The sequence below is a fragment of the Microcystis sp. T1-4 genome (assembly GCF_000297435.1).
In the GTDB taxonomy this organism is placed as follows: domain Bacteria; phylum Cyanobacteriota; class Cyanobacteriia; order Cyanobacteriales; family Microcystaceae; genus Microcystis.
The window spans coordinates 1-40722 of the sequence record NZ_CAIP01000174.1 but is presented as its reverse complement, the minus strand read 5'-3'; the positions used below and the strand labels follow the sequence as shown (position 1 = coordinate 40722).

Annotated in this window: 38 protein-coding genes; 12 read left to right on the top strand and 26 right to left on the bottom strand. The window is 44.5% G+C overall.

Going from position 1 to position 40722, the window contains the following annotated elements; genetic code table 11:
- Window positions 1-417: 417 nt before the first annotated feature.
- From ndhD1 to MICAI_RS10720, 3 genes are all read left to right on the top strand, one after another.
- Window positions 418-2001 (top strand): photosynthetic/respiratory NAD(P)H-quinone oxidoreductase subunit D1, encoded by a 1584-nt coding sequence (gene ndhD1 / locus MICAI_RS10735; RefSeq protein ID WP_008201529.1) that lies wholly within the window; start codon window positions 418-420, stop codon window positions 1999-2001.
- Between the two features lie 404 nt (window positions 2002-2405).
- Window positions 2406-2735, top strand: coding sequence for a hypothetical protein (locus MICAI_RS10725; protein WP_008201524.1), 330 nt, complete (start codon window positions 2406-2408; stop codon window positions 2733-2735).
- A gap of 41 nt (window positions 2736-2776) precedes the next feature.
- The gene (locus tag MICAI_RS10720) at window positions 2777-3055 is read left to right on the top strand and encodes a hypothetical protein (RefSeq protein WP_002735949.1); all 279 of its coding nucleotides are present in this window, start codon (window positions 2777-2779) and stop codon (window positions 3053-3055) included.
- Between the two features lie 212 nt (window positions 3056-3267).
- Here MICAI_RS10720 and MICAI_RS10715 read toward each other — a convergent pair whose 3' ends face one another.
- Window positions 3268-4032 carry an ABC transporter ATP-binding protein gene (locus MICAI_RS10715; protein ID WP_008201521.1) on the bottom strand — a complete coding sequence of 255 codons (765 nt, stop codon included), beginning with the start codon at window positions 4030-4032 and terminating at the stop codon, window positions 3268-3270.
- A gap of 255 nt (window positions 4033-4287) precedes the next feature.
- Complete coding sequence (locus MICAI_RS10710; RefSeq protein WP_008201519.1) at window positions 4288-5100, bottom strand: inositol monophosphatase family protein; 813 nt, start codon at window positions 5098-5100, stop codon at window positions 4288-4290.
- Window positions 5101-5161: 61 nt separating this feature from the next.
- On the opposite strand from MICAI_RS10710, the gene scpB reads away from it, so the two are divergent.
- Window positions 5162-5680: an SMC-Scp complex subunit ScpB gene (scpB, locus tag MICAI_RS10705; RefSeq protein ID WP_008201517.1), complete on the top strand. Its 519-nt coding sequence runs from the start codon at window positions 5162-5164 to the stop codon at window positions 5678-5680.
- Between the two features lie 136 nt (window positions 5681-5816).
- Entirely contained in the window at window positions 5817-6167 is a 351-nt protein-coding gene (locus MICAI_RS10700; RefSeq protein WP_008201515.1) for a DUF760 domain-containing protein, read from the top strand.
- Window positions 6168-6455: 288 nt separating this feature from the next.
- On the opposite strand, the gene MICAI_RS10695 is transcribed toward MICAI_RS10700, so the two are convergent.
- From MICAI_RS10695 to MICAI_RS10670, 6 genes are all read right to left on the bottom strand, one after another.
- Window positions 6456-7319 carry an NAD(P)-dependent oxidoreductase gene (locus MICAI_RS10695; RefSeq protein ID WP_008201512.1) on the bottom strand — a complete coding sequence of 288 codons (864 nt, stop codon included), beginning with the start codon at window positions 7317-7319 and terminating at the stop codon, window positions 6456-6458.
- Window positions 7320-7344: 25 nt separating this feature from the next.
- Window positions 7345-8004: a class I SAM-dependent methyltransferase gene (locus MICAI_RS10690; RefSeq protein ID WP_008201510.1), complete on the bottom strand. Its 660-nt coding sequence runs from the start codon at window positions 8002-8004 to the stop codon at window positions 7345-7347.
- 13 nt (window positions 8005-8017) lie between these two features.
- On the bottom strand, window positions 8018-8875 hold the full coding sequence (locus MICAI_RS10685; protein WP_008201508.1) for a DUF6671 family protein: 858 nt from the start codon (window positions 8873-8875) through the stop codon (window positions 8018-8020).
- Between the two features lie 119 nt (window positions 8876-8994).
- Window positions 8995-9852 carry a S1 RNA-binding domain-containing protein gene (locus tag MICAI_RS10680; RefSeq protein WP_008201506.1) on the bottom strand — a complete coding sequence of 286 codons (858 nt, stop codon included), beginning with the start codon at window positions 9850-9852 and terminating at the stop codon, window positions 8995-8997.
- A gap of 96 nt (window positions 9853-9948) precedes the next feature.
- Entirely contained in the window at window positions 9949-10683 is a 735-nt protein-coding gene (locus MICAI_RS10675; protein ID WP_008201504.1) for a dienelactone hydrolase family protein, read from the bottom strand.
- Window positions 10684-10804: 121 nt separating this feature from the next.
- Window positions 10805-11620: a Cof-type HAD-IIB family hydrolase gene (locus MICAI_RS10670; RefSeq protein ID WP_008201502.1), complete on the bottom strand. Its 816-nt coding sequence runs from the start codon at window positions 11618-11620 to the stop codon at window positions 10805-10807.
- Between the two features lie 494 nt (window positions 11621-12114).
- Between MICAI_RS10670 and MICAI_RS10665 the strand changes: the two genes are divergently transcribed.
- Both MICAI_RS10665 and MICAI_RS10660 read left to right on the top strand, forming a co-directional pair.
- Entirely contained in the window at window positions 12115-12594 is a 480-nt protein-coding gene (locus tag MICAI_RS10665) for a hypothetical protein (protein WP_002782775.1), read from the top strand.
- Between the two features lie 218 nt (window positions 12595-12812).
- Window positions 12813-14465, top strand: a complete 1653-nt coding sequence (locus MICAI_RS10660) for an acetolactate synthase large subunit (protein WP_008201498.1) — start codon at window positions 12813-12815, stop codon at window positions 14463-14465.
- Between the two features lie 100 nt (window positions 14466-14565).
- Here MICAI_RS10660 and MICAI_RS10655 read toward each other — a convergent pair whose 3' ends face one another.
- A complete protein-coding gene (locus MICAI_RS10655; RefSeq protein WP_008201496.1) occupies window positions 14566-15813 on the bottom strand; it encodes a DUF4912 domain-containing protein in 1248 nt (415 codons plus the stop codon).
- Window positions 15814-16230: 417 nt separating this feature from the next.
- Here MICAI_RS10655 and MICAI_RS10650 point away from each other — a divergent pair, with 417 nt between their 5' ends.
- Window positions 16231-17568 carry a histidine phosphatase family protein gene (locus MICAI_RS10650; protein WP_008201494.1) on the top strand — a complete coding sequence of 446 codons (1338 nt, stop codon included), beginning with the start codon at window positions 16231-16233 and terminating at the stop codon, window positions 17566-17568.
- 149 nt (window positions 17569-17717) lie between these two features.
- Here the strand turns inward: MICAI_RS10650 and crtD are convergent, their stop codons facing one another.
- From crtD to MICAI_RS26415, 5 genes are all read right to left on the bottom strand, one after another.
- Window positions 17718-19226, bottom strand: a complete 1509-nt coding sequence (gene crtD, locus MICAI_RS10645; protein WP_008201492.1) for a C-3',4' desaturase CrtD — start codon at window positions 19224-19226, stop codon at window positions 17718-17720.
- Between the two features lie 219 nt (window positions 19227-19445).
- A complete protein-coding gene (gene thrB, locus MICAI_RS10640; protein WP_008201489.1) occupies window positions 19446-20372 on the bottom strand; it encodes a homoserine kinase in 927 nt (308 codons plus the stop codon).
- A 2-nt stretch (window positions 20373-20374) separates the two neighbouring features.
- Complete coding sequence (locus MICAI_RS10635) at window positions 20375-21085, bottom strand: superoxide dismutase (protein ID WP_008201487.1); 711 nt, start codon at window positions 21083-21085, stop codon at window positions 20375-20377.
- Window positions 21086-21202: 117 nt separating this feature from the next.
- Entirely contained in the window at window positions 21203-21877 is a 675-nt protein-coding gene (locus tag MICAI_RS10630) for a TIGR04283 family arsenosugar biosynthesis glycosyltransferase (protein WP_008201485.1), read from the bottom strand.
- Window positions 21878-21893: 16 nt separating this feature from the next.
- The gene (locus tag MICAI_RS26415) at window positions 21894-22067 is read right to left on the bottom strand and encodes a hypothetical protein (protein ID WP_198285286.1); all 174 of its coding nucleotides are present in this window, start codon (window positions 22065-22067) and stop codon (window positions 21894-21896) included.
- 41 nt (window positions 22068-22108) lie between these two features.
- On the opposite strand from MICAI_RS26415, the gene MICAI_RS10625 reads away from it, so the two are divergent.
- Entirely contained in the window at window positions 22109-22525 is a 417-nt protein-coding gene (locus tag MICAI_RS10625; protein WP_008201483.1) for a CoA-binding protein, read from the top strand.
- A 47-nt stretch (window positions 22526-22572) separates the two neighbouring features.
- Here the strand turns inward: MICAI_RS10625 and MICAI_RS10620 are convergent, their stop codons facing one another.
- The gene (locus tag MICAI_RS10620) at window positions 22573-24426 is read right to left on the bottom strand and encodes an iron uptake porin (protein ID WP_008201480.1); all 1854 of its coding nucleotides are present in this window, start codon (window positions 24424-24426) and stop codon (window positions 22573-22575) included.
- Between the two features lie 388 nt (window positions 24427-24814).
- On the opposite strand from MICAI_RS10620, the gene MICAI_RS10615 reads away from it, so the two are divergent.
- The gene (locus MICAI_RS10615) at window positions 24815-25201 is read left to right on the top strand and encodes a hypothetical protein (RefSeq protein WP_008201472.1); all 387 of its coding nucleotides are present in this window, start codon (window positions 24815-24817) and stop codon (window positions 25199-25201) included.
- Window positions 25202-25473: 272 nt separating this feature from the next.
- Here the strand turns inward: MICAI_RS10615 and MICAI_RS10610 are convergent, their stop codons facing one another.
- Window positions 25474-26850 (bottom strand): cobyrinate a,c-diamide synthase, encoded by a 1377-nt coding sequence (locus MICAI_RS10610; protein WP_008201469.1) that lies wholly within the window; start codon window positions 26848-26850, stop codon window positions 25474-25476.
- A 636-nt stretch (window positions 26851-27486) separates the two neighbouring features.
- Between MICAI_RS10610 and pckA the strand changes: the two genes are divergently transcribed.
- Complete coding sequence (gene pckA / locus MICAI_RS10605) at window positions 27487-29166, top strand: phosphoenolpyruvate carboxykinase (ATP) (protein ID WP_008201466.1); 1680 nt, start codon at window positions 27487-27489, stop codon at window positions 29164-29166.
- 315 nt (window positions 29167-29481) lie between these two features.
- Here the strand turns inward: pckA and MICAI_RS10600 are convergent, their stop codons facing one another.
- From MICAI_RS10600 to MICAI_RS10565, 8 genes are all read right to left on the bottom strand, one after another.
- Window positions 29482-30705, bottom strand: coding sequence for an NAD(P)/FAD-dependent oxidoreductase (locus MICAI_RS10600; protein ID WP_008201464.1), 1224 nt, complete (start codon window positions 30703-30705; stop codon window positions 29482-29484).
- A 21-nt stretch (window positions 30706-30726) separates the two neighbouring features.
- Window positions 30727-31425, bottom strand: a complete 699-nt coding sequence (urtE, locus tag MICAI_RS10595) for an urea ABC transporter ATP-binding subunit UrtE (protein ID WP_008201463.1) — start codon at window positions 31423-31425, stop codon at window positions 30727-30729.
- A 47-nt stretch (window positions 31426-31472) separates the two neighbouring features.
- On the bottom strand, window positions 31473-32219 hold the full coding sequence (gene urtD, locus MICAI_RS10590) for an urea ABC transporter ATP-binding protein UrtD (RefSeq protein WP_002777291.1): 747 nt from the start codon (window positions 32217-32219) through the stop codon (window positions 31473-31475).
- Between the two features lie 163 nt (window positions 32220-32382).
- On the bottom strand, window positions 32383-33537 hold the full coding sequence (urtC, locus tag MICAI_RS10585; RefSeq protein ID WP_008201458.1) for an urea ABC transporter permease subunit UrtC: 1155 nt from the start codon (window positions 33535-33537) through the stop codon (window positions 32383-32385).
- Between the two features lie 3 nt (window positions 33538-33540).
- The gene (locus MICAI_RS10580; RefSeq protein WP_008201457.1) at window positions 33541-34701 is read right to left on the bottom strand and encodes an ABC transporter permease subunit; all 1161 of its coding nucleotides are present in this window, start codon (window positions 34699-34701) and stop codon (window positions 33541-33543) included.
- Between the two features lie 94 nt (window positions 34702-34795).
- A complete protein-coding gene (gene urtA / locus MICAI_RS10575; protein ID WP_008201455.1) occupies window positions 34796-36112 on the bottom strand; it encodes an urea ABC transporter substrate-binding protein in 1317 nt (438 codons plus the stop codon).
- Window positions 36113-36477: 365 nt separating this feature from the next.
- Window positions 36478-36753: a TMEM165/GDT1 family protein gene (locus tag MICAI_RS10570; RefSeq protein ID WP_002732425.1), complete on the bottom strand. Its 276-nt coding sequence runs from the start codon at window positions 36751-36753 to the stop codon at window positions 36478-36480.
- A 344-nt stretch (window positions 36754-37097) separates the two neighbouring features.
- Window positions 37098-37430: a TMEM165/GDT1 family protein gene (locus tag MICAI_RS10565; RefSeq protein WP_008201452.1), complete on the bottom strand. Its 333-nt coding sequence runs from the start codon at window positions 37428-37430 to the stop codon at window positions 37098-37100.
- Between the two features lie 195 nt (window positions 37431-37625).
- Here MICAI_RS10565 and MICAI_RS10560 point away from each other — a divergent pair, with 195 nt between their 5' ends.
- Window positions 37626-38231 (top strand): vWA domain-containing protein, encoded by a 606-nt coding sequence (locus MICAI_RS10560; RefSeq protein ID WP_008201450.1) that lies wholly within the window; start codon window positions 37626-37628, stop codon window positions 38229-38231.
- Window positions 38232-38280: 49 nt separating this feature from the next.
- Here the strand turns inward: MICAI_RS10560 and glgA are convergent, their stop codons facing one another.
- Together glgA and MICAI_RS10550 are read right to left on the bottom strand one after the other, a co-directional pair.
- Window positions 38281-39708 (bottom strand): glycogen synthase GlgA, encoded by a 1428-nt coding sequence (gene glgA / locus MICAI_RS10555; protein WP_008201448.1) that lies wholly within the window; start codon window positions 39706-39708, stop codon window positions 38281-38283.
- Between the two features lie 584 nt (window positions 39709-40292).
- Window positions 40293-40622 carry an NAD(P)H-quinone oxidoreductase subunit M gene (locus MICAI_RS10550; RefSeq protein ID WP_002738864.1) on the bottom strand — a complete coding sequence of 110 codons (330 nt, stop codon included), beginning with the start codon at window positions 40620-40622 and terminating at the stop codon, window positions 40293-40295.
- Between the last annotated feature and the right edge of the window lie 100 nt (window positions 40623-40722).

Genomic DNA, 40722 nt, shown 5'->3' with positions numbered 1-40722 from the left:
AGCCGACAATTTTTAACACCTACCTGCTTATTTAGAGATTTTCTGCAACCTCATCGCTATTTTTCCCATTTTTGAACTCTTAAAAATTAATTAGGCCAGAAGTCTCTTGAAACTTAACAATATTAACAGACAAGGACGGGAAAATAATTGCTAGATTGGGTTAGGTACAGTCAAATGTAACCGCGAGAACAAGCGAAAAAAAGGCGGTTTTGCTAAGTAAAACCGTCAAAAGACCTTAGCTTAATTTCTCGATTCTGACGATTAAATAAATATTAAAAAGTCGGACATAAATTCTGTTGTCTATCTTAAGAAATGTAAATTGCCGCAATTCTTACTGACGACCGACTCCTGACGACCGACTCCTGACTCCTTACCCCACAGTTAACTTTACTTTTGTCCAACTACTTAAAACAGCCGATGAATCTAACGAACTTTCCTTGGTTAACTGCCATCATCCTTTTTCCCATCGTCGCTGCTTTATTGGTTCCCATAATTCCCGATAAAGACGGTAAAACCGTGAGATGGTTTGCTCTGACGGTGGGATTAATCGACTTTGCCCTAATTATCTACGCTTTCTATAGCAGTTACGATTTCGCTAATCCCAATCTGCAATTAGTGGAAAGTTACCAATGGTTGCCCGAAATTGACCTAAGATGGTCCTTAGGAGCCGATGGCCTCTCCATGCCTCTGATTATCTTAACGGGATTTATCACCACTCTGGCTATCTTAGCGGCTTGGCCGGTCACTTTTAAACCGAAACTATTCTACTTCCTGATGCTGTTGATGTACGGGGGACAGATTGCAGTGTTTGCCGTGCAGGATCTGTTACTGTTCTTCCTCGTCTGGGAATTAGAATTAGTCCCCGTCTATCTCATCCTCTCCATTTGGGGCGGTAAACGCCGTCTCTACGCGGCCACCAAATTTATCCTTTACACCGCCGGAGGCTCCCTATTCATCCTTGTAGCGGCGCTGACGATGGCTTTTTATGGCGATACCGTCTCCTTTGACATGGTGACTATTGCTGGTAAAGACTTCCCCCTGAAACTGCAATTATTCCTCTACGCCGGTTTCCTGATTGCCTACGGGGTAAAACTGCCGATTTTCCCCCTCCATACTTGGCTGCCGGATGCCCACGGCGAAGCCACTGCCCCCGCCCATATGTTACTAGCGGGAATTTTGCTTAAAATGGGTGGTTATGCGCTCTTACGGATGAATATGGGGATGTTACCCGATGCTCACGCCGTTTTCGCCCCCGTTTTGGTGATTTTAGGGGTAGTTAATATTATCTACGCCGCCTTAACTTCCTTTGCCCAACGCAATCTTAAGCGCAAAATTGCCTATTCTTCCATCTCTCACATGGGATTTGTGCTGATTGGCATGGCTTCCTTTACCGATATTGGTACAAGCGGGGCGATGTTACAGATGATTTCCCACGGACTGATTGGGGCGAGTTTATTCTTTATGGTCGGTTGTACCTACGATCGCACCCATACCCTGATGTTAGACGAGATGGGCGGTGTCGGCAAGAAAATGAAGAAAGTTTTTGCTATGTGGACCACCTGTTCCCTCGCTTCCCTAGCTTTGCCCGGGATGAGCGGTTTTGTGGCGGAATTAATGGTATTTATTGGTTTTGCCACCAGTGATGCCTATAGTCCCACTTTCCGCGTCATCATCGTCTTTTTAGCGGCTATCGGTGTCATTCTCACCCCGATTTATCTGTTGTCCATGTTGCGAGAAATTCTCTACGGGCCAGAAAATAAGGAATTAGAAGAACACCATGCCCTAGTAGATGCGGAACCCCGGGAAGTCTTTATCATCGCTTCTCTATTAGTGCCAATTATCGGCATTGGACTCTATCCCAAAGTGGCCACGACGATTTACGATGCTACTACCAATAAATTAACCGCCCTAGCGCGTAATTCTGTTCCCAGTTTAGTGCAACAGGCAAAGGCAAAAACCCCCAGTTTCTACCTTTATTCCCTAAAAGCCCCCGAAATCTAAGGATTTATCAGTTATCAGTTACCAGTTACCAGTTATCAGATTTGAGTTTTAAGTGAGCAGTATTAAATCCCACTTTCCGCACTTCTTAACATTCAATTGATAATTTTTACTAATATTAAATCCGGTTATTAAAGAATGATTATTTATTCCCTCTTGTGCATGAGTGCATGAGTAGAAAACGGGTTTCTCGGAGAAACCCGTTTTCTGTGCGTTACTCAACGGATTTAGTATTATTATACTTTTAATTGATTGTGTGATTATTTTAATGCGATCGCTACTGAGTACAGCCTGGAGAATTATTAGAATTAGTCCCCACTGGAGCAATCGCGCCCACAGAAGATTAGGCGGTCGCAACGCGCTCGCTACGCGAGACCGCAACATGGCAAAATATAGGAGTTTAGCTCATGTCTAACGAAACCGTGACTTATTCCCTAGAAGCTGCTCTAACAAGGATTGAGGGAAAAATAGACTCTCTACAAAGGGATGTTAACAAGCTAGAAATAGGACAATCAGAGTTAAAAGGGGAGATTAAAGCCTTAGGCTTTAAGGTTGAGGGCATCGATAAAAGATTAGAGAAAGTAGAAAACGAGCAATCTGTTTTAGTTAAGTCTGTTTCTGACTTACAGGGATTTCGGGGGTTAATTTTACCTCTAATTGTTGGGGGAATTAGTGCCGGTATCGGGGCAATAATCACCGTCAGTATCAGATTTTCTCTGCTCGCTGGCAAACCCTAAATAAGGCGATTATAACATAGCAAAATATAGGAGTTTAGCTCATGTCTAACGAAACCGTGACTTATTCCCTAGAAGCTGTTCTAACAAGGATTGAGGGGAAAATAGACTCTCTACAAAGGGATGTTAACAAGCTAGAGATAGGACAATCGGAGTTAAAAGGGGAGATTAAAGCCCTAGATGAGCGACTAACCACAGAAATTAAAGGATTAACTGCAAGAGTCGCTAATCAGGAATTTACCAATCGAGGGATTCTAATCGCTTTGGTTGTTGCCATTTTGGGAGGGGCAGCCAAACTTTTTGGTTTTCTTCCCAATCCCTAACAGATATCTAATTAGGAAGTTGCCGTTTTCTTGGCTCTTCTAGGTTCTGTGTGATAAGTTTAATTGACATAGGATCGATCGATCTTTGTGTCCTTTGTGTCTTTGTGGTTCGTTCCACCCCCTCGCTCTTGAGAAATGTATCTTAGAATACATTTTACCCACCAAAGCTGGGAGAGCCTTTTCTTTTCACTGATAACTGAAAAATCCCTACCCTACCCAATCACCTCGTGTAAATCCGTCGGTGCGAGATTAGGATAAACCACTTCACCATCCTTAAACCAGATAATGCGCTGAGAGTGACGCGCCACATCAGCCTCGTGAGTTACCATGACGATAGTAATGCCACTGTTATTCAATTCCGAGAAAATAGCCATCACCTCTTGGGTAGTTTTCGAGTCTAGCGCCCCCGTCGGTTCATCAGCAAGTAATAATATGGGTTGATTGACAATTGCCCTAGCAATAGCAACGCGCTGCTGTTGTCCCCCCGATAATTGATTGGGTTTATTGTGCAGTCGATTATCTAATTTTACCTTCGTTAAAGCAGCGATCGCTCTTTCCTTTCTTTCCTGGGGAGGAACCCCACCATAAATCATTGGTAACATGACATTTTCCAGCGCACTCATCTGGGGTAAAAGATGGAATTGCTGGAAAACAAAGCCGATTTTACGATTGCGAATCTGAGCTAAATCCCCATCCGGCAGCGTAGAAACGTCGAGATTTTCTAGATAATAAGCTCCCGAGGTGGGACGATCAAGACAGCCGATAATATTCATGGCCGTGGATTTTCCCGAACCCGATGCCCCCATAATAGCGCAATATTCACCTTTTTTTAGGCTTAAATTGACGTTATTAAGGGCTTTAACCATGGTTTCGCCACTGCCGTAGATTTTAGATACATTTTCGAGGCGAATAATTACTGGCTGATAGACTTCGGCTTTATCGTTGCGTTCGCTGAGAGAGGAAGTATCAAAACTCATGAAATAAATTCGTGGGGGCAGGGTGTGGGGTGTAGGGTGTGGGGTGTAGGGTTTTAGCGATTTTTAGGGGGTCAATTACCTAATTTTCAGGCAAAAAGTGCCTAAATTTCCCCCCGATCACTCCCATATCTGGTACTTTTTGATTTACAAAAACTCTCAAAGTCTTAACCCACAAGGGTTTTACCATTATTCAGCAAGCCCTAAATAGAGATAAAACCAATAAATGCAGCTATTCTAACCTGAGCAATTCTCCATTCAAGCAACATCCTTGAGAAAACCGACCAGAGGCAAGAAAACCGGCGCTAAATTCGATCGAGCCACGGCTAAACAGGGATAGGATCGATCGCTATAATTTTCCCCCACCTGCAAGGGAAAAATCTTTTCTCCTAAAGAGATAAATACTCCGCCAGCGGCCTGTAGAATTGCCCAAACCGCGGCAATATCCCAGACTTTTGGGGTTGCTTCCACTCCTCCCAACACCGTGCCATCGGCAACCAAAAGCAGATTATAACTAGCCACTCCTATCATCCGCACTTTGCAGGGAAAGGGATTTTTTAATATATCTGTACTGCGAGCGCAGAGATTGAACAGATGATTTTTGCTGGGAAAATCGTCGCTGGTGTGAATCGGTTGACCGTCGCGGTAGGCCCCTAGCGGACCGGTTAAACCCGTCTCACCGTACCAATAGCCATAATAGGCCTGTTTTAGGCAGGGGAGATAAACAAATCCGAACACGGGAGTCCCCCGGTAGAGAAGTCCTAGGGAAATGCCCCAGATGGGAATACCGCGAGTAAAATTAGTCGTGCCGTCGATCGGATCCACTACCCAACACCATTCTTGATCCGGGAAAATATGGGTAGTTTCCTCGGTTAGGACTCCATGATCCCGGAAAGTGCCAGCAATTAGCGATCGCAATTCGCCATCAGACCAACGGTCGGCAGCCGTCACTAAAGTCCCGTCTGCTTTATTGGTGGCCTGTAATTTGCCAAAATCAGCTAGTAGGCGATCGCTCACCTGGCCGGTAGCCTGATAACAAAAGTCTAAAACCTGACTCCAAAAAGTTTCCATAATTTTCTCGTTCGTCTTCTAGTAGAATATTAAATCATTGTCTAAACTTAGGTAGTCGAGATTGAGCGCGGAAGCCCACCAGGAGATCAGACTAGCTACCCGTCTAGAAGCGATACTTTACCTAAAAGGGCAGCCTGTCCCCTTAACCGAGATGGTGACGTTGACCAACAGCGATCGCTTGACGGTAGAAGATGCCATGATCGAGTTAATGTCCGATTATGCTCACCGGGATAGTGCCTTGGAAGTGGTGGAAACCCCCCTCGGTTATAGTTTACAATTGCGGTCAGCTTATCAGAATTTGATCGAAGACCTGATCCCGGCCGAATTAGGTACAGGAACTCTCCGCACTTTAGCAGCGATTGCGCTCAAAGAACCGATTTTGCAAGCGGATTTAATTAATTTACGGGGCAGTACGGCCTATCAACAGGTTCAGGACTTGGTAGAACGAGGATTTGTGAGAAAACGCAAGCAAAATGAAGGTAGATCCTACTGGTTAGAAGTAACCGATAAATTTCATCAATATTTCGAGGTTGACAATCTTAGGGAACAGGGTATTCTGGAATCTACCGATCAGGAATAAGGAGAGAGAGGGTGTATTATGGGTAAATATTTCTGATCACTGAGCTAAACTTGAAGAAGATAGGGGGGACTTCGGGCAATCAAGAAGAGCGATTTGTTAACCTAAATCCAATAACCACTACAGCGTGGGAGTTCTGATGACTTTTAATCCTGATTTTTTTCCCTGGGAAACCGAAGAACAAAATGATAACGGTCTGATGCAGTATCTCCAGCAGCAGCACCCTGAAACCCTTGAGAGAATCGCCCAATCGGTCAGTAGCGAAATTAAAGATATTATCTCGCAAAATGTCAGGGGATTGGTGGGAGTGTTGCCCTCAGAGGATTTTGCAGTACAAATTACCACCGACCGCGAGAATTTGGCGAATCTTCTCGCTTCAGCGATGATGACGGGTTATTTCCTCGGTCAAGTGGAGAAGCGCCATCATTTAGAATCAATTTTGTTAGCTACAGAATCAATTAAATTGGGCAAAAAACCAAAAATAGATTAATCTTCAGCCAAGACAGAGACACTTTCATCGGTGTCTCTATCAGTTTTTAACCCCCTTTGGCAAAACTCACCATCACCAAAATCGAGAGCAGGATACCGGGGACAAGTAAACCCGCTAATAATCCAAATTCAGTCAGCGTCATAGGAGAATATGCCCAAAATTCCATCACTTTTTACTCTAACCCCCTCTTCCGGCCACCTCAACAAAGCTTAAGGAAAATTTAAAGCCTTTTATCGGTTTTTCTTCCTACACAAACCAAAGAGAGTCTTTTTGATGTGGGTAAGCGGTTTATAATTCTTTTTTCAGCGCCTCGTATAAAGCTGAATAATCTTGCTCTGCTAATCCCATTGCTAAAGCTTTTTCCAGAAGACGCTCTACTCCTGTTAGGGGAAAAGTGGTTAAATCTAACTTCTCCGATTCCTCTAAAAAGAGATTAACATCTTTGAGTAAATGTTTAGTGGGAAAGTTAGGGTTAGCATAATTTTTCTCTAACATTCTGGTTAATTTTTTGTCAAAAGTAGGCGCATATAAGGCACTTTGACGCAGGATAGTCATGAACTTTTCTAAATCTACTCCTTGCTGGGATAAAAAAGCTAAACTCAAAGCAAAAGCACTGGTTAGAGAGGCAATTAATTGATTTAAAGCTAATTTTAACGCCGCAGCGGTTCCCACTTCCCCGATTAACATCGGTTCTTGACCAAAATGTGCTAATAAATTTGACCATTGATGGAACTGTTTCTCCGTTGCTCCCACCATAACTAAGAGAGTGCCATTTTTAGCTTCGGGAATACTTCCTAACACGGGTGCTTCTAGATATTCTCCCCCTTTAGCCACAATTTGATCTCGCAGTTGTTTACTTTCAGAAGGAGCAATGGTTCCCATCTGGATAATAGTACGATTATTGAAGTTAGATTGCTCGGAATTTAATCCTAAAACCTCTTGGATAGCGGCGGCATTGGTTAACATTAAAATCAGACAATCTGCCTCTTGAATTACTTGTTCAGGAGAGCTAACTGTTTTGGCTCCTAACTGCTGTAAAGGTGCTAATTTTTCTAAGGTGCGATTATAGGCAATAACAGGAATTTTCTGATTTAATAATCTTTCTACCATTGGCGTTCCCATTAATCCCGTTCCCAAAATTCCAACTTTCATAACTTAATTTTACCTGATTTAGTGATTAATTTTTACTGGTTTTTATAGCTGTCCAATGACGTTCGGAAGACTGATAAATTTTAACATTTTTTAATCCAGATTGCTGGATTAAATCGGCGATTTCTGCTAGGTTAAAAGCGGCATGGAGAGAATCTTTAAATAGTTGCGCTTGTCGCAGAGAAAAATTGGGACCGATTTCCCTCACCATCCCCTGGATTATTTCCTCGGAATCGGGACGGAATAAATCTCTTAAAAAAATGCCACCATTGGGTTTTAAAACTCGCTTAATTTCCCGTAAAAAAGGCAGAGGATTTTCGAGATGATGGATTAAACTATTAGAAATAACTAAATCAAATTGCTCGGATTGGTAGGGAAGATTTTTTCCATCAACTTTCTCCAATTTGATCTGTTCTTGACAGTTAGCATTAAGGATATTTTTTTGACCAATTTCTAACATAGAATCGGCCAGATCAATAGCGATAATTTGCCATTGGGGACGCAGTTGACTGAGCATAATCGGAATGCGTGCGGTACCAGTTCCTACATCTAATACCCTAGCATTAATGCCAGCCAATTGTACGGCTTCTTTAGCAAAATTAGTATTAACTTCCGTGAAGTCCATGGCATCATATTCGATCGCTTCTTCCCGATCATCCATCACTTCTGGTTCTAAAATTCTTTCCATAGAAAAGCTATCTTTAGGGATTACAATATTCACAATACATCGGATCGGCGGTTTTTTCACCGTTGGGAAAGAGTTTTTCCTCTCGATAATCACACCTTTGACAACCGTATAGTTCCAGTTTAATTAAAGAGGTGGGAAAGTGACATAAACCACAGGGTAAACCCGCTTTTCTTTCGATAATATCAAACCCCGGACAACCACAATTAGGACATAATTGATTGAGTTTTTGAACCAGATTTGCTGTTGCAGCGGCAATCGCTTTCATCCGCGTGGGATTGTGCATAGCACGCATATCGGTTTCTAGGTGTACTTTACCGTTTTTGTCAAGAATATCTTCAACAATTTTAACGAAATTTTTCTGGTCAGTAATTCCCTTAAAAATCTGCTCGGAGTCGAGAGAATTTTTATCAAACATCACCACTAAACCATGACTAGGAAACCCTATTTTTTCGGCAAATTCTAAAGCAGCTGCTAGATTAGTGACAGTTTGGTGAGCGTGATTAGTTTCCGTGACTATTGCTTGACCAATTATTTCTAGATTATGGACTCGATCGAGCAATAAAATCAATTCACGATTACAGGAAACTAACGGCAAGTTAGGATAGGGATAAAAACTACCCTCACTGGCAATTCCGATATCGTATCCCGAAAGCTCGATCGCTTCTTGTGCCTTCCTGCGAGCGGTTTCAATTTGTGTCCCGATGCGCTTAATATCCCGGGTAAAAGTGCCAAAGCGATCGGTATCAAAATTATCGGGTACAATCACCTTAAGGCCTATTTCTTGCGCTAAAATCGGTGCAATTACCCGCTCTTTTCCGTGCATAGTCCCTAAAATTGCTATCCGATCTTGAAACATCTTTTCTTGAAACATCTTGATCAAGGAAAAAGTAAAAAACAGCAATCAGCGAAAAGAAAACGGCAATTTCCTACTTAAGACTGTCCACTTAAAACTCACATCTGATAACTGATAACTGATAACTGATAACTGATTTAACTGTCCATTGTTTTTCCCTGAGCTTGTTGTAATCTTTCTGCTGCTGTTTCCATGACTTCTGCAAAGTTTTCGAGAATTTCGCCGGGGTGCGCTTCCAGGATTTTTGTAGATAGGGAAATGCGATTTTTATATTCGTCAATTTCTGCGACTACCACTTGAATTGCCTGACCAACTTTAAAGAAAGTCATAGGAGAATTAAAAGAGGCCCCCGTCACCTGTTTAGCATGGAGTAATCCCGTCACTCCACCGCAATCGACAAAAACACCGTAGGGTTGTAATTTAACCACAGTGCCACTTAATAATTTACCCACAGCTAACTGACTGATAGCGTTAGCGCGAGCAATTTCTCGCTGAGACAAAACTAACTTATTATTTTCTTGATCGATTTGAATAAAAGTTGCGGTTAAAAGTTGTCCGATCAGGGAATCTAAATCATTTTTTTCGATTAAATGGGAGCGAGGGATAAATCCTTTTAATCCCTCCACTTCCCCCGTCACTCCTCCCTTATTCACCCCCGTGACGCGCAGCTGCACCGACTTGCCACTTTCAGAGATTTCCCTGACATTTTCCCAAGCTTTTTGTAGTAATAATTGCCGCAGAGAAAGGGTAACTTGTCCTTCCGCATCCTGTCCACGGGTAATTAGAAAATCGAATTCTGCACCTATGGGTAAAGCTTCGGCAATGGAAGTGACATTTTCCAGGGAAATTTCCCTTAAAGAAATAAAAGCGGAGGATTTGCCGCCAATATCGATATATGCTCCATCGGAGGTGTGTTGATCGACTCTCCCTCGCACGATTTGCCCTTTTTCAAATTGATAATCGTATTGATCAAGAGCTTTGGCAAAATCGTCCATGGAAAAGGCTGGGTTCGGTGTCATGATAAATAGAATGGTTACAAATGTGATTTCGAACTGCTTCCAGTGTAAGCTGAAGCTTGAGGGGTCAGACCATTAAGATTTAAGAAGGCTAAATAACTCTAGCACATGATCCCAGGCAGATTTGGCCGCCTTAGCATTATAACTAGCTCTTTGGTCGCAGAAAAAGCCATGGTCGGTATTTTCATAGCGGAAAACTCGATGAGGAATCTGATAACGGGTTAATGCCTGTTCTATCTCATCCACTTGCTTTTGAGGAATACTGGCATCTAACATCCCGAAAAATGCGTAGATTGTCCCTTTGATTTGGGGAGTCACCTTCACTGTCGCTTGGCCACCCCCAGGGGTTCCCGTGGTGATTCCTGCACCGTAAAAAGAGGCAGTAACTTTGATATCCTCTAGAGTGGAGACAAGATAAACCACATGACCACCAAAACAAAAACCGATCGTGCCGACACCAGTTTTTTGCACCTGTGGCAAACTGTAAAGATAATCGATGGTGGCCTGGATATCGCTGAGTAATTCGGCTGCTTTGGTTTGTTCCTTGTACTGACGACCGATTTCGATATCTGCCATACTGTACCCCGTTTCAAAACCGGGAGCAAATCGCTGATAAATGGCAGGAGCGATCGCTATATAGCCTTCTTGGGCAATTCTGCGGGTGACATGGCGAATATGGTCGTTTACGCCGAATATTTCCTGAATCACGATAATTGCTGGATAAATTCCCACTCGATCAGGAATGGCTAAATAGGCATCTATGTCAATATCTTTGTTAGAAATCGTAACAGTTTGCGTATTAATAGTCATAATTTTCTCGGTGAAAAGCGAATTGGTGTTAGGGTGTTGGGGTGTTGGGGTGTTAGGGTTTTAGGGTTTTAGTTTAAATTCCCCACTTCCCCATTCCCCCATTTCCCCATTCCCCCATTCCTCAAATTAAAACAAACTTTGCCAAGGCCGCGGCCACCCCATTTAAGTCTACACTGGGGGCAACCCAATCAGCTTGATCCTTAACGGCTTGGGGAGCATTACCCATGGCAACACCGACACCCGCGTAGGTGAGCATAGAAACATCATTAAAATTATCACCGATCGCCATGACGTTTTGCGGTTGTAATCCTAGGATATCTTCGGCCAAAAATTGGGTGGCGCTTCCCTTGGTAGCCTCAACGTGGGTAACTTCAAAAAAAGTCGGACTCGATTGGGTAAAGTATAAATCTTGATTTTGATAGCGTTGCTGTAAATGCTGCCAAATCTCGGCGATAAATTGCTTATCTTCCCCCATGGCCAGGATTTTAGTGGTTTTGTGGGCAACTTTGCGTAAATCTCCCACTGCTTCGGCAACAATACCCGATCGCTGGCGATAGAATTCCGTTTCCGCGTTTAATTGCCGCACATAAAGCACATCGTCCATATAAAAATTAAGGGAGATTTTCTCCTTCCATTGGGGTTGTTCGAGATAATCTAAAAGATCGATCGCCAAGTCAGGGGAAATGGGGGTATGTCGATGGTGAACTTGGGAAACAGGATCTTGAATCCAAGCGCCATTGTAAGCAATTAAAGGTAAAGTCGATTTAAGGCGTTGATGAAAACGTAAAGCCGAGCGGTACATCCTGCCAGTGCCAATAGCGACGGGAATCCCCTTTTTTTGGACGGCCGAGACAGCTTGCACCACAGCCGGATTAACCTGATTGTTATCACCGGCGATCGTTCCATCCACATCGACAACGATTAAGCGAATATCCACAGTCTTGTCCCATTCAACGGTAACAGTTAACAGTTTGCCATAAGAATTAAGTAGGGTTGGCTGAATAAATCTAAAAACCTTCTTGGATAATATCTTTAGGCTTTTTTTCCCTCAAAAAGTGCCGACCATTGGAGTGATTGGGGGGAAAATTCAGGGACTTTTTCCCTAAAAATTAGGTAATTGACCCCCTGAAAATGGGTAAAACCCCACCCACCCCTGCCCCCGATGTCGGGGGCAGGGGGGCCACACCTTGCCACCACCGAAAAACTTTTTCAGCAGACCCTAAGTAGTCGTGACCAATAAATTTAGTAGTTCATATTTACTAATTAGCTGGAAAAAGTATCGGGGGGGGAGAAAAAAGTTGATTGCGGACTGCCGACGGCTGATCATAGCTTACGTCCGGATCTTAAAATTATCAAAAGCGCACAGTCCAGGGAAGCCATTTATTTTTTACAATAGAAAATTCCCTAGATTATTTTTGCGGGAGGCAATCGGTGATTCTCAATTTTTCCTTAAGGATTGTAGCGGCCAAAGGCAGACTATTCTGTAAGTTTTCACTCTACAAAACCTATCGGGTGGTCAGTAGCGCCCCCGTCGATGTCCTCTGGCAAAAATTAATCAATGTGGCCGATGTCTCTTGGCATCCTTTGATTGCCAAGGCTGATGTTCCCTTGGGTTTAATCGCTAAACCAGGGTTAATCTATCAAGCTGTCACCCGTCTGACTCCCATTCCTATCCGGGTTTTCGTGGAAAATGTCCGCCCCGGGGAACTCCTCAGCCTCAGAGTTCTCGCTATCCCCGGTATGGAACAAAAAATGACCTACCAAGTAGAATCAACCCTCTGTGGTAGTTATATTTCCTATTCTGTCACCCTGCGCGGTTGGCTGTCCCCCTTTATCTGGTGGTTAAGTCGTCCCTATTTAGCCAAAGTCGCCGCCCAACTGGCCCACGCTGCCGAAGAATTAACAGCCTAAAAAAAAATCCCCCCATTGTGCTAATAAATAATCTGCCAAGGGTCAAGATCTAAGTCACAATGATATATGGATAGACTTAAACAAAATTTTATTCAGCTACATTGGTACATATAGTCTACTGATATCATCCCGACGAGTTGAGCGCAACAACCTCAATCCGCCGGGATGAACTATCTCTGGAGACTTCACTGATGAAGTAAGTTCTACAGGAGGGAATTATGGGGGAATTAAACACAGCCGAACTTCTAGTTAAATGTCTAGAGAATGAAGGGGTCGAGTATATTTTTGGGCTACCCGGGGAAGAAAACCTCGATGTTTTGGAAGCCCTGAAAAACTCCTCGATCAAATTTATCACCACCCGTCACGAACAGGGGGCCGCTTTTATGGCCGATGTCTATGGACGCTTGACGGGAAAAGCGGGGGTTTGTCTCTCCACCTTAGGACCGGGGGCGACTAACCTGATGACAGGGGTAGCCGATGCTAACCTCGATGGGGCGCCCTTGGTGGCCATCACCGGCCAGGTGGGAACCGATCGGATGCACATTGAATCCCATCAATACCTGGATCTGGTGGCCATGTTCGCCCCGGTGACGAAATGGAATAAACAGATCGTCCGGCCGGGTATCACCCCGGAAGTGGTACGGAGAGCCTTTAAAACCGCCCAAAGTGAGAAACCCGGGGCAGTTCATATCGATCTTCCCGAAAATATCGCCGCTATGGCTGCTGATGGTCATCCCTTGCCTCTCGATAGTCAGGAAAAAGTTTACGCTTCCTACCGGACTTTGAATATGGCGGCGGCAGTGATTTCTAAAGCGAAAAATCCCTTGATTTTGGCGGGAAATGGGGCAATTCGCGCTAATGCTAGTGAGGCTTTAACGGAATTCGCCACGGCCTTGAATATCCCTGTGGCTAACACTTTTATGGGTAAGGGGGTGATTCCCTATACCCATCCTCTGGCTCTTTGGGCGGTAGGATTACAGCAACGGGATTTGATTAGTTGTGCCTTTGATCGCAGTGATTTAATTATTGCTGTTGGTTACGATTTAATCGAGTATTCCCCGAAAAAATGGAATCCAGACGGGAAATTACCGATTATTCACATCGGCATGACTCCGGCGGAAATTGACAGCAGTTATGCCCCGGTGGTGGAAGTGGTGGGTGATATCACCGATTCTCTCATCGATATCCTCAAACGGGCTGATCGCCAGAATAAACCAACTCCTGTCACCGCAGCATTAAAGACGGAAATTCGGGCCGATTACGAAACCTATGCCAATGATACGGGTTTTCCGATCAAGCCACAAAAATTGATCTACGATCTGCGTCAGGTAATGGGACCGGAAGATATCGCTATTTGTGACGTGGGCGCTCATAAAATGTGGATGGCCCGCCATTATCACTCCGATTGTCCTAATACTTGCATTATTTCTAACGGTTTCGCCGCTATGGGTATTGCCATCCCTGGTGCGATCGCCGCTAAGTTAGTTCATCCCGATAAGCGCGTTGTGGCGGTGACGGGGGACGGCGGTTTTATGATGAATTGTCAGGAGTTGGAGACAGCTTTGCGGGTGGGAACTCCCTTCGTCACTCTCATCTTTAATGATGGCGGTTACGGTTTAATCGAATGGAAGCAGTTCAACCATTTTGGCACCTCTTCTTTTATTAAGTTTGGTAATCCCGATTTTGTTAAATTTGCCGAAAGTATGGGATTAAAAGGCTATCGGGTGGAATCTACTCAGGATTTGATCCCGATACTAGAGGAGGCTTTCCGGCAAGATGTCCCTGCGGTGATCGATGTTCCCGTCGATTACGGTGAAAATCTGCGTCTTTCCCAAAAATCGGGCGATTTAAGCTGTCAGATTTGGGAATAGAAGTTGATAGCGGCAAGCAACCTCCAAAAAAAATCCCCTAACTAAATCTCAGTTAGGGGGAAGTAATTAGGTTGGCTTTAGTAACGTTAGAAAACGCAATCTAGAACAACCATTCTAGAACCGCCTCATCTTTAGTGTTGGTATTGCGAGAGGGGGTTTCCCTGGTGAATTTCATGTGGATAGAACGATTTTGTTCACCATCGGCGGCTACGGCCATAATCGGATAATCGATTAAACCGTCTTGGAAGGACATCTGATAGCGGAAAGTGCCATCGGGATTGAGTTTGATCGGACGACCACCGATAGTTACAGTGGCATCCGGTTCGGTGGCACCATAGACGATTAATTCTGCATCGGCAACTAACCAGAATTTGCGCGGACGTTGTAGGGTTTCCGAAGCACCCATACCGATACCAGAAGCAGTCATCCCGATACCGGAAGCGGTTAGTCCCGATACCGTGGGAACTGCCCACATACCAACCCCGGAGGGGAATACATAAGAACTGATCACTTCCGACATCGGTACGGAACCAGCGACGTGCTGCATGGAACCAAACAAGGAACCGGCCACCCGTAGGGCCTCGATATCGCCGACACTCTCGAAAATTTGGTCGTAGATGGGGCTAGTTCCCGTGGTTCCGGCGCTGCTGCCGTAGCGTTTGCTGGGGGGAACGAGTTCGTAAACAGTTTTACCCACCAGTTCTTCTTCCCAGTTAACGGTGACAAAAATATCTTCAATCCAGTCGGAAGGATAGACGGGAGGAATCCGCACTAAAGGAGAACGGGCCAAAACTAACCAACGACCATCAGCACAACGATAACCGATATCGATAACATAATCTCGATCGCTGACTGGAATCGGTAAATACCATTCCCGGGCTAATTCATCACAGAGATATTCTTGGACACTGTGGGCGCCTTGGCTATTGAGATCGATATCGGTGACATCATAAAGACGCAGGGCTAATTGTTGTCCCCCTTGACGACGCAAATCTTCTTTCGATTCGTTGGGGATATCCCAGTAAGCATAGGCCCACTGAGGATCGCGCGGTAGGAGGGTAATGCGATTTTCACCGTAGCCACCGGGCAGATCTCCTAAACCATCATCCACTGAACCTAGGATATCTTCGATCGGGTTAGCTTGACCTAATTCAAATTTTGCTGCTTCCACTGGTTTTTCCTCTTTAATAATAGATTTAAAATTGCCGCTTACTCCCATAGCTTGGGTAATTGCCTCGATTAACTGCGTTTTCCGCATCCGACTGTAACGAGAGATGCTGTATTGACTGGCAACTCGTCGCAGTTGCCGCAAGGTCATCTCATCTAAGGGGGGGTATTCTGGAACCATGAGTTGACGCTCTCCGATTAGTTACGACGGCAAATGTTTTTGGGCATTTGCAAAAGCAGTGATCTGGGTAATCCTTCCAACTACTCATCGATTGCTTTGTGAACGAGAGATCCACTCGATGGGGATCAAGGGAATCGCTTGTTATAAATACCTATTAAACAGCAAGATTCTGATTTTGACCAAGTACATTGTCATGATTTCTTGACAAAAACGCCAAACCCTTGATCCCAAAGAGATTGTAATATCAGGAAGTTTTGATATGCTCTGCTGCCTTGAAACTGCATAAGGAAATTTTAGTACAAATGCTCGCCGATCTCCACTGATTACTGATTACCGATTACTGATCACTGATTTGTACTCCGATCCCGATCGCCTGTAATCTGATATTGAGACTTTTAGTTAAGGAGACTGAACCGCTTGGCTACCCGTGTGATTATTGTTCGTCATGGACAAAGCAGTTATAACGCACAGCAGAAAATACAAGGTCGCAGTGATGGCTCGGTTTTGACGGAAAAAGGGCATCTGGACGCGGAAAAAGTGGGAAATGCCCTCAGTCAAATCGATATCGCCGCTTTTTACTGTAGTCCTCTCCAAAGAGCCAAATCTACTGCTGAGGTGATTCAGTCTCGTTTAAATAACTCTCCCGTCATTCAACCCACTTCGCAGTTACTAGAAATCGATCTGCCTATCTGGGAAAATATGGTCAAAGAGGAGGTAAAAGCTCAATACCCGCAAGAATATCGGGATTGGCACCAAAAACCTCACGAATTTAAGATGATACTGCCCGATGGTCAAGAACATTATCCCGTTCTCTCCCTCTATCAACAAGCCCAAGATTTTTGGCGAGAAATTATTCCCCAACACGAGGGACAAACTATCCTCATTGTTGCCCATAACGGCATTAATCGCTGTTTAATCCTCAGTGCCATCGGTATTCCGGTTTCCTTATACCATTCCCTCCAACAATCTAACTGTTGCGTTAATGTTCTCAATTTTACGGGTAATTTTGGTGATCCTGTTCAGGTGGAATCCCTCAATCAAACGGCACACTTAGGGATAGCTTTACCCCCACCGCGTCCTCCTTTCCAAGGTTCTAGGCTGCTACTGGTGCGTCACGGAGAAACCCAATGGAATCGGGATAAACGTTTTCAAGGTGTGCGCGATATTCCTCTCAATGATAATGGCAAAGCTCAAGCTGAGAAAGCCGCCGAATTTCTGCGAGAAACGGCGATCGATCACGCTGTCACCAGTCCTTTATCCCGTCCCAAGGAAACTGCCCAAATTATCCTGCAATATCACCCCAATGTCACCTTAGATACCCAAGTAGATCTGACAGAAATCTGTCACGGACTTTGGGAAGGTAAATTAGAGGAGGAAATTGAAGCGAGTTTCCCCGGGATGTTAGAAGACTGGAAAAATGCCCCAGAAACCGTGCAAATGCCGGAAGGGGAGAATTTACAGGAAGTTTGGGATCGAGCGATCGCTTGTTGGCAGCAAATCGTTAAAACCTATAGTAATAGCGATAGTCCTAAGACAATTATGGTAGTAGCTCACGATGCCATTAATAAGGTGATTCTTTGTTATTTATTGGGTTTAAAACCCGCCAATTTCTGGAATATTAAACAGGGAAATGGCGCGGTTAGTGTGATCGATTATCCCAAAGGATTTGACTCTCAACCGGTCCTGCAAGCAATTAATATTACCTCTCATCTAGGATCGGGAATACTCGATCGCACGGCAGCCGGCGCTTTATAACAGTTATCAGTTATCAGTTATCAGTTATCAGTGGGTAAGTTAACAGTTATCAGTATTCAGTATTCAGTATTCAGTATTCAGAAGATTGCTTTTATTTATTCTTCCCAATTCATAATTCATAATTCATAATTCATAATTCATAATTACGGCTAACTAGAAGCTAATAATTTATTCTCAATCTGTCTAACTACGGTTAGCGCCGAATAGCTGACTCCGGCAGTGCCTTCTCCCGGATGGGTGGAATCTCCCACTAACCAAAGATGGGGGATCGGAGTGCGCGTCGCTACGCCAAAAGGGCCAAAAGTGGACAATCTTTGACCAATACCGCCGACAATGCCCTGATTTCGCCCCGTAAACCGTTCAAAAGTGCGAGGTGTAGCTGATTCGATATGAACGATGTGATCAGGATTAAGATGGAAATAATTACCGAGACGCTCGATCGCCTCTTGGGTGTATGCTGCTTTTAATTGCTGATAATTATCTTCTCCTTTTCGCCACCAAAGACTGGTATCGGTGAAGGAAGAAGCAATAATCGTCGCTTTTCCCTCTGGGGCGCGACCATCCCCTTCTTTACTCACGGAAACAAACAAAGAGTTATTTTCGCCGATTATGCCATCGTAATCGTAGAGAAATTGCAAATGGGGGGGACAATCGGGGGGAATAGCAGCGCGATCGACTCCTAAGTAAACCACAAAAGCAGCGGACGCGGGGGGAAGTTTTTCGATTCTCCGGTGATAAAGACTGGGAATGGCTTCGCGATCGATTAATTGTGGTAAATTTTGGATCGGGATATTAGCCACAATCTCATCGGCCATTTCTGGATATATTTGACCATTTTTTTGATTTCTGACGATAATTCCCGTGGCTTTTCCCTTTTCTGTCAGTATTTTTTCTACTGTGTGGCGCATTTGCAATTTACCGCCGTATTTTTCCAAAGCTGCTACTAGGCGATCGCTTAATACTTGCATACTACCCTGAAGGTGGGATAAGCCTTGGGGAGACTGAGAAACTGCCAAAGCGGTGGCGGCATAAAGTAAAGCGGTTTCATCGGCAGTAACTTGGGAATAAAGCTTTAACTGAAGATCAAGGAAGGTTTTTAGGCGTTTATCCCTCTCTAAGCCGTATAATCGCAGAGCATCTCCCACAGTCATCAAAGTAAAGGGGAAGGTAATGGCAGTATCTAAACGCAAAGCGGCGATTAATTGCCCTAAATCCCACCAGTTGCGCGGGGGTAAAACTGGATCGCGACTTTGAAAACGCCAACTTGCTTGAAAGAGTTTTTGTAATAATTGCCAAAAAGGTTCGCTGCCCGGAAATTGTTTTTGTCTTTCCTCTTGCCACTTGTGCCGATCGCGCCAGACATTTATCGGAGTGGTTTCCCCCGGCAGAAAAACGGCACAGGCAGGATCGCAGGGGACAGAATCGGGTAAATCTATCCCTAATTCGGCAAAAATGCGCTGATGAATGCCCCCTACTTCTAATCCTGCCACTTGAGTTGCCCCCACGTCAAAGGTAAAACCCCGACGGGAAAAAGTCGAGGCACAACCTCCAGGGACAACCGCCTGATCATATACTGTGACTTGATAACCTCGACGCGCCAATAATGCCGCCGCCGTTAGTCCGCCAATCCCTGCACCAATAACGGTAATTTGCGTCATTTTCTTAATAATTATTTATATTTATTTTTATACTAACGCTTTTGGCAGTCCGGAGTCAGTTATCAGTGATCAGTTATCAGTGATCAGTTCACTGTTTACTGGACGGCTACGCCGTGCCTTTGGCAACACTGAAAAGCTCCCCACTTCCCCACCTCCCCAATTCATAATTCATAATTCATAATTCATAATTCCCCCACTTCATAATTCATAATTCATAATTTATAATTCATAACAGTTTACCCGCGCCCCTAGGGTATCTAAAGCCAAAATTTTGGCGCTGGAGTTAATCCCCACTTCCTCCCAAGCATTGGTCATCTCTGTGGCTGTTTTTTGGGCATTGTCGGGGTTAGTTAAAGCCAATAGGCTCGGACCTGCGCCACTAATTACCATCCCGTAAGCACCCCCATTAATGGCGGCTTTTTTCACCTTTTCGTAACCCGGGATCAAAGATTGGCGATAGGGTTGATGCAGTTTATCCTCTAGGGCAATTCTCAGCCAATCGCCGTTACCCGTCTCCAATCCCCGCAATAATAAACCCAAGCGGGAAATATTGAAAATAGCCTCCTGACGGCTAATTTTTTCTGGTAAAACCGCCCTAGCTTTTTCCGTAGCCAGCTCAAAATCGGGAATCGCCAAGACGGGAATGAGATTTTTTTGCCAAAATACTTGACAAATAGCCCAATTTGTGCTATATCCTGCCGATAGCTGACAGTTGCCCCGCAAAGCCGGCACCACATTATCTGGATGGCCCTCCAATGCGATCGCTAATGCTTCGATTTCCCCCATAGATAAAGGATTTCCGGCGCATTGATTGGCGGCCAATAACCCACCGATAATAGCAGTGGCAGAACTACCTAAACCTCTAGCCAGAGGAACCCCTAAACCGATCTCGATGGCGATAGGGGGCGGATTCTGTCCTATTTTTTGATAAACTTGCAAAAAAGAAGTATAGATTAAATTATCAGCCCCTTGGCTAACTTTAGCTGATTCATTTCCCTTGACACTAATGCTGACAGGGTTAGCTGTCGTTGCCGGCAGCAGGGTAAAAGTAAACTGATTATATAGGGTTAAGGCCGCTCCGAGACAATCGAAGCCGGGCCCAATATTAGCAGTGGTAGCGGGAACTGTTACCGTAAAAGTTGTCATCGTTAAGCTTTTGCCTGAAGATAGCGGCGATTTACCTCCTCCCAGTTAACCACATTCCACCACTGTTTTAAATACTCAGCCCGTTGATTACGATATTTTAAGTAATAGGCGTGTTCCCAGACATCATTGCCCATAATTGGCTGTAATCCCTTCATTAGCGGGCTATCTTGGTTAGCAGTGCTGGTAATTTCTAGTTTTCCTGACTTATTTAAAACCAACCATGTCCAACCACTACCAAAAAGTTTAGTACCAGCTTGGTTGAAAGCGTTTTTAAATTCCTCGAAACTGCCAAATTTAGCGATTATTGCCGCTCCTATTTCTCCTGTTGGTTCGCCACCGCCATCGGGGGACATAATCTGCCAAAACATCGTATGATTAAGATCGCCGCCGCCATTATTGCGGATAGTGGTGCGAATATCGGCTGGCAAAGAGTCAAGTTTTGTAATTAATTCTACTACTGTTTTTTTCTGCAATTCTGGATATTTTGCCACTGCCGTGTTGAGATTATTAACGTAGGCTGCATGGTGTTTATCGTGATGAAATTGCATCGTTTCCTTATCAATATAAGGTTCTAGGGCATCATAGCTATAGGGTAGGGCAATAAGACTATAGGGACCGGTAGCGGCAAAAGCGGCACGGTTAAAACCGGCAAGAGTGGCTGTGCCAAGGGTGGCACCTAAAAGATAAAGAAATTGACGGCGATCAAGAGACATATTCTCAGAGCAGATGTTCCGATTATTAATTATCCTATCGATCGGTACTTCGGGAGACAAAAATTTTTATCGAGAGACTCCCAGAAGTAATCAGAATCTAGCGGCAGTTCTCCCTAATTACCATAAACGATAAAAACTTTTCAACAAACTAGGCGGAATTTTTAGATAATAACCAATAATAACTAATTGATTAACTAAGGTGGTTTTGCCAACTCCTAATTTTTGCCAACGTCTTGCCGAGGTAATCACCGGAGCAGCAACTATGGCTATTTTACCCCTTTTTTTCAATCTTTGTATTAATTCAAAATCTTCCATAATTGGCAACTCAGGAAAACCGCCTAAATCGGCAAAAATTGAGGCTTTTAAAAATATTCCTTGATCTCCGTAGGGAAGGGAAAGCCAGCGAGAACGCCAATTAACTAATTTTTCCACTAAACGCAGGTTTTTTTCCTCTCCATCAATTTTTAATTCAAAGGCTGCCGCTACTATCGCAGATTGGGATAAAGTATTGATAATTTGTTCTTGATAATTTTGGGGAAGTAAAGTATCTCCGTGCAGAAATAATAAAATATCTCCTTTCGCTATTTTTGCACCTATATTCATCTGAAAAGCACGACCTTTACCAGAAGAAATAATTACTTTTGCTCCCAATTGTTCGGCTATTTCTTTAGTTTTATCTGTACTTCCCCCATCGACAACAATAATTTCTACTCCTTCACCTATCTGTTTTAACGTTGCCGCAATTCTTAACTCCTCATTAAGAGTCGGAATGATAATACTAAGATAATTCATGAGGTTTTGTACTAACTCAAGTCAGAGGATTTAGGGGCGACCATCGGGTAAATTTTCCTACAGATACCGAGGGATTGATTGGGATGTGTAATAACTGTTTTTCCTGTAGAAAAGTTAAACATTGCTGCCAGTTCTCCACAGTGGCTAAAGCTGCCGTCAAAAGTCGATGCCAAATTAGGTTACACTTCATCTTTATGAGAAAGGAAACTCTGTTCTAAGATAGGTGGGACAATGCCGAATATTAAAGGGGACGATGGTGCGCTCAAAACCATCTTCAGCAATAGTAAAATTATCGCAGTGGTCGGGCATTCTGAGAAATCGAGCCGCGCCAGCTATCAGGTAGCCAAATTCCTGCAAGCGGTGGGTTATCGAGTCTATCCGGTCAATCCGATGGTCAAGCAAATTGATGGTCAAAGTTGCTATCCTTCTCTAGAGGCTATCCCCGAACCCGTGGATATTGTTAACGTTTTTCGTCATCCTGATTATCTACCCGAAATTGTCGAGTCAGCTATTGCTATTCAGGCTGCTACTCTTTGGACACAATTGAAAATTTATCACCCAGTTGCGGAAAAAAAAGCGATCGAGGCAGGTTTAAATGTGATTATGGATGCTTGTATCCAGATAGAATACCAGCGTTTATTTCCCTAAAACAAAACCCCACCGATGGTGGGGTTTCGGGTTTAATTTAGGAAATCCTAGAAGGTAAAGGTGCCGCGAAGGGTCCCAATCCACTCGTTACCAGTGCCTTTGAACTGTTCAGGTGCAGAAATCCAGATGACACCGGGGGTGATAGAAATATTGTCGGTGACTTGGTACTTGTAGAACAATTCAACGTGGTAGGGAACGATGTTAGATACTTTTAGCCCCATGTCTCGGAAGCTTAAGTGACCGATGTAGGGCTGCGCACCAGCAAATAGACCTAAGATATTTCCTTCTTTACCCAAGTCGGGGAAGGCAATACCAGCACCGTAGGTCCACACTTCCGCATCACCGAGACCGAGTAAGCGCACGGTGGAGTAGGAACCGAAAGCACTCAAGCTGGCGAAACCAATATCCACCGCACCGGTTAAACCGTAGCTATTGGATACTTTGGCTCCGAAGTTGAAGAAACCGACTTCATCCTGTAGGGTGACGCTACCCGGATCGTTGCCGTTGACGTTGAGCAGGGTATTTAACTGAGTTTGGGAAAGGTTAGCGGCGGAAGTACCCGTTACACCACGAGTACCACCGTTACCGAAGATAGCGGTGTCAGCACTTTGGTAAGCGTTAACGTAGGTAAAGCCAACGTTCAAGAAGTTGAAAAGATTGGCGTTAATCTGTGCTAAAGCGGCGTAGTCACCGTTAAAGAGACCGTTGCCCGGATTGGGGTCAGCAGGGGAAGTAGCACCACCGGCTAAGTAACCTAAAGATAGGGAAGTCGGACCGACAATGCTTTGGAGGAAGCCTAACTGTAGGCTAACACCGGCCCCAGAACCACCACCGATACGGTAGATGGGGTTTTCGGAAGCGAAGGTAGATAGCGCACCATTACCACCGTCGAAGTCTTCAAAGAAGGGATTAGTGGTGGGAACAAAGTCATTCCAAATACCACCCCAAGCGGCAACATAGGTATTGAAGCGACCAAAGTAACCTAAGTCAATCGGGGTATAGTAGGCCAACCAGTCGAGAACCACATCGCTACCGTTACCGGCCGCGGTCCAAGTTTGGAATAGGGAAGGGCTTTGCAGATTATCGAATCTGACGGAAGCGGGATCACCATTTTGTAGTGTGGTGGTCGATTTGTAATCAAATCCAAAGGGAGTGGCACTACCCGCCGCTAAACGAGTTTTCAATACGTCCTGACCGGTGAAGCTCGTGTTTAACAGCAAACGAGCGCGGTATTGCATGGCGGCCTGGGAAGCGGGGCTACCAGCACCGACCGTATCGGTAACGGCGAAGATGACTTCCCCGGCTAATTTGGTGGTGGTGGAGAATTGATTATTTTCGAGGAAAGAAACCCGGCTTTCTAAGTTGTCAACTCTAGCTCCTAAAGCTGCTAACTCGGCTTGGAACTCATCCATCAAGCGCTTGAGAGCATCTAAGTCTTCTTTGAGGACGTTGACACCATCTTGAATTAAACGTTCCATCACGTTTAAGCAAGCGTTTAAACCAGCCGCAAATTCCCAACGGGTTAAAGCTCGGTCGCCGCGGAAGGTGCGATCGGGATAACCGACAATACAACCATAGCGCTCCACAAGGCTTCTTAGGGCTTCATAGGCCCAAGCGGTGGGGGAAACATCCCGCAGTTGGTTAACGCTGGTGACTTGATCGATGCTGTTGCCCTGTACGGGAACCGTTTGACCTTCGTTACCGTACTGTTCGATCTGATTGAGTAATTCGCCAGTTCCTGCACCGTTGTCCTGAACTTGGGCGATTTCTAGACTGTTAAATTCGGCAGAAACACTGGTAGATTTGGCAGGATCGAAGCTGCTAGCATTGGCGGAAGCTACCAGGGTAGCCCCTAAAATCGCCGGGCTAACCAGCAATGATTTCCAGAACATTCTTAACATAATGGTTTTTTCCTCACACCTTATAGGTTGACTACACAGTTTGATGACGCATATAGCCTTTCTATTCTTCTGCCATTATACACAACTTAATTGCTTAGGGAAAGATGTGATCTCATTTTTTTCCCTTGACCAGTTGACAAAGTGGCCACCCTGTCGCTCCTGACGGCACTTAAACAAAAACTAAAGCAGGTTAGAATCCTTACAGGGAGAAAACTTAAGCTCCAATAACAGGCTCATCTAGAGGAGGTCGGACAAGGTTCTGTGATTTTGATAACGGCGACCGGACTGGGTTGTTGTCAGGTTAATTGATGATTTCTGTAGTGGCACTCCTATAAGAAGTGATGCCTAATGGGCAAAACTTAACGCCGACAAAAACAGGTACAAGACCATGAAAAAAAGAAAGATAGCCAATACACTGCGTAAAGCTTTACTAGAAGATGGCAAGATGGAACGCGCTCTCTATGAATACGAATTAGAAGAACACCTAGACTACTGGTACGAAGGTCTCAAGTCCGACCGTGATCAGTTTGTCTTTGCCGTCACGGAAAACTCAGGTGACGTGGCAATGGTATTGATTACGCCAGATAAAACTATCTACGTTAATGAGGAGGCGCGAGATAAACTCTCCGAATTCTGGATAAAAGCTTATAAGAATAATATGAATCGATTAATTCCCATGATGGCGGACAATTTGGCCAACGATATTATCTCGGTGACAGGCGTTAAAATGGTGTCCCCCAACCAGAAGCGGCGCTGGGTTAGTTTGCGCCCGTAGAGTTAAAGTGAAGAGATGACGGGAAACCCTGAAAAACTATCCGCCCTTACCAATTGCTCGGTAAGGGCGGTGTAGCGGGTCATCAGAATCGACACCAGACTGCCGGAAGGAACTCCAGCTAGTCTAAATCTTGTTTAGACGTGGGGGTCTAGAGAACAGCCCCGGCGCACAGCCGGCTATTGTCGATTAGGAGACCCATGCTTTTACTACTTTCTACCATCGACATCACCTCCTGTATCCCTGAACGGATTAATTATTGAATTTATCTGCAATCAGCTTAACGCAGCTGTTCGGAAAAAATCAAGGCCGGCAGCTAAAAATTTTTTCGGCAGGCCCAGATTAGCCCCAAAATGTAGGTGGAGATAGGAAGCGTGCAGATTCTTACCTTGCCACCCTTCGGCATTGATATCACTTTTGGGGAATGCTTGCAGTTGATAAACCGGTGCGTCGCTCACCCCGCTCAATTGGGAGCGATGGAATTCATGGCCGCGCACTGGTTGACCCGGTTTGAGCAGGATCGTCTCCTGTTGGGCGATGGCTTGCCGATAACCTAGGGTTAACTTCGGGGACATTATAGCAGATTGGGGGATTATTTGCAACATATAATGGTTTTTTTGCTCAAAATCAATTATTTTGTCACATAAATACATTAATCCGCCACATTCGGCGTAGGTGGGCATTCCCGATGCGATCGCTTTTCTCACCTGGGTTAAGATAGGGGTGTTAGCGGCTAATTCCGGGGCAAAGATTTCGGGAAAACCGCCTCCAAAGTACAACCCTTGCAGGTTTTCGGGCAAATTTGCCCCTTGCAAGGGACTCCAAAAGATTAATTCCGCGCCTAAATTGGCTAAAATATCGAGATTATCGGGATAATAAAAGTTAAAAGCCTTATCTCTGGCAATACCGATACGGATAGGGGGAAAAAGCTTATTTGATTCTGTGGGACTTTTCGGGTTCTCTTGGGGAGAAATAGTGAGTAAAGGCAAGAGAATGTCCCAATTAAAGCAGTTTTGGGCAATAGAAGCCAGTTGATCTTGCAGTTCCCTGATTTCTCCTAGTTCATCCCTGGGAACTAATCCTAGGTGGCGATCAGGAATTGTCAGGGAATCTTGACGACGCAAAACCCCGACAATCGGCATATTGATGGATTCTAGGGCGGTTTGCAGTAATTGCAGGTGGCGATCGCTGCCAACCCGATTGAGGATAACTCCGGCTAGATGGAGATTTTTATCTAAAGATTGATAACCGCGGACAATAGCGGCGACAGAGGTAGATAAACGGCTGCAATCGATAACTAACAACAGAGGAAGCCCTAAAATACGGGCAATATGGGCGGTACTGGCATAGTCGGGAAATTGAGTATCGCTTAATTGAATACCATCAAATAAGCCCATGACCCCTTCAATCAGAGCATAATCGACATTTTGACAGTGTTGGGCAAAACAGGTTTTTACATAGTCTTCAGAAGTTAAAACCGGATCGAGATTGCGACAGGGGCGACCGGTAAAATGAGTATGGAACATGGGATCGATATAATCGGGCCCGACTTTAAAAGATTGCACTCGATCGCCACGACTGATTAAATAGGCCAAGATTGCCAGAGTAATCGTCGTTTTACCGACTCCGCTTCTTTCTCCTGCGATGATCATTATTAGTTGTTTTTTTTCGAGATCGAGCTAGACTTAATTAACCTGTTACACAATCAATTCTAGAGCTTGCCAACGGCTAATAGAGTTAATTTTGGCCACTAACTGGTTCCCGTGTCAATCGACTTTTTTTATTAGCGGTGAAATCAATTTGACGACGTTTATGATCTTTGGCATCATCTCTAGACGACCGGCTATTATTCCGGCGTTCCGACGTTCCCCAAAACCAGAGACTTCCTACCCCACCATTAAGATAACAGCTAGATTAGCTGACCAATTTTGTTTAGCTGTTAACTTTTGTAAAAAAACATTAGCTGTATCCTATTGTATAGCTAGACTAAAAATAGCTAGAAAAAGCAGTTAGATCGGCAAGAGAGGAAAGGTAAAAACCCCGACTGGGAGATGAGGGTTAAATACGCAAATAATCCTAAATTACCGCTCTAACATTGGCTTTACCGACAGAGAGAGACCAGATTAATCAGGGAAATATCGTCAGATAAACTAATCAATATAGCTTCTTAGGTGTCTGGGAGTGAAAAAGACAGAAAACGAGGGTTTTCTAGTTTCTATAACTGCACTAATCAGAGACCTAGAACTTAGCTCTAAACCGACAACTAAATTATCAGGAGAATTGGGGTTATGCCGACTCTACAAACGCTGACCAATGATAGTATCTCTTGTCCCTTGCCCGATCGCGTGGAGAATGTCAATTTCTACTACGAATTAGAAAATCAAATTCATCCCACCTACGGCCTCGAAAACCTAGGCATGAAAAATCTCGGTCGCGTTTATCGCAATCTTTCCGTACCGCAATTAGTCGAACAGGCGATCAAACGTCATGAGGGCGTTTTAGCAGATAATGGGGCTTTAGTGGTGGAAACGGGCAAATATACCGGTCGTTCCCCCAAAGATAAATTCATTGTCAAAGAAGCCACCAGCGAAGAGGAAATCGACTGGAATCAGCATAACGCCCCGATTAGCGAGGAAAAATTCCAGCAGTTATACCGAAAAGTCCTCGCCTATGTGCAGGGAAAAGACCTATATGTCTTCGATGGTTACGTCGGGTCCGATCCTAATTATCGCTTTGGCGTGCGCGTTGTCACCGAAATCGCCTATCATAATCTTTTTGCCCATCAGTTATTCCTCCGGCCCAGTGCGATCGAACTAGCTGCCCATCACACCGATTTTACCGTGATTGCCCTGCCGGGGTTACAGGCAGATCCCGAGGATGACGGACTGAACAGCGAAGCCTTTATCGTCCTCAACCTGGCAAAAAAAATCGTTCTCATCGGTGGCACTCGCTACGCTGGCGAAATCAAAAAATCCGTCTTCTCGATGATGAACTACCTGATGACCAAACAAGGGGTTTTACCGATGCACGGTGCCGCTAACATGGATAAACACGGTCATACAGCCCTCTTTTTCGGTCTCTCCGGTACGGGTAAAACCACCCTTTCCGCCGATCCTAAACGCAGCCTCATCGGTGACGATGAACACGGTTGGTCAGAGGACGGCATTTTTAACTTTGAAGGCGGTTGTTACGCTAAAACCATCCGTTTAAGTGCCGAATACGAACCGCAAATCTGGGCGGCGATTCGGTTTGGCACTATTCTCGAAAACGTGATCCTTTCCCCCGATAATCGCCTTCCCGACTATGATGATGGTCGTTTGACCGAAAACACCCGCGCCGCCTATCCCCTGCGTTATATCCCTAATTGTGCCGTATCCGGCATGGGAACCCACCCAAAAACGATTATCTTCTTAACTGCCGATGCTTTTGGGGTACTGCCACCAATCGCCAAATTAACCACGAACCAGGCGATGTATCATTTCCTCTCCGGTTATACTAGCAAATTAGCGGGAACGGAACGGGGAATCACCGCCCCACAGGTGACTTTTTCCAGTTGTTTCGGTCAATGTTTCTTCCCTCTGTCACCCCTCGTCTATGCCCAAATGTTAGGGCAACGTTTAGAACAACACCCCGAAACCTCCGTTTATCTGATTAATACCGGTTGGTCTGGCGGTCCCTACGGAGTCGGCGATCGCATTTCGATCAAACACACCCGCGCTATGGTTTCCGCCGCTTTAAATGGGGATTTAGAGGAAGTGGTTTTCCATCCTCATCCCATCTTTCAGGTTCTCGTCCCCGAAATTGTCCCAGGAGTTCCCAAAAAAATCCTCGACCCGCGACAAGCATGGCAAGATGGCGAATCCTACGACCTACAGGCCCGAGAATTGGCCCATCGTTTTGTGGAAAATTTCCGTCAATTTACCACTGCCTCCCAAGAAATAATTGCAGCCGGTCCAATTTGGGAATAACAGCATCAAGGAATCGGTTTTAACGAAGGCAGTATTCAGGAGTCAGGAGTCAGTATTCAGGAGTCAGGAGTCAGTATTCAGTTATCAGCTTCTGAAGGCAAGAGGCAACAGGCAAGAGGCAAAAGACAGAATCTGACAATTCTCCTACCTAAAAAGAAGGTTAGAAACTAAGCACATCAAAGCTTTTAGCTTAACCAATTAGGTCTTAGATTCGGACCTTGTTGTCAGATGTGAGTTTTCAGTTCACTGTTTACTGTTTACTGAAAAAAGGTTCCCCACTTCCCCACTTCCCCACTTCCCCCTCTCCAGCGCTCTCTACACCCTTCTATTGCCCATGGCTTGTCCGGCGAGATAACCAGTGGTCCAAGCGCTTTGAAAATTAAATCCCCCCGTGACTGCATCGATATCTAGTACCTCCCCGGCAAAATATAACCCCGGACAGATTTTACTTTCCATAGTTTTAAAATCCACTTCCTGAAGATTCACTCCCCCAGAGGTGACAAATTCCTCCTTAAACACCCCTTTTCCTTTGATTTGATATTCCCCTTGCTGTAATTCAATCATTAATCGATTGAGAGTATTTTTAGATAATTCGGCCCAGGGAGTTTCCGAGTTAACAGTCAAGTAACTTAATAAACTCTGCCAAAGACGCTTAGGTAACTGCTCAAAGGGACAATAATTAAAAAGTTTTCTTTTGGGATATTCACTTTTAGTTTGTAAGATAATTTCTCGCAATTTTTCAGGATGATAATCCCCTAACCAATTAATTATTAAAGGCATTCGGTAATGCTGCTCGTGAAGCACCCGCGCTCCCCAAGCAGAAAGTTTTAAAATAGCCGGGCCACTAACTCCCCAATGGGTAATTAACAAAGGTCCGATTTGTTCTAATTTACTTCCCCCAAGACGAACTCGCACTTTATCCACAGTAACCCCTAACAAATCTTGCAGACGAGGATCTGCAATTTGAAAGGTAAATAAAGAAGGGACAGGAGAGACTAGAGAATGACCTAAATCTTGAGCGGTGCGATAACCAAAATGACTACTTCCCGTAGCAATTAAAAGCTTATCTGCCCTAATTTGCTCATCTCTTTTTAATTCAATTAAAAAACTTTCTTCCTGTTTTTTTACCGATTTAACTGGGGAATTTAGCCTTAAATCAACCCCGGCAAAAGTCGCACTTTCCCGCAGACAATTAACAATAGTTTCAGAATTATCGGTGCTGGGAAACATTCGTCCATCCGCTTCTGTTTTTAGTTTTACCCCCCGCAATTCAAACCATTTAATAGTATCTTGGGGTTGAAACCGACTAAAAGCTCCCCGTAGTGCTTTGCCACCGCGAGGATAATAATTAACCAATTGGGAAACATCAAAACAATGATGGGTGACATTACAGCGTCCCCCTCCCGAAATCCGCACTTTCGCCAGAGGTTCTTTGGCAGCTTCTAGGATAGTAACGCCAGCTTTGGGGTTAGATTCTGCCGCTTTAATTGCGCCAAAAAATCCCGCTGCCCCGCCACCAATTACGACTATTTGAGTCATATATCAAGGAAAAAGTTAAGTTTAAACCGCCAAAAATCGCTGAATGACTTCTTGACTTAATTCACTTGTGAAACCGGAAGCAACAATTCCCCCTTTCTGCATGGCGTAATATCGATCAGCTTGGCGGACAAAATGCAGGTGTTGTTCTACTAATAAAACGGCGATTCCTTTGCTGGCAACAATGCGCCGTACCGCCGCTTCAATTTCGAGGATAATTGACGGTTGAATTCCTTCCGTGGGTTCATCTAAAATTAATAATTTTGGTTCCCCCACTAAGGCGCGAGCGATGGCTAATTGCTGTTGTTGTCCACCGCTTAAATCTCCTCCCATCCGCGATAACATGGTTTTTAAAACGGGAAATAAATCGAAGATTTCTTCGGGAATTGTGGCATTTTTTCTTTTTGTGGGTAAAGCTTCCAAACCGAGAATTAAATTCTCTTTTACCGTTAAACGGGGAATAATATCCCTACCCTGCGGCACATAACCCAGTCCTAATCTGGCTCTTTGATCTGAGGTTTTATTAATCAGGTTTTGTTGCTCATAATTAATTGCTCCCGCTCGCGGTTTGAGAATCCCCATCAGGGTTTTTAATAGGGTAGTTTTACCCACGCCATTACGTCCGATTAAACAGACCATTTCTCCCGCATTAATGTTAAGATCAACATCTCTTAAAATATGACTTTCTCCGTAGTAAACATTGAGATCAGATATGTGTAACATTGTCAACCCTTTTTAACTAATTTTAATCATTTTACTCATTTTACTCTTTATTCTTCCGAGGAACCTAGATAAACTTCAATAACTTTCGGATCATTTTGAATTTGCTCCATATTCCCCTCACAGAGAACAGTTCCTTGGTGTAAAACCGTGACTTTGCGGGCAATTTGCCGGACAAATTCCATATCGTGTTCAATGACAATAATTGAATGACTTTCCGCTAGATTTAACAACAAATTACCCACGTTTTCCGTTTCCTCATCGGTTAATCCTGCTACGGGTTCATCTACTAGCAGTAAATCTGGTGACTGGGCTACTAATTGACCAATTTCTAAGCGTTGTTTTTCGCCGTGGGACAGTAAAGAAGCGGGTAAATCAGCTTTAGCAGTTAACCCGATAGTTTCCAATAAACCAATAACTTTTCTGCTATCTTCTAGCGGAGGACGACCGAAAAGAGTTGAGAAAACATTTTTATTACGGTTGCTAACTAAATCGAGATTTTCTCGGACAGTTAGATTTAAATATACCCTAGGAGTTTGGAATTTGCGACCAATACCTAAACGAGCGATCGCAAATTCGGGAATTTTGCGGAGATCTCGACCTTTAAATAATACCCGTCCGATGGTGGGTTGCACTTTCCCCGTAATCACATCTAAAAAAGTGGTTTTTCCCGCACCATTGGGACCGATAATCACCCGCAATTCTCCCGTATCCATACTGAAATTAAGATTATTGAGAGCTTTAAAACCCCCAAAACTAACGGTAAGATTCTCGATTTCTAAGATTTTTCCAGTCATAATTTCTAAGAGGGAATTGGTAATTATGAATTATGAATTATGAATTGGGGAGCAGGGTGTAGGGTGTAGGGTGTGGGAAGAATAAATAAAAATAATCTCCTGACTCCTGACGACCCACTCCTGACGACCCACTCCTGACTCGGAGAATACTAACAGAATAAGGTCACTTATGCTCTAATTCTTCTCTTTCCAATTGCACTTCCGGAGCTTCCTCAATACTAGGATAGGTGATTAAAGTTTTGCGGAAACCAAAATGAGTCAGCAAACGTTTAATCCCACCGAGAAGACCATCGGGAAGCACTGTCACCACAATTAGGAATAGGGCCCCTTGGAAAAATACCCAGACTTCCGGAAATTGTTCGCTTAAAAAAGTTTGGGCCATGCGTACTAATAAAGTACCGACAACTGCCCCCACAAGGGTAGCACGTCCCCCCACAGCCACCCAAATCACCATTTCAATGGAAAAAGCCACATCCATAGAGTTAGGGGTGATAATTCCCGTTTGCACGGTATAAAGAGCGCCGGCAACACCAGCAATCGCCCCAGAAATGGCAAAAACTAACACCTTAAACCAAGTAGGATCATAACCGGAAAAACGGACACGCACCTCATCATCGCGAATGGCGACTAACAAGCGCCCAAATCTACCAGTAGTTAACCAACGACAGAGGAGATAAATAGCCAGTAAACAGACAATTGTGAGTAAATAAAAGGCCACTTGAACGGCATCGGAACCCACCAGCAACCCGAAAATTGTTTGGGTATCGGTTTTTAAGCCATTAGTGCCGTTAATTAACTTTTGTTGACCGTTAAAAAAGTTAAAAAATACCAGTAAAGCCGCTTGGGTCAAAATCGAGAAATAAACCCCTTTAATGCGATTGCGGAAGATTAAATAACCTAATAATGCCGCCATAATCGCCGGTACGATAATTAGGGCTAGAATTGTCAAAGGTAGGGAATAAAAAGGTTGCCAAACAAAAGGTAATTCTGTCACCCCGTAGAGAGTAAAAAATTCGGGCAGTTGTCCCGGTGGTAACTGAAGATTTAGGTACATGGCCAAAGCGTAACCACCGAGGGCAAAAAAGATGCCATGACCGAGACTTAATAAACCCGTATAACCCCAGATTAAATCTATGCCCAAAGCGACAATAGCCAGGGAAAGAAATCGCCCCAATAAACGCAAACGGAAAGCCGACAAAGCTAAGGGCAGTAACACCGCAAAGATGACCACTAAACCAACAATAACAGCGATTTCCGTGATTAACTTTTTCTTTTCCCGTTGTCGGGATTCGTTTCTAGTGATGGTTTCGGTAATCATAATCTATAACTCGGCAGTACGTCCTTTAGGAGGAAAAATTCCCGCAGGTTTGAATTGCAAGAAAGCAATAATTAAAGCAAAAATCATCACTTTTGCCATGCTAGTGGTGGAGAAAAAGGTGAAGAAATCCGTTAGGGGTTTTAGTGCTTCTACGGAACCAAAAATCAGGGCAAAAGTTCCCGAACCAATTAAATAATTAGCCACACCAATCGCCATAGCCGCGATAATAGTTCCCAGGAGATTACCAACTCCCCCCACCACCACCACCATGAAGGTATCAACAATATAATTTTGTCCCACGTTTGGACCGACGGAACCCAAGAAACTAATCGCACAACCGGCAACTCCAGCTAATCCCGAACCGAGGGCAAAAGTCAAAGCATCCACTTGATTTGTCGGAATGCCTAAACAGGCACTCATCTGGCGATTTTGGGTGACGGCACGAATGCGTAAACCCCAAGAAGATTTATTTAAAAACCAATAAGTCCCTAACAAACAAAGGGCAGTTAAAATGATAATAAATAGACGGGTGTAGGGCATTTGAAACCCGGGTAAAGGTAAACCTCCCCGTAACCAAGCAGGAGCCGTGACATCGACGTTTCTGGCACTAAACCAGGGTCGAGCGAGAACCGGATTAAAAGATAAAAGATAGCCTAATAATCCAGCGATAGCTAGGGATAAAGGCAGGGTGACACCGATAGCTAAATTGCGAATTCTCTCCCAATCTAGGCGACGACTTAAAAGCGTCATCGCCCCAAAAAATAACAGACAGAAAACTATTAAACTAATTACTAATAAGCCGTTGACACTTCTGACAAATTGCTGCAGAATTAAGCTAACTCCCCAAGTGGCCAGCAGCGTTTCTAGGGGTCTGCCATAGAGGAACCTAATCACCCCCCTTTCTAATAATAATCCCGCCAATCCCGACACTAAAAAAGCGATCGGTAGGGCGAATAAAACATAAGTATCAAAGAGGGGAGAACCGAAACCTTTAAAGACATTCTGCACCACAAAAGTACTGTAGGCCCCTAACATCATTAACTCACCGTGAGCGAGATTAATCACCCCCATCAGTCCGAAAACAATCGCTAGTCCTAAAGCGGCCAGCAATAGCACAGAACCGATGCTAATACCATTAAACAATCCTTCCAATAATGCTGACACTTTTCGTTATTCCTGTGCATTTTTAAGCTTTAAAAAGTGGGGTGAACAGTAATGCCCACCTCACTCTCGTTACTGTCTGGAAAAACTCCTAAAACTAGGATTTTTCCATTTTGAATTTACCGCCCTTGGCCGGATCCGTCCAGTCACAGGCAAAGCCCTTAGTTTCGGGGACAAATTGGTTCCAAGGTTGCGGATCCACTACCCCCGGAGTTGACCAAACGATGTCAAATAGACCATCATCTCTCACCTGACCAATGCGGACGGTTTTGGAGATATGATGATTGGGGAACATTTCCACCGGTCCTTCGGGAGCATCGAATTTTTGTCCCACGGCCGCGGCGCGAACTTTGTCGAGATCATCGGCGGTTGCCGCTTGTTCTACCGCTTGCTTCCAGAGATAGACCATGATGTAGGCCGCCTCCATCGGGTCGTTAGTGACGCGCTCCTGACCGAATTTAGCTCGAAAAGCCTCAACAAATTTTTTGTTAGCGGGGGTATCTACGGTTTGGAAATAGTTCCAACAAGCGTACTGACCGAGGAGATATTCCTTACCGATTTGTTTAACTTCTTCCTCAGCAACACTCACCGACATGACCGGATATTTATCGGGAGTTAAACCGGCCGCTTGCAGTTGTTTGAAGAAAGCCACGTTACTGTCACCGTTGAGGGTGTTGAAAATAACGCCGCCATCGGGTAAAGCTTGCTTAATTTTGGTGATAATCGGGGTAACTTCCGTGTTACCTAGGGGTAGGTAGTCTTCGCCTACGGTTTCGCCGCCTTTCGCCTTTAACTGCTCTTTAATAATCGTGTTGGCGGTGCGGGGAAAAACGTAATCGGAACCGACGAGGAAGAATTTTTTCCCTTTATTTTCCAGCAACCAAGTCACTGCCGGCTCGATCTGTTGGTTGGGGGCAGCACCAGTGTAGAAGATATTTCTAGAACACTCTTGACCCTCGTACTGGACAGGATACCAGAGCATATGGTTTTTGGCTTCAAACACGGGTAAAACCGCCTTACGACTGGCGGAAGTCCAACAACCGAAGACAGTCGCAACTTTGTCCTGATCGATCAGTTTGGTGGCTTTTTCGGCAAAAGTTGGCCAATCGGAAGCGCCATCTTCTACCACTGCCTCGATCTGTTTACCAAGAACACCGCCGGCGGCATTGATTTCCTCGATCGCCAGTTTTTCCGCATCAACTACGCTGGTTTCACTGATGGCCATGGTGCCACTGAGGGAGTGCAGAATACCCACCTTAATTGTCTCTCCAGAAGCCGGGGCGGGACTAGCAGCTGGGCTAGGACTGGCCGTGGGGGTTTGGCTTTGATTGCCACCGCAAGCTTTTAACAGAATACTGGTTCCCAAAGCGGCAGAACCGTACAGGAGAAATCTACGTCGTCCTAAATTTGACATAATGATCTTGAACTAACCTCGCTGACAATATTAGCTACTTCACACGGATGTTTTTGCTGAGGAGATTTTCGGGAATCTTTCTACAAATATCTGTGTGATATTACGGCTAGGTTAGCAGATTTTTTGTAATTTTCGCTACTTTTTGGATGTTTTTTGTAATTTTCGCTACTTTTTCAGGAAAAATTAATTATTTTTCTGGAATTTGCCTCAGTTTTTTAGCTATCAGGAGTCGGGAGACAGGAGGCAGGAGATAGGAGACAGGAGACAGGAGATTATTTCTATTTATTCTTCCGACACCCCACACCCCACACCCCACACCCCACACCCTGCCCCCACCGAAAAGCTTTTTGCCGCAAACCCAATTATCAATCCGAATCTGGCCAAAGCAGCCGGACAGCAAGCAGCGCAAAACCAATGGCCGCTATCGCTTTTAATATCTTAGCGGGGAATAACTGCGCCATACTGCCCCCCGCAAGGACTCCTAAGAAACTGGTGCAGATTAAGGCGGTAATTGAGCCAAAAAAGACAGCTTTAGGTGATTTGGAACTGCCACCGAGAGCGATCGCTACTAATTGACTTTTATCGCCGATTTCTGCTAAAAAAACCGTGATAAATGTCAGTCCGAATAATTGCCAATTCATAAATTAGACCTCTGGTAAAAATTAAAAATTGTCGTGGTTGGTTAGGAGTCAGTAGCCAGTAGTCAGGAGTCAGGAGAATTAGGAATGAAAAATAATCAATTAAATGCTCTATTTAGAGATTTTATGCAACTTAATCCTTATTTTTGACGTTTTTGGACTACAAAAAATCAATTATGCAAGACATTTATTTTAGAGATTGGGGTGACGGGGAGGTGGGGAAGTGGGGAAGTGGGGAAGTGGGGAAGTGGGGGAATGTCAACTAAAACCCTAAAACCCCAAAACCCTATCACCCCAAAACCCTATCACCCTATCACCCTGTCTCCTGAATACTGATCACTGATGGCTTAGAGAATATCGCTGATGAGTAAACCAGTGATCAAAAGGAGAAGAATAGCGACACCGATATCTAAAGTTTTCGGGGAAAGACGTCGAGCAATCCAATAACCGATCAGGACACCGAGGAGACTGGTAGCGATTAAAGCGCTGGCTGCCCCGGCAAAAACCACCCAGGGGGATTGGGATTCGGCACTGATCAAAAGGGTGGCTAATTGGGTTTTATCGCCGATTTCAGCAAAAAATATGGTTAGGAAGGTGGAACTAAACACCGTCCAAAAACTCCAAGAAGGTGGCTGATCTGGCTTTTTTTCGGTTGAGGCGCTCGATTTGCTATCAGTCATCGGCTAAGGAAATAATTTTCATAGTTTTTTCATTTTAGCCCGACCGGTTTTCTGGCGATAGTTTCTGCCGTTGATTACGCTGTCTCCTTCCCCCAATAGTTAAAAAACCCTAGTCGATCGAGGTAGAGTTTCCATCCTAGAGTTTAATAACTATTAGACTAGGACGAGCGCAAATTGCTTGGAGGTATAGCCCCTATGGTAGAAAACAGAGATTATACTCTGATTATTGACAAAAGTGGCAGTATGTCCACTGCTGATAAACCCAGCGAGAAAACCCGTTGGCAAATTGCCCAAGAATCCACCCTCGCCTTGGCTAGAAAGTGCGAGGAAATCGATCCGGACGGCATCACTATCTATCTTTTTTCTGGACGTTTCCGACGCTATGATAATGTTACTTCCGATAAGGTGACACAAATTTATCAAGAAAATGAACCCATGGGGAGGACAGACCTAGCCGCTGTTCTCCAAGATGCCCTCAATAATTATTTTCAGCGCAAAACTGCTGGCAAAACTAAACCCAACGGAGAAACTATTCTGGTGATCACCGACGGAGAACCAGATGATCGCAAAGCGGTAATGCGTCAAATTATCGAAGCTTCTCGAAAACTCGATCGGGATGAAGAATTAGCCATTTCTCTGATTCAAGTGGGCCATGATCGACAAGCGACAGAATTTCTCAAAGCTTTAGACGATCAGCTAGAATCGGCAGGGGCCAAATTCGATATCGTTGACACGATTACTATCGATGATATGGAAGATATGACCCTAGCGGAAGTTCTTCTCAACGCCATTACCGATTAATTGCTGCTGGAGTAGGGGTGATATCTCTCCACCCCTACTCCAGGAGGATTTAACTGCTAGTCAGGGCAACAAATTTATCTTTTTCCTCATCGGATAATTGCTCCGATTGTCCGGTGATTTGTTTGTAGATTTTGAGATATTCCAAAGCGGATTTATACCAACTAAAATCCTGAGTCATGGCCCGTTGTTGTAGTTTTTGCCAATCCTGTTTATAACGGAAACTTTCCCAAGTCCGGATCATACAGGTAAACAGGTCTAAAGGTTCATAGCGATCGAAACTAAATCCTGTTCCTTTTTGCTGAATCGGGTCGTGAAAAGATACCGTATCGACTAAACCACCGGTGCGGCGTACCATGGGAATACAACCGTAACGCATGGCCATTAATTGGGAAATGCCGCAGGGTTCAAAACGGGAAGGCATTAACAAAGCATCGGCCCCCCCATAGATGCGACGAGAAAGAGCATCACTATAGAGAAGATGCAGGGACATTCGCCCCCGGAAACGGGAAGTCATCTCCCACAGTTGGGTTTCATAATAGCGATCGCCTGTACCCAAAATAATCAATTGAGCATCGGTATAGGTGAGAAAGCGATCTAAAATTTGCATCACTAGATCAATACCTTTTTGTTCCACCAAACGCGTCACCATCCCCATGACAAAGGCATTTCTGCTGACCTGTAGCCCCACTTCTTCTTGCAGGGCAATTTTATTGGCCAGACGTTTTTCGATGGTTTCTGGGGTAAAATTCTGCTTAAGATAAACATCTTTAGCCGGGTTATACACCTCCGTATCGATGCCGTTGACAATCCCCACCAGATTGCCGGAAATATAGGACAATAATCCCTCTAAATTTTCGCCATAAATGGGGGTCTGTATTTGACGGGCATAGGTGGGAGAGACAGTCGTGACGCGATTGGCAAATTGAACCGCCGCGGCCATGGTATTATCGCCCTGCATATACCAAGGACACCAAGTCATTTTTTCTAACGCCTCCCGCCAAGGCCCCTGGTAGGCGAGATTATGGATCGTAAAAACGGTGCTAATATCGGGGTCTTGGTGCATCCAGACGGGAATCATGCCCGTATGCCAATCATGACAGTGAATAACTTGCGGTTTCCAGTAGTTCCAAGCGAATTCCGCCGCACCATTCGCAAAAAGGGTAAATCTCCAGGCCTCATCTTCGCCTCCGTAGATATTGCGTCCAGAGAAAGCCAGATGACCAAAGAGGTAGAGGGGAATATCCGTATCGGGTAAAACCGTTTCATAGACTAAAAAATCCTGAAACATGGCGAATCCTGACCAAATAGGTTCGGAAGGGATGTCCATTTTTTCCTGGAGAAAACCGTAGTAGGGCAGAAAAATCCGCACGTCATGACCTAGCTGACGCAAGACTTTCGGTAATGCCCCAATTACGTCTCCCATTCCCCCAACTTTGGCAATTGGGGCGGCCTCGGCACCCACAAATAGAATTCGCATACTCTTCCCGCTTCACTTCACGACGACAAGAAATTTTAACAGATAAAACCCCCCCTAGCAGGATTTGCCAGCCGGTTATTATCGGATTAGCCTAGATTTTTCTTTCACCAACCAGAGAGCCAACGAGGGGCATAATTAGCTTTTTTGGAGATTATTAAGTTTTTTTAACCTTTTTTTGCCGCCTTTTTATTAGGTTTTAGCTGCTCGGCACCGGCCCTGTCTGCTATTGTCAATTTAACCGACATTTCGCCTATCTTCATATACTTTTATATATCTTTACATTCCCCAAACTGTTTTGACGAAAAACCTTCACTGTAGAAACTACTATTGAGAACATTTTCAATAATTGGTTTTTTCTGAGAAAAAAAATGACAATTCTTCACTTGAATAAAAATCAATTATTGTCGCTATATTCCTTACTGGCAAAGGATTGTAGGCTGTTAAGAAGTGCGGAAAGTGGCCCTTAAGGTACATTTCAATCAATCCGATTATTAGGGATGAGTGACGGGCAATTGTTCGCTTCATTGCCGCAATACAACTTCCCCACCCCCTAGGTCTCCGGGTGGGGACTGATGCGGGAGCGTTCACCCTAATTTCGGTAAACCCATACTATAGTTCTGCACTCTGGCGTTGAGATTATAGCTAATTTCGCCTTTTTGCAGGAGAGAACGGATAAAATGTTCCAAATCTGAACCGATGCGACGGAGATTATATTCGCTCAGTTCTTCCCCATTGTACGATTCTACCAATTCATCAAACTTACTATAAACCTTATTGAGAGCCACTTCTTCCCAATTAAATTCATTATCAGGATCCACATCAAGAGTCAAGACATTATTACTCTCGATTAATTGATTATTTTTTACTTCAGCCGTATAAATGCGAATATGACGGGTCGTAGATTTTAACAGCATGGAATCTTCAGGGTAAGTTAGACGCTATGTCTAAGATTTTGCCATGATTTGCGGCAATGGGGAATTGGGAATTATGAATTATGAATTATGAAGTGGGGAA

Coding starts and splice junctions, on each gene's coding strand:
- ndhD1 (WP_008201529.1), top strand. CDS start 418: ATGAATCTAACGAACTTTCCTTGGTTAACTGCCATCATCCTTTTTCCC.
- MICAI_RS10725 (WP_008201524.1), top strand. CDS start 2,406: ATGTCTAACGAAACCGTGACTTATTCCCTAGAAGCTGCTCTAACAAGG.
- MICAI_RS10720 (WP_002735949.1), top strand. CDS start 2,777: ATGTCTAACGAAACCGTGACTTATTCCCTAGAAGCTGTTCTAACAAGG.
- MICAI_RS10715 (WP_008201521.1), bottom strand. CDS start 4,032: ATGAGTTTTGATACTTCCTCTCTCAGCGAACGCAACGATAAAGCCGAA.
- MICAI_RS10710 (WP_008201519.1), bottom strand. CDS start 5,100: ATGGAAACTTTTTGGAGTCAGGTTTTAGACTTTTGTTATCAGGCTACC.
- MICAI_RS10700 (WP_008201515.1), top strand. CDS start 5,817: ATGACTTTTAATCCTGATTTTTTTCCCTGGGAAACCGAAGAACAAAAT.
- MICAI_RS10695 (WP_008201512.1), bottom strand. CDS start 7,319: ATGAAAGTTGGAATTTTGGGAACGGGATTAATGGGAACGCCAATGGTA.
- MICAI_RS10690 (WP_008201510.1), bottom strand. CDS start 8,004: ATGGAAAGAATTTTAGAACCAGAAGTGATGGATGATCGGGAAGAAGCG.
- MICAI_RS10685 (WP_008201508.1), bottom strand. CDS start 8,875: ATGTTTCAAGAAAAGATGTTTCAAGATCGGATAGCAATTTTAGGGACT.
- MICAI_RS10680 (WP_008201506.1), bottom strand. CDS start 9,852: ATGGACGATTTTGCCAAAGCTCTTGATCAATACGATTATCAATTTGAA.
- MICAI_RS10675 (WP_008201504.1), bottom strand. CDS start 10,683: ATGACTATTAATACGCAAACTGTTACGATTTCTAACAAAGATATTGAC.
- MICAI_RS10660 (WP_008201498.1), top strand. CDS start 12,813: ATGGGGGAATTAAACACAGCCGAACTTCTAGTTAAATGTCTAGAGAAT.
- MICAI_RS10655 (WP_008201496.1), bottom strand. CDS start 15,813: ATGGTTCCAGAATACCCCCCCTTAGATGAGATGACCTTGCGGCAACTG.
- crtD (WP_008201492.1), bottom strand. CDS start 19,226: ATGACGCAAATTACCGTTATTGGTGCAGGGATTGGCGGACTAACGGCG.
- thrB (WP_008201489.1), bottom strand. CDS start 20,372: ATGACAACTTTTACGGTAACAGTTCCCGCTACCACTGCTAATATTGGG.
- MICAI_RS10635 (WP_008201487.1), bottom strand. CDS start 21,085: ATGTCTCTTGATCGCCGTCAATTTCTTTATCTTTTAGGTGCCACCCTT.
- MICAI_RS10630 (WP_008201485.1), bottom strand. CDS start 21,877: ATGAATTATCTTAGTATTATCATTCCGACTCTTAATGAGGAGTTAAGA.
- MICAI_RS26415 (WP_198285286.1), bottom strand. CDS start 22,067: ATGAAGTGTAACCTAATTTGGCATCGACTTTTGACGGCAGCTTTAGCC.
- MICAI_RS10625 (WP_008201483.1), top strand. CDS start 22,109: ATGCCGAATATTAAAGGGGACGATGGTGCGCTCAAAACCATCTTCAGC.
- MICAI_RS10620 (WP_008201480.1), bottom strand. CDS start 24,426: ATGTTAAGAATGTTCTGGAAATCATTGCTGGTTAGCCCGGCGATTTTA.
- MICAI_RS10615 (WP_008201472.1), top strand. CDS start 24,815: ATGAAAAAAAGAAAGATAGCCAATACACTGCGTAAAGCTTTACTAGAA.
- MICAI_RS10610 (WP_008201469.1), bottom strand. CDS start 26,850: ATGATCATCGCAGGAGAAAGAAGCGGAGTCGGTAAAACGACGATTACT.
- pckA (WP_008201466.1), top strand. CDS start 27,487: ATGCCGACTCTACAAACGCTGACCAATGATAGTATCTCTTGTCCCTTG.
- MICAI_RS10600 (WP_008201464.1), bottom strand. CDS start 30,705: ATGACTCAAATAGTCGTAATTGGTGGCGGGGCAGCGGGATTTTTTGGC.
- urtE (WP_008201463.1), bottom strand. CDS start 31,425: ATGTTACACATATCTGATCTCAATGTTTACTACGGAGAAAGTCATATT.
- urtD (WP_002777291.1), bottom strand. CDS start 32,219: ATGACTGGAAAAATCTTAGAAATCGAGAATCTTACCGTTAGTTTTGGG.
- urtC (WP_008201458.1), bottom strand. CDS start 33,537: ATGATTACCGAAACCATCACTAGAAACGAATCCCGACAACGGGAAAAG.
- urtA (WP_008201455.1), bottom strand. CDS start 36,112: ATGTCAAATTTAGGACGACGTAGATTTCTCCTGTACGGTTCTGCCGCT.
- MICAI_RS10570 (WP_002732425.1), bottom strand. CDS start 36,753: ATGAATTGGCAATTATTCGGACTGACATTTATCACGGTTTTTTTAGCA.
- MICAI_RS10565 (WP_008201452.1), bottom strand. CDS start 37,430: ATGACTGATAGCAAATCGAGCGCCTCAACCGAAAAAAAGCCAGATCAG.
- MICAI_RS10560 (WP_008201450.1), top strand. CDS start 37,626: ATGGTAGAAAACAGAGATTATACTCTGATTATTGACAAAAGTGGCAGT.
- glgA (WP_008201448.1), bottom strand. CDS start 39,708: ATGCGAATTCTATTTGTGGGTGCCGAGGCCGCCCCAATTGCCAAAGTT.
- MICAI_RS10550 (WP_002738864.1), bottom strand. CDS start 40,622: ATGCTGTTAAAATCTACGACCCGTCATATTCGCATTTATACGGCTGAA.